The organism is Streptomyces sp. NPDC057249 (assembly GCF_042669245.1).
Classification (GTDB): Bacteria; Actinomycetota; Actinomycetes; order Streptomycetales; family Streptomycetaceae; genus Streptomyces.
This window is the reverse complement of the sequence record NZ_JBHUXS010000019.1, coordinates 1-55,125: the sequence shown is the minus strand read 5'-3', so window position 1 is coordinate 55,125 and position 55,125 is coordinate 1. Positions and strand designations below refer to the sequence as shown.

The following is a 55,125-nucleotide window of genomic DNA, read 5'->3' as shown; positions in this document are numbered from 1 at the left end:
TGGTCACGTACTGCTGGGGCCCCGGCTGCAACGGCGCCACCCGCGCCGCCCTCGCCCTGGCGCGCCTCGGCTACCGGGTCAAGGAGATGCTCGGCGGCTTCGAGTACTGGGCGCGCGAGGGATTCCCGTACGAGACCTGGGAGGGCGAGGGCGGGCGCGCGGCCGACCCGCTGACCGCACCGGTCGGCACGGACGACTGCGGCTGCTGACGGCGGCCGGCCCCGACGACGGCGCCCCGGGGCCGGCCGCACACGGTCAGAGCTTCGACAGCTCGTCCACCAGGTCGTCCAGTCCCAGCGGCCCCTGGGACAGGGCCGCCATGTGCCACGCCTTGAGGTCGAAGGCGTCCCCGTGCGCCGCCCGCGCGTTCTCCCGGCCCAGCAGCCAGGCGCGCTCGCCCAGCTTGTAGCCGATGGCCTGGCCCGGCATCGAGAGGTAGCGGGTCAGCTCGCTCTCCACGAAGTCGGCGGGCCGGCCGCTGTGGTTGCCGAAGAACTCCTGCGCCAGCTCCGGCGTCCACCGCTCACCCGGGTGGAACGGCGAGTCGGCCGGGATCTCCAGACCGACGTGCATGCCGATGTCCACGATCACCCGGCAGGCGCGCATCATCTGCGCGTCCAGGTAACCGAGCCGGCGCTCCGCGTCGGGCAGGAAGCCCAGCTCGTCCATCAGCCGCTCCGCGTACAGCGCCCAGCCCTCGGCGTTGGCGCTGACGATGCCGATCGACGCCTGGTAGCGCGACAGGCTCTCGGCCACGTGCGCCCACTGGGCGAGCTGGAGGTGGTGGCCGGGAACCCCCTCGTGGTACCAGGTGGACACCAGGTCGTACACCGGGAAGCGGGTCTCGCCCATGGTCGGCAGCCAGGTGCGGCCGGGCCGCGAGAAGTCCTCGGAGGGGCCCGTGTAGTACGGGGCGGCGGCGCCGCCGGGCGGGGCGATCCGCGACTCCACCCGGCGGACCCGCTCGGCCAGCTCGAAGTGCGTCCCGTCCAGCGCGTCGATCGCCTCGTCCATCAGGCTCTGGAGCCACGCCTGGACCTCGTCCACGCCCTCGATGTGCTTGCCGTGCACGTCGAGGTGGGCCAGCGCCTCCCAGGGCCCCGCGCCCGGCAGCACCTTCTCGGCCTCGGTCCTCATCTCGGCGAGCAGCCGGTGGTATTCGGACCAGCCGTACGCGTACGCCTCGTCCAGATCCAGGTCGGTGCCGTTGAAGTAGCGCGACCAGCGGGCGTACCGCTCCCGGCCCACCGTGTCCGGCTCGTCCTCGACGGCCGGCGCGTACACCTCGCGCATCCAGTTCCGCAGCTCGTCCAGGGCGGCGGTGGCCTGCGCGGCGGCCGCGTCCAGGTCGGCGCGCAGGGCGTCCGGGCCGTTCGCGACGAAGTCCTGGAAGAACCCCTTGGTGCCGTCACCGACCCACTCGTCGAGCTGTCCGACGAACGTGCGGGTGGCGCGCGGACCGCCGTACAGCTTGCGCTCCAGGCCGAGCGCCAGGGACTCCTGGTAGCCGCCGAGCGCCGCCGGGACGGCCCGCAGCCGCTCCACGACGGCCGCCCAGTCCTCGTCCGTCTCGGTCGGCGTCACCGTGAACACCTCACGGATCGAGTGCGCCGGGGAGTGCAGGTTGGAGACGGCCCGCAGCGCCTCGTCCGCCTCGTGGACGGCGAGTTCGGCCGTCAGCCGCTCCCGCAGCAGCCGGCCGCAGCGGCGCTCGGCGTCGTCGGCGGCCCCGGGCAGCTGCTCCGCGCGGTCCAGCCGGGCGAGCGTGTCCCGGGCCAGCGCGGCCAGTTGTTCCTGGCCGGCCGGGGAGAAGTCGGGAAGGCGGCGCGAGCTTGCCGCGACACCGAGGTAGGTGCCGGAGATCGGGTCGAGTTCGATGAAGGCGTCGACGTAGGCGTCGGCGATCTGGCGCGGCAGTGCGCTGCTGGAAGAGTCTGACATATGGACATCCTCGTACGGGGAGGGCCCCCGCGTCACCATCAATCGGCAGGACGGACCTGACCGGGGACCGGTCCGGCCGCCCCCGGCACCGGCGGGAGCAGCGGTCCGCACTCCCACTGCTGGAAGATCAACCGCGTCTCCACCCGGGCCACTTCGCGCCGCGAGGTGAACTCGTCCAGCACGAGCCGCTGCAGGTCCGCCGTGTCCGCCACGGCCACGTGCACCAGGTAGTCGTCGGGGCCGGTCAGATGGAACAGGGCCCGGGACTCCGGCAGCGACCTGATCCGCTCCACGAACGGTCCGATGAGCTCCCGCCGGTGCGGCCGCACCTGCACGGAGAGCAGCGCCTCCAGCCCCCGGCCGAGCCTGGCCGGGTCCAGCCGCAGCTGATGCCCGAGGATGACACCGGTGCGCCGCAGCCGCGCCACCCGGTCCAGACACGTCGAGGGGGCCACGCCGACCTCGGCCGCCAGCTCCCGGTACGTGGTCCGGGCGTCGTTCTGCAACAGCCGCAGAATGTGCAGATCCACCGTGTCGAGAGCGACGGAATCAGTCATTCGGCGAACGTAGCACGGGGTTCGGGCTGCACCCTCCGGTGAGCGTTCAGAGTGCGCGCATGGACAACGAATCCGTGCTGCCGCCCTCGACCACCCCGTCCCGGGCGCTCGCCACCGAAGCCGTGCACGCCGGACGCGACGACCTCGCGGCCCTCGGCCTGCACGCCGCGCCGATCGACCTGTCGACCACCTACCCGTCGTACGACTCCCGCGCGGAGGCCGAGCGGATCGACGCCTTCGCGACCACCGGGGCCCGCCCGGACGGCCCGCCGGTGTACGCACGGCTCGACAACCCCACCACCGCCCGCTTCGAAACGGCGCTGGCCCGGCTGGAGGGCACCGCGAGCGCGGTGGCGTTCGCCAGCGGCATGGCCGCGCTGACCGCCGTCCTGCTGGCCCGCGCGAGCGTGGGACTGCGCCATGTGGTGGCCGTCCGCCCGCTGTACGGATGCAGCGACCACCTGCTCGGTGCCGGGCTGCTGGGCACCGAGGTGACATGGACGGACCCGGCGGGCATCGCCGAGGCGATCCGGCCCGACACGGGCCTGGTGATCGTGGAGACCCCGGCCAACCCGACCCTGGCCGAGGTGGACATCCGGGCCGTCGCCCACTCCTGCGGGTCGGTGCCGCTGCTGGTCGACAACACCTTCGCGACGCCCGTCCTCCAGCGCCCCGTCGAACTCGGCGCCCGGATCGTGCTGCACAGTGCGACGAAGTACCTCGGCGGGCACGGTGACGTGATGGGCGGAGTCGTCGCGTGCGACGAGGAGTTCGCCGGCGTGCTGCGCCAGATGCGCTTCGCCACCGGCGGGGTGCTGCACCCGATGGCCGGCTACCTGCTGCTGCGCGGCCTGTCCACCCTGCCCGTACGGGTCCGGGCGGCCTCCACGAGCGCCGCCGAGCTCGCCCGCCGGCTCTCCGCCGACCCCCGCGTGGCCCGGGTCCACTACCCGGAGATCGGCGGCGCGATGGTCTCGTTCGAGGTGTACGGGGACCCGCACCGGGTGATCGCGGGGGTGCGGCTGATCACCCCCGCCGTCAGCCTCGGCAGCGTCGACACCCTCATCCAGCACCCCGCTTCCATCAGCCACCGCATCGTGGACGAGACGGACCGGCACTCCTCCGGCGTCGGCGACCGGCTGCTGCGCATGTCGGTGGGCCTGGAGGACGTCGAGGACCTGTGGGCCGACCTGTGCAACGCCCTGGGCGGCGCGGAGCCCGTACCCGGCGGGGTCAGCGCTCGGCCTGCTCGTACGGCGGCGAGTGCGGCAGGGAACGCGCCGGGGGTGCCGCAAGGCGTGCGGTGAGCACGAGGGTCCCCTCCTCGATCTGGTAGTCGAGCGGCAGCGAGAGCGAGCGCATGGCGGCGACCATGCCGGCGTTCGACGCCTGGGTGACGGCGTAGACGTTCTCGCAGCCGGCCTCGACGGCCAGCGCCACGAGGCGGGCGAGCAGTTCGGAGCCGATCCCGCGCCGCTGCCACTCGTCCTCCACCAGGAGGGCCACCTCGGTCTCGTCACCGTCCCACAGCAGATGGCCCAGGGCCACCAGCCGCCCGGAAGCCGTCTGCACGGCGAGGGTGCGGCCGAAACGCGGGCTCAGCAGGTGGTCCAGGTAGCGGTCGGCATCCCGGACCGGGCCGTGGTAGCGCAGCCGTAGCGTCCGCTCGGAGCACCGTCCGTGCATCTCCACGGCCGCGGCCAGGTCGGCGCGGTCCGCCCGGCGCACCGTGATCTCGTCGCCCTCGGGCAGCCTGAGCACCTGCTCGCCGCGCGGGACCCGGGGGCCGAGCCGCGCGTCGAGCTCCACCAGCGCCCGGGCCCGGGCGAACTCCGTGGGCGTGAACGGCAGATAGGGGCGCTCCACGGAGATCACACCGCCCGACGGGTCGCGCAGCCGCATCACCGTCTCCTCCAGCACCCCTTCGACCGGGGCGGTCTCGCCGGTGGCGCGCCCGGTGACCGACACGGCGGGCAGCGAGTGGATCGTGCACCGGCCGAGCAACTGCCTCAGCGCCAGTGGTAGTTCGGCACCGTCGAGGGCGGTGCGGGTGGCCAGGCCGAGCACCCGCGTCGGGGCGTCCACCAGATCGTGGGCGTCGGCCCGCTCCGTCCAGGTCGAGCTGCCCCCGGCGGCGGCGACCGCGCGCGACAGCTCCCGGGCCGGCAGGGACGCGGGCACCCTCAGCAGGAACTCGTCGACGGTGCCCTGCGCCAGCGGGTGCGTCTGGAGCGTGAGGATGTCGATGCCGTGCCGGGCGAGCACCGTGCACAGCGCGGCCAGGCTGCCCGGAACGTCACGCACCGTGGTCCGCATCCGCCACAGCACTGTCTCGCCGGGGGTGGCGGGCGCGGCGGCGTCGGCGGCCGGGGCGGCGTCCGCCGCCGTTGCCGTGGCGCCGGGCGGAGGCGGGGCGTGGCTGTGGCGCCGGGCCCACCAGGTGTGGAACGCGGCCGTGGCGGTCAGCGCCACGGCCGAGGCCACGAGCAGATAGGGACCGTCCGGCTGGTGCCCGATCAGGTTGGCGATCGCGTCGGCCACCGCCACCGCCGTGAACAGCGCGGCGAGTTCGATCACGTCCCGTCGCCAGTGGTGGGGGCGGCGGGCACTCTTCGCGGATGTCACATCAGTCATGAATCCACTGTGACCGCACCGTGTTGCCTGATCACGAACGCTTTGTGACCGATGGGTTAAAGGGGGACCGGGCCCCCGTCGTCGGTTTCGAAGGCGTCGGCCGGGTGTTCCGAAGGGCGCCCCGGGCCGCGAGCGGGCGCCGCCCGGGGCTCAGCCGATGTCCGCCCGGCAGGCGGTCTGCAGGCGTATCGCCTGTCGCACCAGCTGGGTGGTCCCGCCGCGCGCGGCCGTCTCCGCGAGCCCCGGCACCGGCCCGGTCTCCGGCGGCCCGCTGTGCTCCGCGCACTCCGCCGCCACGGCGAGCAGATCGCTCAGCCCCCGGGGCGCCCGCTCCCGGGCCAGCAGCGCGGGCAGCACCGGCGCCAGGACGGACAGGACCGTCCCGTACGCCCCGGTTTCCGCCGCCGTCCGTGCCGCGTCCGCCAGCCGGTTCGGCTTGACCGACTCCCGTCCGAGCAGCCCGGCCAACTCGCGCCCGAGCAGCGCCGCGTCCAGCCGGCCCCGCGCGGCCAGCACCAACAAGGCGTCCACCGCCGCGAGCCGGTCCTCCGCGTCCCGGGCGCCCAGCCCGTAGGCCAGGGCGAGATGGACCGCACCGGCGACCGGCCCGCCGGTCTCGGCGAGCGCGGGCAGCAGCCAGGCGCCGCCCCGCTGCTCGTCCACGCACGACGCGACGGTGGGCAGCAGCCAGGCCGCGAGGGCCTCCCCGTCCTGGGGCAGGGTGGCGGGCCAGTGCGGGGACTCCGCCACCCAGCAGTAGCAATTCTGGTTGCGCGGGGAGTGCGCGCTCCCGAGCCAGTGGAAGGCGCGCGGGAACTTCTCCCGAACGAACGCGTTCCCCCTGGTGGCGAGCAGCACGCGGCGCGCCTTGACCACCGTCCGCCGCATCCAGTCGTGCGCGACGGGGACGTCCGTCTCCACGGCGCGTGCGACGACGGCCGCCACCGGTTCGTCCGCCCGAAGCCACGCCGCCAGCCGGTCGCCCGCCTCGGTGCCCAGCGCGGCGGCCCGCTCCGCGGCCTCCTCCTCGCCGGCGCGCCGCACCCGCAGCAGGGCCTGCGCGAAATCCACGGGTCCGGCCGCGAGGCCCAGCGCCTGGTATCCGCGCAGCCGCTCGACCAGCTCCGAGGCGTCGATGGCCCCCGTGTGCCAGGTGGGCGTGGCCAGCAGATAGGGCAGCCTGCCCGTCCGCACCGAGTCGGCCGCCTCCCACAGGCGGGCGTAGAGGATCGCGTCGAGGGCGGCATGGCAGCAGGGGCTCGGTGCCGCTGCCTGGACCTGTCCGGTGCGGACGGCGCGGCGCGGGACCCGGTCGAGCAGCGCGGCGGCGACGAGGTGCAGGCCGTCGTGGTTGCGGAGCAGCCGCCGGGCGGTGTCGTCCGGGGAGACCTCGGCCCACCACTGACCGGCGAGCGCGGGCTCCAGGGCCGCGATCAGCTCATCCCGGCCGCTGTGGGCGTACCGGACCAGCCCGTCCAGCGCCCGTTCGAACGTGGTCACGTCCGCCGGGTCCGACCGCAGCAGGACCGCCGTCACCTCCTCGGTGACCTCGGCCACGGACGCGGCCGACGGGCCGAGCGGGCTCGGGGCCGGAGGCGGCGGCAGGACCTCCTCGTAGGCGGCGCGCCCCGGCGCCTCCTCCAGCAGCTCCCCGAACACGGCGCGCGCCGCCTCCCGGTGCACCGGCGCCAGCAGCGACGCCATCCGGGCCGTCTCGTCGCGGACCTCCGGCGACGCGGCGGGCAGGGCGCGGGCGGCCAGCTTGAGCGCGCGCTCCTGGGCGTCGGTGTCCGGATGCCCGAAGGCGTCCGCGATCACCGGCAGCAGCTCGTCGGCCGCCGAGGAATCCCGGCGCAGCACCTTGCCCAGGTGGATCAACTGGGCGCGCACCAGCTTCTTCTCCGTGCGGAAGAGCACCGCACCGGCCACCTCGGCCAGCTGCCGGACCGACAGGGCGCCCTGCGCGTCGAGCCGGACCAGCACCTCCTGGGCGTGGCCGGCCACCGGGGAGGGCCCGTCGGCGGCCATCGCCATCCAGTCGGCGGTCCGCGCCGCCTCCTCGTCGGCGGTGGGCCCGAGACCGCGTACGACCAGCAGGCAGAAGCGCAGATCCGTGGGCTTCCCGCCACGCAGCAGCCGCGCGACACAACTGTCCAGCAGGGCCGCCCGGTCGAGCCGGCCCTCCGCCACCAGGGCGGTCAGCGCGGCCGGCCAGGAACCGGCGGGGGAGCCGCTGTCGACCCACGCCACCACCGGCGGCAGCTCCGGCATCGTCAGCAGATGCGCCACGAGGACGTCGAGGTGGGCGTCCGCCCGCAACACATCGATCAGGGACTTTCCGGGTCCGCCCTGCCACCGCTCGCTGTTGACCCGCTCCGTCCACGCCCGGACCATGCCGTCCGAGACGGGCAGTGGACAGCCCGCCCGCCGGGCCAGCTCCTCGACCAGCCGGTACTCCGCCTCGGACTCCACGGCACGCGCGGCCAGCCGGCGGGCGAGATCGGCGAGCCAGTCCGGCTCGCGGTCGCCCAGCACCTCCAGGACCCACGGGTACGGCGAGTGCGTCCAGTCCCGCATGTCCCTGGCCCCGAGCCACGTCGCGCAGCCCGCCGCCCCGGTGTGGCAGCCGGCACCGGCCACGAGGATCGCCTTGCGGGCCCGGGTCCGCTCCCCCCAGTGCCAGCCCCGGGCCTCCTTGCGCAGGGCCTTCAACTCCTCCAGCGCGGCCTTGCGACCGCCCCGGTCGAGCGGGGCCAGCAGGGGCCGGATGTCGTCCATGCGGCCCTGGCGGACCGCGTCCAGCAGATTCTTCACCGGGCACCCCCGGCGACCGCCGCGCCACGGCGGACCATCCGGACCGCGAGGGCGTGCTTGCACGGGCCCCGGCGGCCCCCGTAGTCGGCCCACCACTGGCAGGTGCAGCTCAGCGCCCCCGACCGCTCACGGACCTGGTACTGCCGGTCGCCCGAGCGCACCGCCGCCGGCTCGCCGTCCAGGACCACCGCCCCCTCCCGGACCAGCCGCCGCGCCGCGACCAGCCGCGGATTGTGGCGCTCGGCCCGGTCCGCGTCGTACGGCAGCTCGCGGTGGAAGTACGCGGCGTCCGCGAGGTCGTAGCCCACCCGGCCGGCCGTACCGAGCCGGACCAGCGCGGCCCGCACCCGCTCCACCGGGAGGCCCGCCTGCTCCGCCAGCCGGTCCGGCTCGATCCGGGGCTCCCACGCCAGCAGCACCGAGACCAGCTCCGCGTCGGCCGCGGCGTCGTCCGTGGCCAGCGCCTCCAGCACCCCGCCCTCGCCGGAGAAGCCGCGCGAGGCGTCCGGCGACAGCGTCAGCGTGAGCCGCATCCCGGGCAGTACGACCTCCCAGGCGCTCGCGGCGACCGCGCCGTCGGCCACCGGCCCGTACACGCGGAGCGCCGACGCGTACCGCAGGACCCGCTGCAGGGCGGTCAGCCGCTGCGGTCCGGGAAGGCAGACGGCCCCGGGCACCGGCCGGGTGGTGGGCCGGAGCGTCCGCCCGGCGGGCACCACCCACCGCGCGCCGCGCGCGGCCGCCCCCGAGGACGTGGGCAGCGACCTCAGGAACCGTACGGCGTCCGCCGCCGGGAGCTCAGCCCGCAGGTCGAAGGCGGCGGAGGCCACCTGCGCCTCGGCGAAACCCCGCAGCCACCGGTCCGGCAGCGGCACCTTCTTCTCCACGACGGCGCCGTCCGTCGTGGTCACCGCCAGCTCGTCCGGGCCCACCCGCAGATGCAGCGGCTCGTCGCCGCCCATCCGCGAAAGCGCCTCCCGCAGCGGATGGTTCACGTCCACATTGGTCGTGCCGTGACCCGTCTCCACGCCCTCCAGACCCTCGCTCAGCACGTCGAGCCGCGCGTACACCCCGCAGCACCCGGAGAACGACTCGAAGCGCAGCCGGTCGCCGTTGCCCGTCACCACCGGGTCCAGGGAGGACGCCGAGGTCCGCTGGTAGTAGCGTGCGGCGGCGACGTCCGCGACGGCCAGCAGCCCCCGCGCCGCTATCTGCGGCGAAGCCAGGAACCCCGAGAAGAACCGGGGGTTCGCCTCGGCGCCGTGGGCTGTGGAGCCGCCGGCCGTTTCCAGGCCGAGGGACCGCCCGGCCCGCGAGGAGGCCAGGACGGAGGGACGTGAGTAGGCCAGGGCCTGCACGGTTCGGGTCATGGAAAAACCGTAGGGCCCGCCACTGACAATCGGTCATCACCGCAGGTCGGGAGCGCTATTGGGTGAGCTCGGCCAGCGCCCGGACCCCGCGCACGATGTCGGCCGGCGCGAGATGGGCGTAACCGAGGACGAGGCGCACGCAGTCGTCCGCCGGCCGCTCCGTCCCGTACTCGCGCAGCAGCCGCACCGCGACCCCGGCACCCGCCGCGCGCTCGGCGAACTCCTCCTCGGGCCACCGGCGTCCGGGGAGCCGCGCGATGGCGTGCAGCCCCGCCGCGACCCCGCTCACCTCCGTGCCCGGGATGTGCTCGGCCAGGGCACGCGTGAGCACGTCGCGCCGCTCCCGGTAGGCCCGCTGGCAACGCCTCAGCTGACGGTCGTACCCCCCGCCGGTCACGAAGTCGGCGAGCACCGCCTGTTCGAGGGACGGGTTGCCGAGGTCCATCATCCGCTTCCGCTCCACGAGCTCGTGGGTCATCGACGCGGGCGCGATCAGCCAGCCCAGACGCAGCCCGGGAGCCAGCGACTTGCTGACCGACCCGGTGTACGCGACGCGTTCCGGATCGAGCCCCTGGAGGGCGCCGACGGGGGCGCGGTCGTACCGGAAGTCACCGTCGTAGTCGTCCTCGATCAGCAGCCCGTCCGTCTCCCGGGCCCACTCCAGGAGCCGGCTGCGACGCGTCGCGGAGTACGCCACTCCGGTCGGGAACTGGTGGGCCGGCGTCGTCACCACGGCCCGCACCCCGGAACGTCTCAGCGGCTCCAGAGCCAGGCCCTCCCCGTCCAGCGGGACCATGGTGGTGGCCACACCGGCGGAGGCGAAGAGTGCCGTGTGCTCAGGGCTTCCCGGGTCCTCCACGCCGACCGTGCGCACCCCGCGCCCGTGCAGGACGAACCCGAGCAGCGTCGTCGCCTGCGCCACCCCGGAACACACCAGCAGCCGTTCCGGATCGGCGACCACCCCGCGCCGTCGCGTCAGCAGCCCGGCCAGGGCCACGCGCAGCTCCGGCAGTCCGCGCGGGTCCGGGTAGCCGAGCGCCCGGTGCGGCAGCCGCCCGAGCACGGAGCGGTGGGCGGCGGCCCAGGCGCTGCGCGGGAAGAGGGAGAGGTCGGGCGTCCCGGGCCGGAAGTCGACCCGCACCCCGCGGGCGCGCGGCGCCAGGTCCCGCGCGCCGCCCGCCGCCGCCCGCGCCGATCCGCTCACCCACGTCCCCGCACCGCGCCCGCTGCGCAGATAGCTCTCCGCCGTCAGCTGCTCGTACGCCTCGGTCACCAGACCGCGCGAGACCCCCAGATCGGCGGCCAGCTCACGGCTGGACGGCAGCCGTGTCCCCGGCGCGAGGCGGCCGGAGCGGACCGCCTCGCGGAGCGCCGACTGGAGCGCCCGCCCGCGGCCACGCGCCGGAGCCGAGGCCACCGGAAGCAGCAACTCCCAGGCCGTGGCGGCGGATTCGCGGCCTCCGCCGCTGCCGCCGGAGGGTGGATTGGTCCCCGAAGCCGTCATGGAAGTGGACCTTAAACCGAACCACCGCGCTCCCTAGCGTCGGTCCCATGAACGCGACCTCTCTGCGCGGCGCCCTGCTCGCCGCTTTCGCCTGCGTCCTCGTCGGCGCCTCCTTCACCGCCAACAGCGTCCTCGGCGACTACCCCTACGCGGGCGGCCAGGGGCTCCGCTACGGTCTCGCGGCGCTCCTGCTGCTGCCCCTGATCCACTGTCCCGGGGAACCGCGCCCCGCCGCCGCACTGCGCGGGCTGACCGGGCGGCAGTGGGCGCGGCTCGCCCTGCTCGCCGCCGTCGGCATGGTCGGCTTCAACCTCGCCGTCCTGGCCGCCGAACGCTCCGCCGAACCGGCGGTACCGGGCGTCTTCGTCGGCTGCGCCCCGATCCTCGTCGCCGTCCTCGTCCCCCTGCTGGAAGGGCGCAGGCCCGCCCGGCCCGTGCTGTACGCGGCGGCGCTGGTCGCCGCCGGGGCGTTCACGGTCCAGGGGTGGGGACGCACCGACCTGAGCGGCATCCTGTGCTCGGTCGGCGCCCTGGCCGGCGAGGTGGGCTTCGCCGTGATCGCGGTGCCCGTGCTGCGCCCGCTGGGCCCCAAGCTGCTGTCCGCGACGGTGTGCGCCGTCGCGGCGGCGGAGTCGACGGTCCTCGGCCTGCTGCTCGACGGCGGCGGCTTCCTCCGCGTGCCGTCCGGGGCCGAGGCGGCGGCGCTGGTCTGGCAGGCGGCCGTGGTGACGGTCATCGGCTTCGTCTGCTGGTACATGGGAATGCAGCGCATCGGCGCGGAGCGCGCCACCCTCTTCTCCGGCCTCATCCCGGTCTCCGCCGCGCTCACCGCCCCGCTCGTCGGCACCGGTTCGTACGGTCTCGCCCAGGCCGCCGGGTCGTGCCTCGTCGGCCTGGGGGTGGCGATCGGCTCGGGAGTGCTGGGGCGGCGCGGCGGGACCGCACCGCAGGTGGAGGCCCCCGCTCCGAAGGCGGACACCGGGCCGCGCGCGGTGCGCCGGTCCGCGAACGTCCTGTGAACGCTGTGCGGCGGACCGTCGATTCACAGGGTCCCGGGCGCAGGATTGGTCTTGACCAAGGGGGTGCGCCGTCCTATGGTCTCAACGTTAAGACAGGAACCTTTAATAAATAACGTCGCGGAATAAGCCGCTGGGCGATTGCGGAGGACAGGGTGGGGACCACGCAGCTGGAAACGGTGCAGGAGCCGAAGTACTGGCACCTCAAGACCGTGCTCAGTGAGGCACTCGACTCGGACTTTGCGGTGGGGGAGATCCTTCCCAACGAGCGCGAGCTCGCCGCCCGGTTCGGCGTCGCCCGGGCCACGCTCCGGCAGGCCCTGGAACAGCTCGAACTCGAAGGCAGGCTGCACCGCCGCCGCGGCGTCGGGACCACCGTCGCCCCGCCCCGCGTCGGTGTGGCCGTCTCCACCGCCCGCAACGACTGGACCGACGGCGGGGCCGACACGGCCTGGCAGCCGGTGGACTGCGAGAGCGCTCCCGCCCCGGCCGCCGTCGCCGCGACGCTGAACGCCGGCGCCGAGGAGCCCGTCCACATCGTGCGCCGCATCCGCACGAGCCACGGCCAGGTGGTCGCCGCCGAGCTGCTCTACGTGCCGTCCTCCTCCGTGCCCGAGCTCTCCGGGATAGACGCCCCGTCCGGCGCGGCCCGCGCCCGCAACGTCGTCCGGGAACTGCACCGCCTCGGCCTCGACGGCCAGGACCGGTCCGTCGAGCTGGGCTCCGCCCGCGCCGACGACGCCAAGGAGCTGGACCGGCTCCCCGGCGCCCCCGTCCTCGTCGTCACCACCCGCTACCTCGCCGCGGGCGGCACGGCGGCGGTCTCGGTCGCCACGTACCGGGCCGACACCTGCCGGCTCACCTTCGGCGACTCGGGCGACCTGGAGATCAGCCACCCGGAGCGGGAGCGCCAGGCGTCCTGAGCCCGGACGCTCTCGGCGCCCGTCCGCGTCCCACGGCCCGTCGCACTCAGCGGCGGGCCGTCACCGTTCCCTCGACGGCGAACAGCTGCTCCTCCACATGGTCGAGCGCCAGCCGCAGCGCACCGGTCGCCACCGCCGCCTCGCCCAGGAGCGACAGGCACACCCGGGGTGGGCGCAGGCAGTAGCGGGCCAGCTCGCTCCGCAGCGGGTCCAGCACCCCGTCCAGACCGGCGGCCCAGCCCCCGACCACCACCAGCTCGGGGTCGAGCGCCAGCACCAGCGCCGCCACGTCGTGCACCAGGCGCTGGATGAACCGCTCCACCGCGGCCCGCGCCTGTTCGTCCCCGTGCCGCGCCTTGGCGAACACCGCGGCCACGGCGTGCTCGTCCAGCGGGTCCAGCGGGGTGTCCGTCGTGGACAGCAGGTGCTCCGGCGTGACGTCCCGGCCCAGCAGGTGCAGCGCGCCGATCTCCCCGGCCGCGCCGCCGAACCCGCGGTGCAGCCGCCCGCCGATCAGGGAACCGGCGCCGGGGCTCAGCCCCGCCAGGACGAACACGATGTCGTCGGACTCCGTGGCCGCGCCCTTCCAGTGCTCGGCGACGGCGGCGGCGTTGGCGTCGTTCTCCACGAGGACCGGGCAGCGGAAGGAGCGCCTCAGCCGTTCGCCCAGGGGCAGGCCCGTCCAGCCCGGCAGCGCGGTGCCCAGCCGCACGGTCCCGTCGGCCTCCACGATGCCCGGGCTGCCCACGCCGACCGCGCGCAGGTTGCTGCGGGCCACGCCGGTGCGGCGCAGGACGTCCGCGACCACGGCCCGTACCCGGTCGAGCCGGTCGTCGGCACCGGCGGTCTCCGACACCTCGCGGGAGCCGGCGCCGATGATCCGCCCGTCCAGCCCCGACAGCAGCGCGGAGACGCGGTGCGGGCCGATCTCGATGCCCAGCAGGTGCCCGGCCTCGGCGCGGAAGCGGAACCGGCGGGCCGGACGGCCCTGCCGGCGGGTTTCGGCCCCCTCAGGAGCGCACTCCACGACCAGGCCCGCTTCGAAGAGCCCTTCCACGACGCCCTCGACCGTGGGGCGGGACAGGCCCGTGATCCGGGTCAGGTCCGTGAGGGTCGAGGAGGACGCGCCCCGGAGGGCGTGCAGTACCACCGCGGAATTGATCCGCCGCAGCAGCGAGGGGTCCCCGCCGGTCAGCCGGCCCACGGTGTGTCCTCCCAGCTAGTGCGCATGTCAGGCGGATCGTACTCGCTGCTCAGGGGGGAGGCGACCGAGGGATGCGAAGCCGTTAGGAAGGGGTCCGGCCCGCCGGGTGCGGCTGCCGCGGGCCCCGGCGCGGCGACCGGCGCCATCTTCTGCGGGGCGGCGCCCAGTTGATGCCCGGCGGGTGCCAACTGCGGGCGCCGCAGCCGGAACGAGGTGGCCGAAATCGTCTCAAAGCAGGGGGCAGCGTCCCGATTGTCAGTGGGGGAAGGTTTACTGACGGCATGACCACCGCACATCACCTCCGCCTCATCGACGGGATGCGCGCCCGGGCGTTCCCCGCGGAGCGCGTCCGGTCGGGGTCGGGAGTCAGCGGTCCTGGTTACCACACGGCGTTCCTGTACGTGGACGACGTCTGGGAGGACGACGAGGCGGGGCGGCTGGAGCGCCGCGCCCAGTGCCTCGCGGACCACGAGGCGCTGGTCACCCTGCTCGGCAGCCGCTGGGGCGAGCCGCAGCTGGTCAGTCTGTTCAGCGCCCAGGAGCGGATGCTCGCCGGCGAGGAGATACCCCAGCCGTGGGCGGACACCGTCGCGGGCTGCGAGTACCTGCGCCTCTGGCACATCGAGGAACGCTGGATAGCGCTGGCGCTCTACCTGGAGGAGGGCGGCTCCGGCTGCGAGCTGAGCGTGGTCGTGACGGAGACCGACCCGCCGTGAGCGTCGCCGGCCTCCACGGCCGCGCGCAGCCGGGCGTACTCCTCGGCCATCGTGGCGGCCGTCCAGTGCGCGTTGAGGCCGCTGGGGTTGGGCAGCGCCCAGACCCGGGCGCCGCCGACCGTCCGCTCCTGCGGCCCGATCCGGGCCCGGCGCTCGCCGAACGCCGTGCGGTACGCGGTGATCCCCACGACGGCCAGCCAGCGCGGGCGCAGCCGCTCGACCTTGGCGGTCAGAATCCGTCCGCCCTCCCGGAACTCCTCGGCGGACAGCTCGTCGGCCCGGGCCGTGGCCCTGGCGACGACGTTGGTGATGCCGAGCCCGTGGTCGAGCAGTTCGGCCTGCTCGGAGGGGGCCAGCCGGCGCGGGGTGAAGCCCGACAGGTGGAGCACCGGCCAGAAGCGGTTGCCGGGGAAGGCGAAGTGGTGCCCCGTCGCCGCCGTCGTCAGGCTCGGGTTGATCCCGCAGAACAGGACGCGCAGATTGCCCGCGACCACGTCGGGAACGACGCGGTCGCGGGCGGCCCGGAGCTCTTCGGGTGTCATCCGCGCGGACGGTCCGGCCGGCCCGCCGTCAGAGGATGGAGCCGGGCGCGTAGCCGGCCGCCTCGGGGTGCTGCTTGGTGATCTCCTCGATCCGCGCGACGAGCGCGGTGACCTGGTCGCCGGCCGCTCCGGTGAAGGACAGCTTGTCCGCCATCAGCTCGTCCAGCTGGGCGCGGTCCAGCGGGATGCGCTCGTCGGCCGCGAGCTTGTCCAGCAGCTCGTTGCGTTCGGTGCCCTGCTCGCGCATGGCGAGGGCGGAGGCGACGGCGTTCTCCTTGATGGCCTCGTGCGCGACCTCGCGGCCGACCCCGGCGCGCACCGCGCCCATGAGGACCTTGGTGGTGGCCAGGAACGGCAGGTAGCGGTCCAGCTCGCGGGCCACGACGGCCGGGAACGCGCCGAACTCGTCCAGCACCGTCAGGAACGTCTCGACCAGCCCGTCGAACGCGAAGAACGCGTCCGGCAGGGCGACCCGGCGGACCACGGAGCAGGAGACGTCGCCCTCGTTCCACTGGTCGCCCGCCAGCTCGCCGGTCATCGACGCGTAACCGCGCAGGATGACCATCAGGCCGTTGACGCGCTCGCAGGAGCGGGTGTTCATCTTGTGGGGCATCGCGGACGAGCCGACCTGGCCCGGCTTGAAGCCCTCGGTGACCAGCTCGTGTCCGGCCATCAGCCGGATGGTCTTGGCGACCGACGAGGGGGCCGCCGCCAGCTGGACCAGCGCCGTCACCACGTCGTAGTCGAGCGACCGGGGGTAGACCTGGCCGACCGAGGTGAAGGCGTGCGCGAAGCCGAGGTGCCCGGCGATGCGCTCCTCCAGCTCGGCGAGCTTGCCGGCGTCACCGCCCAGCAGGTCCAGCATGTCCTGCGCGGTGCCGACCGGGCCCTTGATGCCGCGCAGGGGGTAGCGGCCGAGCAGGTCGTCGAGGCGGCCGTACGCCACCAGCAGCTCGTCGGCCGCGGTCGCGAAGCGCTTGCCGAGGGTGGTGGCCTGCGCGGCCACGTTGTGGGAGCGCCCGGCGACGACCAGCTCGCGGTACTCGGCGGCCAGCTTGCCCAGGCGGGCCAGGACGGCGACGGTGCGGTCGCGCATCAGCTCCAGGGAGAGCCGGATCTGCAGCTGCTCGACGTTCTCGGTGAGGTCGCGCGAGGTCATGCCCTTGTGCACGTGCTCGTGGCCGGCGAGGGCGTTGAACTCCTCGATCCGGGCCTTCACGTCGTGCCGGGTGACCTTCTCGCGCTCGGCGATCGAGGCCAGGTCGACCTGGTCGAGGACGCGCTCGTAATCGGCGAGGGCGGCGTCGGGCACCTCGATCCCGAGGTCCTTCTGGGCGCGCAGCACCGCCAGCCACAGCCGGCGTTCCAGCTTCACCTTCTGCTCGGGGGACCAGAGGACGGCCAGCTCCGTGGAGGCGTAGCGGCCGGCCAGGACATTGGGGATGCGAGGCTTCGCAGACACAGCAGTCACGTGTACGGATTCTACTGGCGGTTTGTGCAGCTCAGCGCCGAGGTCCGGTTTGTGCGTTGCTACGAACCGGATGCGTCGCGCCCCTCCCGCTCACCGGACTCCACCTGCCGCCACGTCGCGACCGGAGCAGCCCAGCCCTCCTCCTCCGGGGTCACCCAGAAGGCCCGCCCCAGCTCGGCGTCGAACTGCGCCCCGGCCCGTCCGTCGCCCGACGAGCGCCCCGTGAGCCGCCGCCCGATCCAGGGCAGCAGGTGCTGCCGGGCGAAGCGCACGTCCGCCACCCGCCGGGCGGCCCAGCGCGCCGGGGCCGAGGTGGGCAGCGGGGCCCGCCAGTCGCTCTCGGGCGGCAGCCCCAGCGCCTGCCAGACCGCCTCGGCCACCCGGCGGTGCCCCTCGGCGGTCAGGTGCAGCCGGTCGACGTCCCACAGGCGCGGGTCGCCCAGCGCCGGGGCGCCGTACAGGTCGACCACCACCGCGTCGTGCCGGGCGGCCAGCTCGTCCACCAGCGCGAACAGCTCCTCCATGCGCGGCCGGAAGCGCTCCATCACCGGGCCGTTGCGGCCGGGGCTGCGCATCAGCACCAGCTTCCCGCAGGACGGTGCCAGGCGCTCCACCGCCTCTTCGAGGCGTCCGCGCACCATGCCCATGTCGCACTTGGGGCGCAGGGTGTCGTTGAGGCCGCCGACCAGCGTCACCACGTCCGCCCGCATGGCGGCCGCCACCTCCACCTGCTCGTCCACGATCTGCCCGATGAGCTTCCCGCGCACCGCGAGATTGGCGTACCGGAAACCGGGCGTGCGGGCGGCGAGCCGGGAGGCGAGCACGTCGGCCCAGCCCCGGTAGGAACCGTCGGGCAGCAGGTCCGACATGCCCTCGGTGAACGAGTCGCCGACCGCGACCAGACTGGTGTATGAGGCATTCATTTCCATGGCGATGCGATCGTATCGCGGTGCCGTACGGCCCCGACGGCCGAAGGGCGGCTCCGGACCGGGGCCCGGAACCGCCCTTCGCTCAGCGGCTCTGCGGCCGTCCCACCAGCTCCCGGAGCACGTCCTCCATCGTCACCATGCCGGCGAGCCTGCCGTCCTCGTCCAGGACCGCCGCCAGGTGCGTACGGCTGCGCCGCAGCGCCGTCAGCGCGTCGTCCAGCGGCGTCGCCGCCCGGACCCGGGCGATCGGCCGCATCGAGGAGACCGGGAACGGCATGTCGCGCGGGGTGACGTCCAGGGCGTCCTTCACATGGAGGTAGCCGAGGATGCGCCGTTCCGCGTCCATCACCGGGAAGCGCGAGAACCCGGTCTCGTACGAGAGCCGCTCCAGCTCCTCCGGGGTCGCCCCGACCCGGATGTACATCACCCGGTCGACCGGCAGGACCACGTCCCGCACCGGCCGGCGGCCCAGCTCCAGCGCGTGGTGCAGGCGCTCGGCCGCCCGGTCGTCCACCAGCCCGGCGTCACCCGCGTCCTTCACCAGGCGCGCCAGCTCGTCGTCCGAGAACGTCGCCTCCACCTCGTCCTTCGTCTCCACCCGCAACAGCTTCAGCAGGGCGTTGGCGAAGGCGTTGATCGCGAAGATCACCGGGCGCAGCGCCCGGGCCAGCGTCACCAGCGGCGGGCCGAGCAGCAGCGCGGAGCGCACCGGTTCGGCCAGCGCGATGTTCTTGGGGACCATCTCGCCCAGCAGCATGTGCAGATAGGTCGCCACCGACAGGGCGATCACGAACGAGGCCGGGTGGACCAGGCCGTGCGGCACGCCCACCGCGTCGAAGACGGGTTCCAGCAGATGCGCGATCGCGGGCTCGGCGACGATGCCCAGCACCAGGGTGCACAGCGTGATGCCGAGCTGCGCCGCCGCGAGCAGCGCCGAGACGTGTTCGAGGCCCCAGATGACGCTGCGGGCCCGCCGGTTCCCCTGCTCGGCCTGCGGCTCGATCTGGCTGCGGCGCACCGAGATGAGGGCGAACTCGGCGCCGACGAAGAAGGCGTTCACGACCAGCGTCAGCAGACCGATGAAGAGCTGTACGACAGTCATCGCTCGTCCTCCGACGGCTGGTGGGAACCGGTCAGCGGTGCGTGCAGCAGCGCCCGGGCGGCGCGGCGCCCGGAGGCGTCCACCACGTCGAGGCGCCAGCCGGCCAGCTCGACCGAGTCGCCCACGGCCGGGATGCGGCCGATCTCCGTGGCGATCAGGCCCGCCAGCGTCTCGTACGGACCGTCCGGCACCCGCAGCCCGATGGTCTCCAGCTGGTCCGTGCGGGCGGCGCCGTCCGCCGACCACAGGACGCGCCCGTCGGCGTCCTCACCGGCCGGGGCGAGGTCCGGCGTCTCGTGGGGGTCGTGCTCGTCGCGCACCTCGCCGACGACCTCCTCCACGATGTCCTCCAGCGTCACGACGCCCGCCGTGCCGCCGTACTCGTCGATCACGACCGCCATGGCCAGCTTGCCGGACAGCCGGTCGAGCAGCCGGTCGACGGTCAGCGTCTCGGGCACGAGCACCGGCTCGCGCAGCATCTCGGACACCCGCTTGCGGGGCCGCTGCTCGGCCGGGACCGCCAGCACGTCCTTGATGTGGGCGACGCCCACGACGGTGTCGAGGCTGCCCCGGTAGACGGGGAAGCGGGAGAGGCCGGTGGCCCGGGTCGCGTTGGCCACGTCCTCGGCGGTCGCGCTGACCTCCAGGGCGGTGACCTGCACGCGCGGGGTCATCACGTTCTCGGCGGTGAGCTCCGGCAGGTTGAGGGTGCGGACGAACAGCTCGGCGGTGTCCGCCTCCAGCGCGCCCTCCTTGGCGGAGTGCCTGGCCAGCGCCACCAGCTCCTGCGGACTGCGGGCGGAGGCCAGTTCCTCGGCCGGTTCGAGCCCGAAGCGCCGCACGATCCGGTTGGCGGTGTTGTTGAGGTGGCTGATGAAGGGCCGGAAGACGGCCGTGAAGACCCGCTGCGGGGTGGCGACCGTCTTCGCCACCGCGAGCGGCGAGGAGATGGCCCAGTTCTTCGGGACCAGCTCACCGACGACCATCAGGAAGACCGTGGACAGGGCCGTGCCGATCACGAGCGCCACGGACGAGGCCACGCCGGGCGACAGGCCCACGGCCTCCACCGGACCCCGGATCAGCTTCGCGATGGACGGCTCGGAGAGCATGCCGACCACCAGGTTGGTGACGGTGATGCCGAGCTGCGCCCCGGAGAGCTGGAAGGTGAGGCCGCGGACCGCCTTCATGGCGCTCGCCGCGCCGCGCTCGCCCTGCTCGACGGCCCGCTCCAGCTGACCGCGTTCCACCGTGGTCAGGGAGAACTCCGCCGCGACGAAGGCGCCGCAGGCGAGCGAGAGCAGTACCGCAACGAACAGCAGAAGCACTTCGGTCATCGGTTCACCTCCGTCCCATGATCGGGCAGGGACCGGCGGACCGCGCGATGTCGGTGGCTTCTGGTACTGGGAGGCTCGCCCATGGGCGGACGCTCACACCTTTCGTCGGAGGGGCGGGATGGCCTCCCCATAGTAAAGGATCGGCAAAGTCGCGGGTGCGTCCGGTCACCTGCCCCCTGTGCCCGGCCCGAGCGGCTTCACCCACCGCCGCCAGTGGTTCTCACGGTGGTAGCCGGCCGCCTGCCAGGTGTGGTGGGCCCGCTCGTTCTCCTCCAGGACCATGGCGTCCACCCGCCGCCCGCCCAGCTCGGCGAAGCGCTGCTCCGCCGCGCCGAGGAGCGCGGTCGCGACGCCCTGCCGGCGGTGGTCCGGATGGACGGCCAGCCGATAGGCGGAGCACCGCCAGCCGTCGAAGCCCGCGATGACGGTGCCCACGAGCACGCCGTCCCGTTCCGCGAGGAGCAGCGCCCCCGGGTCGCGGCCGATGAGCCGGGCCACCCCGTCGTGGTCGTCGCTGATGCTGGTGCCTTCCGCCGCCGTCCGCCAGAAACGCAGTACGGCGGCGATGTCCGAAGGGGCGGCGGGGCGTATCGGGAGATCACTCATGGGGCGAGCCAATCAGAGGTCCACTCCTCCGGGCGAGCGCTTTCCCCGCCGGTACGGGGACGGCTCAGCGGAGTCGTGCGGGCAGCGACTCGACGCCGTACACGATGGAGAGCTTGCGGAAGGCCAGGTCCTGCGGGGGGACGGCGAGCCGCATCGCGGGGAAGCGCCGGACCAGGGCGGGGAAGGCGGAGCGCAGCTCCATGCGCGCGAGCTCCGCGCCGATGCAGCGGTGGATGCCGTAGCCGAAGGCGAGATGCCCGGCCGGAGTGACCCGGTCCACGTCGAACCGCCCGTCGTCCGTGACGTACGCCGGGTCGCGATTGGCGCCGCTCAGCGAGCAGAGCACCATGTCGCCACGCGGGATCACCACCCCCGCGACCTCGATGTCCTCCCGGGCGAACCGGGGGAAGGCCATCTGCACGGCCGACAGATAGCGCAGCACCTCCTCCACGAAGGGCGCCGTCACCCCGTCGTCCGCGCGCAGCCGGTCCGCGACCTCCGGGTTCCGCAGCAGCACCAGGGCGCCGAGCGCGATCGTGCTGGCGGTCGTCTCGAAGCCCCCGGTGAGCACCCCGTCCGCCAGGCCCGCCAGCTCCTCGTCGTCCACGCTGTCCCCGTGCTCCCGCACGATCATCCCGAGCAGGCCGTCGCCCGGCGCGCGCCGCTGGTCGCGCACGACGCCCCGGAAGTAGTCGAGCGAGGCCGACATGGCGCCGAAGGGCGCGGTGGGCCCGGAGAACAGGTCGAAGCGGTCCATGGCCAGCTTCTGGAAGTCGTCGCGGTCCTCGTAGGGCACCCCGAGCAGTTCGCAGATGGTCAGCGACGGCACGGGCAGCGCGAACGCGTGCACCAGGTCGACCGGCCCCGGCGCTGCCGCCATCGCGTCCAGGCGCTCCGTGACGATGGCGTCGATCCTGGGCGTCAGCCGGCGCAGCCGGCGCATCGTGAACTCCGGCGTCAGGATGCGGCGCAGCCGCGTGTGCACCGGAGGATCGCTGAACCCCAGGCCGCCGGGGCTGTGCTCGGCGGCTATGCCCGCGTTGCCCGCCAGATGGGCGAAGTCCGTGCTGAACCCCTCGGCGGAGCCGAGCACCGCCTTCGACTCCTCGTAGCCGGTGACCACCCAGGCGTCCATCCCGAACGGCAGCGCCACTCTGGACACCGGCGCAACCGCCCGGGTTTCGGCGAGCCGCCCGACCGGGTCGAGCCCGTTCCTGCGCAGCGGCATCAGCAGTTGTTCCGGGAGCAGCCGCATCGTGGTCGACCCGAACCCGTGCTTCTGGATCCTGGCCAGGTAGCCGCGCCCCAGCCGGGCCGTGATGCGGGAACGGAACGTCGTCGTACTCAATGTCACTCCATGAGTCGTCGCGAGAACTGGTCGGTGGGCGCGCCTGTGGCGCCAGGACATGGCCGACCGCGGTGACTTCGGCTACCTGAGCCCTGAGCAGGCATTATGACCAGGTGTTCGGCCGATGGGGGGCCGGGGTGCGGAATACGTCCGGGATGCGACGGTTCAGGGACGCGCGGACAGCTCCTAGCGCCGCACCGCCGCGTCGGGCCGCCGTGCCACGCCCAGCACGCAGGACGAGGTGGGCAGCCGGATGCCGTGCTCCGGCAGGTTGACCCGCCGGTACGACTCCACCGTGAAACCGGCCGCCGCGAGGGCGGCGAGCGTGTCGCGCGCGGTGTGGCAGCCCCCAACCACCCGGGGCCAGAAGGTGCGGTCCAGGGCGCGCTGGGCCGCCGCCATGGCCCGCCCGTCGGACCGGACGTGCTCGAAGAAGCGCAGCTCCGCGCCCGGGCGCAGGACCCGCCACAGCTCCGCGAGCGACCGCTCCACATCCCGTACGGTGCACAGCACCAGCGACGCCACGGCCCCGTCGAACGCCTCGCTCTTGACCGGCAGCGCCTCCGCCGTCCCCGGCACCACGTCCACCGGCACGCCCGCGCGCAGCGCCGCGCGCACCGCCAACCGGCGCAGGGTGCGTTCGGGTTCGACCGCCACCACCTCCGACACCGTGGCCGGGTAGTGCGCGAAGTTCAGGCCGTTCCCGGCGCCGATCTCGACGACCCGCCCCGTGAGCCCGGCCAGCAGCTCCGCCCGGAGCGCGGCCAGACCGGCGGTGGACTCGGCGGCCACGCTCATCCGCGCGTAGCAGCGCGCGAAGAGCGGGTGGTGCACCGCGTCCGGGGGGACGGGCGTGCTCCGCAGCCGCATGGCGGACCTCCTCGACGGACCGGCTCCTTCCATTCTGCCCCTTTCCCGGGGCTCAGCCCAGAGGCCGGTCGCCGCCCAGTGGTGCGGACAGCCAACTCGCCGCCCGCGCCCGGAAGTCGGCCGGGGCCAGCGACCCGGCGCCCTCCGGGACGACGCCCAGCAGCGGAGCCCCGGCGGCCACCGGGAGGTCCGCCACATTGCAGCGCGCCGCGAGATCGGGCTCGGCCGGCATGCTGCCGATGACCACCCCCAGGCAGTCGAGTTCCCGGGCGCGCAGCGCCTCCGCCGTCAGGGCCGTGGAGTTCAGCGTGCCCAGCCCGGCCGGGGCGACCACCAGGACCGGGGCCGCGAGCAGCCGGGCCGCGTCCGCCAGGGTCGCGCCCTCGTCGTCGAACCGCACGAGCAGCCCGCCGGCCCCCTCGACCAGGACCAGATCGTGGTCGGCGGCCAGCTTCTCGGCGGCCTCGGCGACCTCGTACGGGCGCACCGGGTCCATCCCGGCCCGCCGGGCGGCCGTCGCGGGGGCCAACGGCTCGGGGAAGCGGGCCAGTTCGACCGCCGTGACATGGGCGCCCGCCAGCCGCGCCACCTCCGCCACGTCACCGGGCTCGCCCGGCGCCAGGCCGGTCTGGGCCGGCTTGAGGACGGCGACGCGGCGGTGCGCGGACGCCGCCGCCACCGCCGCCGTCACGATCGTCTTGCCGATCTCCGTACCGGTGCCGGTCACCACCAGGACGCTCATCTCTCAGCCCTCCCGCGCCGCAGCGCACACCGCGCGGCAGATCCGTGCCACGTCGTCGTCACCCGTCACATACGGCGGCATGGTGTAGACGAGGTCCCGGAACGGCCGCAGCCACACCCCCTCGCGCACCGCCGCCGCGGTCGCCGCGGCCATGTCCACCTCGTGGTCCAGCTGGACGACCCCGATCGCGCCGAGCACCCGCACGTCGCGGACCCCGGGCAGTTCCCGCGCCCGCGCCAGGCCCTCGTGCAGCCCGGCCTCGATCCGCTTGACCTCCTGCTGCCAGTCCTGGCCGAGCAGCAGGTCGATGGAGGCGCAGGCCACCGACGCGGCCAGCGGGTTGCCCATGAACGTGGGCCCGTGGGCGAGCACCGGCACTTCGCCGCGCGAGATCCCGTCGGCCATCTCGCTCGTGCACAGCGTCGCCGCCATCGTCAGATAACCGCCGGTCAGCGCCTTGCCCACGCACATCACGTCGGGGGACACCCCCGCGTGCTCGGCGGCGAACAGCCTGCCCGTACGGCCGAACCCCGTCGCGATCTCGTCGAACACGAGCAGCACGCCGTACGCGTCGCACGCCTCGCGCAGCACGCGCAGATAGCCGGGGGAGTGGAAGCGCATGCCGCCCGCCCCCTGGACCACCGGCTCCACGATCACCGCCGCCAGCTCGTCCGCGTGCCGCCGGATCAGCTCGCGGAGCTGCGCCGCGTACGCCGGATCGGGCTCGGAGTCGTAACCGGCGGGCGGTTCACCGGCGAAGACCTGGCGGGGCAGGGCACCGGACCACAGCTCGTGCATCCCGCCCTCGGGGTCGCACACCGACATCGGCTGCCAGGTGTCCCCGTGGTAGCCGCCGCGCCAGGTCAGCAGCCGCTGCTTGGCCGGCCGCCCGGCCGAGCGCCAGTACTGGAGGCACATCTTCACGGCGACCTCGACCGACACGGAGCCCGAGTCGGCGAGGAAGACGTGGCGCAGCGGCTCCGGCGTGATCTCCACCAGCCGGGCCGCCAGCCGGACGGCGGGCTCGTGCGTGAGCCCGCCGAACATCACATGGCTCATCCGGTCCAGCTGGCCGCGCGCCGCCTCGTTCAGCACGGGGTGGTTGTAGCCGTGCACGGCCGACCACCACGAGGACATCCCGTCGACCAGCTCGCGGTGGCCGTGGACGGGTTCGGCGAGCCGCAGCCGGACCCCGGACGCGGACTCCACGACCAGCGGTTCCTGCCGGCCCGGCATCGGGCCGTACGGATGCCAGACGTGCGCCCGGTCCAGCTCCCGGAGTGCGGCGGGGGAGAGCGGCTCAGGCATTGGGAGCGAGGTCCGTGCCCGCGCCACGGCGGCGGACCGCCACCAGATCCGTACGGGCACCCGGGGTTTCCGGCACCTCGGCGGCGGATACGGCCGCCGCCTCCGCGCCCTCGCCGCACGGCCCGCAGCCGGCCCCGGCGTGCGAACCGCAGCCCTCGGCCTCGGAGGCGCAACCGCCGTCCGCGTGCGAGCCGCAGCCGGCCGCCGCGTCCGCGCGGTGCCGGGGGAGCGTCGTCGTACCCGCACCCTCCACCTCGAAACCGGCGTCCGCGATCATGTCCAGGTCCGCCTGCCCGGCCTGGCCCTCACTGGTCAGGTAGTCGCCCAGGAAGATGGAGTTGACCAGGTGCAGCGCGAGCGGCTGCATCGACCGCAGATGGACCTCGCGCCCGCCCGCGAGCCGCACCTCCACGTCCGGGCAGACGAACCGCACCATCGCCAGGATGCGCAGACAGCGCTGCGGCGTCAGGTTCCACTCCTTGGCGAGCGGCGTCCCCTCGAACGGGATCAGGAAGTTGACCGGCACCGAGTCCGGGTCCAGCTCGCGGAGCGAGAAGACCACGTCGACCAGATCGGCGTCGCTCTCGCCCATCCCCGCGATCAGCCCCGAGCACGCCGAGAGTCCGGCGGCCTGCGCCTGCCGCACCGTCTCCACGCGGTCGGCGTAGGTGTGGGTGGTGGTGATCTCCCCGTACGTCCCCTCGGACGTGTTGAGGTTGTGGTTGTACGCGTCGGCGCCCGCCGAACGCAGCCGGTCGGCCTGGCCCTCGGAGAGCAGACCGAGGCAGGCACAGACCTCGACGCCCTCGTTCTCCTCCTTGATGGCCTCGATGGTCTGCGAGACCCGGTCGACGTCCCGGTCCGTCGGGCCCCGGCCGCTGGCCACCAGGCAGACGCGCTTGGCGCCGCCGGCCACCCCGGCCGCCGCCGCCTTCGACGCCTCCTCCGGCTTCAGCCAGGTGTACTTGAGGATCTCGGCCTTGGAGCCGAGCCGCTGCGAGCAGTACGAGCAGTCCTCGGGGCAGAGCCCGGACTTCAGATTGACGAGGTAGTTCAGTTTCACCCGCCGCCCGAACCACTGACGGCGCACCTTGCCGGCCGCGGCCACCACGTCGAGCAGTGCGTCGTCCGGGGTCGCCAGTACGGCGAGCGCTTCTTCACGGGTCGGCAGCTCGCGCCGCAGCCCCTTGTCCACCAGCGTGTTCAGGAGGTCCATGGCGATGATCCTGACGCACCGCACCGCCCGGAGCCAAGGAGGAACCGGACAACAGAGCCGACACGGGGTGTGTGCATTGCCACACCGTGTCTTGGCATGGGCCCGGTTAGGGTCTGTGAGCTGCCTACAAAAGGGACCGCTCATGCCCGCCACCCCGTTCGACTGGATCGAAGACGAGGCGCGCCGGCGCGCGGACGCGGGGCTCGTCCGCCGGCTGCGGCCCCGCGAGGCCGGAGCGGAGCCGCTGGACCTCGCAAGCAACGACTACCTCGGCTTCACCCGGCACCCGGAGGTGACCTCCGCCGCGGCGGAGGCGGCGTACCGCTGGGGCGGCGGGGCGACCGGCTCCCGCCTGGTCACCGGTTCGACCGCGCTGCACGCCGAACTCGAACGTGAACTCGCCGCGTTCTGCGGCTTCGAGGCCGCGCTCGTCCTCTCCTCCGGTTACGCCGCCAACCTCGCGGCCCTCACCGCGCTCACCGGACGCGGGGCCCTCATCGCGTCGGACGCGGGCAACCACGCCTCCATCGTGGACGGCTGCCGGCTCTCCCGGGCGGAGACGGCCGTCGTCCCGCACGCCGACCCGGAGGCCGTCCGCAAGACGCTGCGCGGGCACGAGGGCCGGAAGCTGGCCGTCTCCGACTCGGTGTTCTCCGTGGACGGGGACGCCGCGCCGCTGGCAGTGCTGGCCGCCGTCTGCCGGGCGGAGGGTGCCGCGCTCCTGGTGGACGACGCGCACGGGCTCGGGGTGCTCGGCGAGGGCGGGCGGGGCGCGCTCGCCGCGGCGGGGCTCGCGGGGGACGGGGACGTCGTCGCCACGCTCACCCTCTCCAAGTCCCTGGGCAGCCAGGGCGGCGCGGTCCTCGGCCCGGCCCGGGTCATCGACCACCTGGTCAACACCGCGCGGACGTTCATCTTCGACACCGGACTCGCCCCGGCCGCCGTCGGTGCCGCCCTGGGCGGACTGCGGCTGCTGCGCCGCGAACCGGAGCGCGCGCTCCGGGCGCGTACGGTCGCCACCGCGCTGTACGACGGGCTGACGGCGTCGGGCCTGGCCGCGGTGCGGCCCGACGCGGCGGTCGTCTCGGTCCGGGCGCCCTCGGCCGACGCCGCCGTGCGCTGGGCCGCCGACTGCCGGACGGCCGGGATGGCGGTGGGCTGCTTCCGGCCGCCGTCCGTGCCCGACGGCGTCTCGCGGCTCCGGCTGACCGCCCGCGCGGACCTGACGGACGAGCAGATCGCGCGGGCGGTGGAGACGGTGCGCCGGACCGCGCCTCAGAGCTGAGACGAGGGCCGCGTCAGCGTTTCAGTCCGGCGACGAAGGTCCCCCAGGCCGCGGCGGAGAACTCCAGGGGCGTCCTGGCCACGTCCTTCGAGTCGCGTACGGCCAGCAGCCGCCCGCTTTCGAACGGAGCGGTCTCCACGCAGTTGTTCATCCCCGTGCTGTAGCTGCTGCCGCGCCAACGCAACGCGTGCCGGGCGAGGTGATCGGACATGACGCTTCCTCCGGGCGGTGGGGGGTCACCGGTCGCCGCGGTCGATCGCGGCGATCAGGTCCAGCGTGTGCTCCGGCGACAGCGCGTGCGTCTGAAGGGTCTCGAAGGCCGAGCTGTACGCCGCAAGGTCTTCTTTCCGTTCCAGATAGAGACTACTCGTCAAATGGTCAAGAACGACCACGTCAAGGTCGGAAGCGGTCGGAAAGGAGAAGATAACGAAAGGGCTGGTGAGACTCACATAACCGCCGACCGCGAACGGAAGTAACTGGAGTCGCACATGGGGAAGTTGTGCCACCCGCGCGAGATGGCGCAGCTGCTCCCGCATCACTCTTCGGCCGCCGACCTCCCGGCGCAGCACCGCCTCGTCCAGCACCGCGCTCAGCCGCAGCGGCGGATCGCTCCGCAGCACCCCCTGCCGGGTCAGCCGCACCTCCACCAGTGAGTCCAGCTGACCGGACGGCAGCCCGTCCAGGGAGGCCCGGGTCACCGCGCGGGCGTAATCGGCCGTCTGCAACAGCCCCGGGACCACCGAGGTCTCCAGCGTGCGGGCGGTGCGCGCCTGCGACTCCAGGCTGATGAAGTCGCGGTACTGGGGCGGGATGAGCCCCCGGTACGCGTGCCACCAGCCGGCGCCGCCCCCGCCTGCCGATCCGGCGAGCGCGCCCAGGACCTCGCGGAGCTTCGGATCGTCCATGCCGTACGCGTCGAGGAGCCGGTTCACGTCATCCGGCCGCACCCCGCTGACACCTGTCTCGATCCTGCTCACCTTCGACTGGTGCCAGCCGAGCAGCGCCGCCGCCTCCCGGCTCGTGAGACCCGACGCGTGGCGCAGGCTCCGCAGCTCCTCTCCCAGTTTGCGGCGCCGTACCGCAGGGCCGTGCTGCATCCGATGGCTCCCTCCCGCTGCCCGACGAGCAGACAGTGTGGCGCCGCGGCGGGGCCGGGCGGGGAGAGTTCACCGATTTGAGCGACAGATATATGCATATCTTGGTGGATCGCCGCCACGGAGGGCGGCATCGGTGGCAATCTGGCGCGAAGCACAACCGGACCGCTCGCCGGGCCGGTTTCGGGTGGGAAAGGGACGGCTCGCCATGGCAGATCATCAGGAAGCACGTGTCACCCTGCCGAGCGAGCCGGTCTCGGTCTCGACGGCCCGGAGGTTCGCCGCTCGGGTCCTGACGGAGTGGGGCCTGCCCGAGGACGCGGAGGCGGCCGACACCGTCCGCCTCATCCTCTCGGAGCTGGCCACCAACGCCGTCCTGCACACGTTCGGGCAGTCCCCCACCTTCACCGTCGACCTCCGGCTGGAGCGCGACGAGGAACTGCGCGTCGGCGTGACGGACAGTCATCCCCGCCGGCCCCGGCGGCTGCCCGCCGCCGTCCAGCAGGACAACGGCCGGGGCATGGTCATCATCCGCTCGCTGGCCAAGGAGTCCGGCGGCCGGCTGAGCGTCACCCCCACCGCCGATGGCGGCAAGACCGTCTGGGTGGCGCTCCCGTGGCAGGTCCCCGCCCAGCCCTGAGGCGCCCGGGTCAGGCGACCCGGCCGTAGTAGACGCTCCGGGTCCAGATCTTCTCCAGGCGGACCACGGCGCCGGTCTTCGGCGAGTGCCAGATCTTCCCGCTGCCGGCGTAGATGCCCACGTGGTAGACGCTGCGCCCGGAATGGAAGAAGACCAGGTCACCTCGTTGGCGCTGGGACGCCGAGATGTGCCTGGTCCGGTTGTACTGCTGCTGGGCCGTCCGGGGGAGTTTCCGGCCGGCCTTCTTGAACGAGTAGAGCGTCAGCCCCGAACAGTCGAAGCTGCGGGGTCCGGTGGCGCCCCAGCGGTAGGGCGCCCCCTTCTTCGACGCGGCGATCTTCAGGGCCTTCATCGCGTGACCGGCCGCCTGCGCCTCGGGCGCGGCTCCCGGCACGCACAGCGTGCCGCCGACGGCGGCGAGAGTCATGACCGAGGCCGTGGTGGCCCGGGCGAGCAGAGACGGGACATGAACCTGCGCACTCATGCGCAACCCTTCGTCAGCCGCCTGTGAAGGATGACCTGTCGGGTTCGGGCTGGCGAAGTCGCCCGGCCGCGCGCTGCGGCTTCACCCCGAGGGACGACCGGAGGTCCGGCGGTCCCGTAGTGCTCGGGTCCTCCACTCCTGCCGATCCACTCCTGTCGACCCGTCATCCGGGCGGCGGCAGGACTCGGCGTCCGCCCGGACCGCCCCGCCGCGGTGGCGGGGGCTTGTCGTCCCAGGGATCTTGACTCACCTCGGGCCGGATTTCCGAGCCGGAACAGCCATCGGTGAAGACCGCCGCGGATGGCCCGTTCAGGTGGACCGCAACCCGTACGGCGGCCCCGCCGCCACCGGTGGCCATGTCCGTACCAGCGGCGTCGCGGAGGAATCCGCTCCGGGCGCATCGGGAAAAGGCAAATCGGTCCGTCGCTCGTGAGAGGGAACGCCTACGCCGAACGAGCGAGGAAATCCCGCGCGCCCGTCGGGCGTGTCGGTGGCTTACGGTGCCTCAGTCCGGCGTAGCCGGCGGCAGCGTGACCCGGGCCGCCCGCCGTTCGCCGTCCAGTCCCCGCAGCGCGCGGGTCAGCGTGGTGCTGTGGATGCGTGTCTCGCCGCGCCGGTGCATCAGCGCGAGGGCGTCCCGCAGTTCCGCCGCGTGCGAGGCGAGCGCCTGGGCGGCACGCAGGGCCGCGTAGGTGTCGTCACCGTGAGCCGGGTTGATCCGGCCCACCTGGTCGAGCACATCGAGATAGCGGTCGACGAACGCGGACTCGGCCCGGGTCAGGGCGGGCAGGGGCGAGAACTCCGGTGACTGCACCGCCGGTTCACCACCCGGGGCGCGGCGGCGCCGGGACCCGGTTCCGCACGATGTGGTCGACCAGCCCGTAGGCCAGGGCGCCCTCCGCGTCGAGCACGAGGTCGCGTTCGGTGTCCTCGGTGACCTGCTCGACGGAGCGCCCCGTGTGCCGGGCCAGCATGCCGGTCATCGTCGCGCGCATCCGGTCCACTTCCCGCGCCTCGATCTCCAGGTCGGACGGCTGCCCCCGCACCGGTTCGGCCAGGGCGGGCTGGCCGACGACGACCTTGGCGCCGGGGAGCATGTGCCGCCGGCCGGGGGCGCCCGCGGCGAGCAGTACCGCCGCTCCGTCCCCCGCCCGGCCCAGACAGAAGGTCTCCACCTCGCAGCTGAGGAAGTTCATCGTGTCGTACAGGGTCGTCATCGCGCCGAACGAGCCGCCCGGCGAGTTGATGTAGAGCGAGACGGGCCGGTCCGGAGCGTCGTGCTCCAGATACATCAGCTGGGCCACCAGGTCGTTGGCGGCCGTCTCGTCCGGGGCGGTGCCCAGGAAGACCACGCGCTCGGCAAGCAGCTTGGAGTACGGGTCCATGGTCCGGGACCCCTGGGAGGTGCGTTCGGTGAACTCGGGCAGGACATGGCGGGCGGCGGGACGGTACGCGGCTGTGCCTCTCCTCCGGACGCGCGGGCACAGCGGGGCGCCCGCGCACGCTTCCGTAAAAAATGTACAGGACGTACAGAAGGTTATGATGGGAGCATGGCTTACGAGATTCCGGTGACGCAAGCCCGGGCCGAACTCGCGGAACTGATCAACCGAGTCGTCTACGGCGGCGAGCGCGTGGTCGTCACGCGGCACGGGAAACCGCTCGTCGCCCTCGTATCGGCCGCTGACCTGGAACGTCTTGAGCAGGAGGAGGCGGCGGAGCGGGAGCACGTGATCAGCTCGGTCTCCTCGATCGGTGCCACTCCGTCCGCTCCCGGCGAACGGCAGCGCTTCGGCATCGCGGCGGAGCACCGGGGCCACCACGGCCGGGAGGACTGACCCCCGATACGCGGCGGTGCGCCCCCGTCCGCCGGGACGGGGGCCCACCGCAGTGAGGAGGTGTGGTCCGAGACGTTGCGCAGCGAGCGGCTGGCGGCCGCCCTCGCCGAGGCGTTCGGGAAGCTGCGCCGCTCCTGGACCGCGCTGGTCGGGGTGTACCGGGAGGCCGGGATGCTCCGGGCGGACGTGCCGGACGACCACGTCGCCCGGGCCCTGATCGCGACCGCCCAGGGGTTCATCGCCCAGCTCGCGATGTTCGGCGACACCGGACCGGAGGTCCTCGAGGACGGTCTGCGCGGGCTGATGTCGATGGACCTGACGCAGGCCGGCTGACGCGGCCCCGGGACGCTACCGGAGACGCACGCCCCGGCCGGGGACGTTCACCGTTCGCGCATCCGCTCCCGGCGCCGCCGCACGGGGGACCGGCCCGGCTGTCCGCCCGGGGCCGCCTCCTTCACCTTCGCGGCGTACTCGTCCACGTACTCCTGGCCGGAGAGCCGCAGGATCGCGTACATGATCTCGTCGGTCACCGCGCGGACGGCCGCCTTCTCGTGCTCCAGGCCCGCGTAGCGCGAGAAGTCCAGCGGTTCGCCGAAGCGGATGGTGACGGGCCTGAGACGGGGGAGCCGCCGGCCGGGCGGCTGGATCTCGAAGGTGCCGACCATCGCGCACGGCACCACCGGCACCCGGGCCCGGATGGCCATCACCGCCACGCCCACCTTGCCCTTGTAGAGCCGCCCGTCGTGCGAGCGGGTGCCCTCCGGGTAGATCCCCAGCAGCTCGCCCCGCTCCAGCACCCCGACGCCCTCGCGGATCGCGGCCCGCCCCGCCTCGTTGCCCGACCGGTCCACCGGGATCTGGCCCGCGCTGCGGAAGAAGGCGGCCGTCAGCCGGCCCTTCACGCCCGGGCCCGTGAAGTACTCCGCCTTGGCCAGGAAGGTGATCCGCCGCTTGAGGATCGCGGGCATCAGGAAGTGGTCGGAGAACGACAGGTGGTTGCCCGCGACGATCGCGGCGCCGTCGTCCGGTACGTGCTCCGCACCCTCGATGACCGGCCGGAACAGCAGCCGCAGCGCCGGCCCGAGAACGACGTACTTGAGGACGTAGTAAAACACGGTCGCTCCCCGGTCCGGTGGCCTCAGCGGGTCGATGATGGAGACATGTACCCCGCCCCCGCCGGGACGACGCCGGGTCTCACATCCCCGCGCCGAAGTCCTGGGTCCAGACGATGCCGCCGGGGCTGTCCTGTATGCCCACGCCCAGCTCCTTGAACGAGCAGTTCAGGATGTTCGCCCGGTGGCCCGGGCTGTTCATCCAGGAGTCCATCACGTCGGCCGGCGTCCGCTGGCCCTTGGCGATGTTCTCCCCGTACGTGCTCCACCGGTAGCCGGCGGCCGTGATCCGCTCGCCGGGGCCCGAGCCGTCCTGCGAGGTGTGCGAGAAGTAGTCCCGCGCGGCCATGTCCTCGGAGTGCCGCTGTGCGGCGGTGGTCAGCAGGTCGTTGCCGGTCACCGGCCCGCAGCCCTCCTTCGCCCGCTCGGTGTTGACGAGGGCCAGGACCTGTTCCGCGTCCGACGGCGGGCTCGGCGTGGGCCGGGCCGGGGCCGGCCGGGTCGCGGTGGGGGTCTTCGCCGCCGGGGGACGGCTGCTCGCGGGGGCCGTCCTCCCCGGCTTCGCCCGGTCCTTCTTCTTCGTGGCGTCCGGACTCGGGCCCCGGCTCGCGGCGGAGCGCGAGGGCGAGGCGGACGGCTTCGTGGACGCGGGCGCCCCGGCGGAAGCGGTCGCGGTGACGGCGCCGCCGGTCTCGGGGGCGGTCGCGACGGACACCTCGTCGCCGCCGTCGTCACCCGTCGACAGATGGACGGCGGCGCCCCCGGCGCCCAGCACGCCCACCGCGACGACGGATGCCACCACGGCGTTCCGCCGGCGGCGGCGCGCCTGGTCCCGTCGCAGCGCCGCCCGGCCCGGCTGCGCGGGCGCGGGCGCGGCGAGGAGTGTGCCGGCCGCGACCTCGGTCAGCCGGGGGGCCCGGCCCGCTCCGGCCACCGCGAGCGGCACCAGCGCGAGACCCACGAGCAGGCCCTCGGCCAGCACCAGCCCGGAGCCGAACCCGGAGCAGACCGTGCAGCCGCGCGCGTGCCGTGCGATGCGCTTGCGCCACAGCGGCGAGGGGGCCCCGTCCCATCCGATGAGGATGTCGTCCAGCAGGACGCACCGGGGCTGGGCCGCCAGCGCGCCCACCACCACCCGGGCGGTGTCCAGCTGCGCCTTCATCCGCTGCACGCGTACGGCGGTGTGCTCGGGCGACAGGCTCATCGCGGCGGCCACCTCGGCCCGGGTCAGCTCGCCCGCCGCCTCCAGCCACCACAGCGAGAGCAGCGCCCGGTCGTCCTCGTCCACCCAGCGGGTCGCCTCGGCGACCTGCCGGCGCTGCCCGGACAGGCCGAGCCGCAGAATCGTCACGTCCACGAAGTCCGCCGCCGGATCGACCCGGTCGTGGCCGGTGGCCAGGGGCTCCACGGGGATCGCGGCGGACTGCCGGTCGCGCCAGTGCGCCCGTATCTCGTTCATCGCGATGGCCACCAGCCAGGAGCGGAAGCTTTCCGGGTTCCGCAGGCCGGGCAGGGCGCGCAGCATGCGCAGGACCGTCTCCTGCACCACGTCGTCCACGTCCGCGTGGCCGTTCAGCGCGCGTCCGACGATGTTGTAGAGCAGCGGAAGACAGGACGCGACGAGTCGGTCCTTGGCGTCGCCGTCACCGGCCCGTGCCGCCTTGATCAACGCCCGTTCGCGGTCCTGGCCCATGCTGTGCTCACTCTTCCGGAGTCCTGTTCTGGCTTCACGCACACCTGGGAGATGCCGCCCGGCCGGAGACCATAACAAAAACCCGTCGCTCACTTGTACGTAAAGAAGTCCGGCCCCACCACACAGGTGGCGGGGCCGGACGGAGTCACCGGATCATCCGGTCACCGATCAGGGCGCGGTGCCCCAGGAGAGCGCACCGGCCGTGTACACGCCGACCTTCGACGCGTCCGCGTACGAGGTGCCCGTGCCGCGGCTGTAGTCGTCCGCCTCGTTGAAGTTGGACCAGTCGCTCTTGTTGAGCCGCAGCTGCATCTCACCGGTGGAGGCGCCGGCCGCGAGGGTGCCGCTGCCGAAGGAGACCTCCAGGTAGTGGCTGGCCCCGGCCGCGGAACCGTTCGACTTCACCGCCAGGTTCAGCTTCCCGCAGCCCATGACCGCCCAGTCGCAGTAGGTGCCGAAGGTGGAGGCGCCGGCCTCGGGGGTGAACCAGTAGCGCAGCTTCACCGTGGACAGGTCCACCGCCGTGCTGCCGGTGTTGACCAGCTGGAGGCCCATCCGGATCTGGTTGTCGGTCGCGGAGGAGTCGTTGTTCTTGTACTGGACCTTCAGCGCGCCCGTTCCGGTGCCGCCCCCGGCGGAGGTGGTGACGGAGAGGGCCGAGGAGGCCGCCGAGACGTTACCGGCCGCGTCCTTCGCCTTGACGGTGTAGCTGTAGGCGGTCGAGGCCGACAGGCCCGTGTCGGTGTACGAGGTGGAGGTGGTCGAACTCACCTTGGTGCTGCCCCGGTACACGTCGTAGCCGGTCACCCCGGTGTCGTCGCTCGACGCCGACCAGGACAGCGAGACGCTGCTGCTGGTCTTGGCGGTGGACGTCAGACCCGTCGGCGCGGTCGGCGCCTGCGTGTCGTCGTCGTCGCCACCGCCGGGGTTCTCGCCGCTGCCGTCGATCGGCGGGTAGGCGTTACGCACCAGCTCCTGGAACTGCGCGGAGAACCAGTGACCCGCTACCGGGGCGTTCGGCAGGGCGCCGGACATGCTGTTGCCGTTGCGCCCGTTGCCCTCGTAGGTCGGGTCGCACATCCGGTCCCAGCCCTTGCCCTCGTCGTTCTCCACGGGCTCGCTGTTGCCGTCCGACTCCCCCGGGGGCTTCGCCCACACATAGGCGTCGATCCCGGGCTCGGGGGCGGCGGTGGGCCGCTCACCGATGCCGGCGCCGCTCTGGTTGCACCAGTTGCCGGCGTGGATGCGCCGGTCGACGCGGCCACCGTTGACGTAGTCGTCCACGCTGGTCAGCGGGCCCGCCGAGGTGGGCCGGTCCGGGCCGCCCCAGCCGTTGCGGGCGGTGTCGATCAGCATGCCGATGTTGGAGTTGAAGCCCTGGCTCACCAGCTGGGTGCGCAGCGCCTGGGCGAACGACAGCTCATCGGTGTAGTAGTTCCAGTCGATCCACTTGGACTGGCGCACCGTGGTGCCGTTCACCGAGTCGGTGATCTTGAAGTTCGGCTCCTTCAGAGCCGAGTAGTTCGCCGTGTTCACAATGAAGCCGGCGACGTCGTTGACCGTGGCACCCTCGGTGGTGGCGGCCTTCTTGAACTCCAGGCCGGCCGGGGCCATGTTGGTGTCCCAGCCCAGCCAGCCGTGGTGGGCGGCGTCGATGTAGTTGTAGACATTGGGAATGGCGCCCAGGGTGTGCAGGGCGTAGCCGATCCCCTTCTCGTAATTGCCGTTCGCCTTCATCGTCGCGCAGTCTTCGGTCGAACCGGCCGTGCCGCCCGCGTTGGTGACGAGGTTGGGCAGCGAGTCGGGCTCGATGATGGTGACGATGCGCAGGTCCGCGTAGGCCGGGTCGGCGAGGATCTCGGCGATCGGATCGATGTATTCGTCCTTGTACCGGTCGAGCTCCGTGGCGCCGAGCTCGCCCTGGGACGCCAGAGCGGCACAGTCACGACCCGGCAGGTCGTAGATGACGACCTGGAACAGGTCCGCACCCTGGGCGAGGGCGGTGTCCAGGTGCCCGCGCAGGCTCCGCTTCCCTTCCGTGCCCTCGATGGCCGCGATGCGGTCCATCCAGACGAAGGAGGGGGTGTCGGCGATGGCCGCGCCGCCCGGCTCGGCCGCCGCCAGGGCGGACCAGTCCGGGTTCACGTACGCCTTGGCCCCCACGTACGGGTTGTCGACCCGGGCCGCCGCGGCGTCGGCGGTGGTGGGGATCGCCACCGCCAGCGCCGCGCCCATGGCCAGGGCGGAGGCTGCGGCCAGCCTCCTGCGCAGACCTTGCTTGATGGTGCCTCTGGTACTCATTGCGGCTCCGTGCTCCTCTCGTACGCCTGCGGAGACTCCCCGCAGACGGGTTCATGGGGGTGCTGCCCGATGGCGGGTTCAGCGGGGTGAGTGTGAGAACCCGCCATCGGGAGTGGTGGGGTGACCGGCGGTTCAGCCGGTCACGGGGCGGTGCCCGAGGTCAGGGCGCCGTTGACGTACACCCCGACCTTCGGGGCGTCGGCGAAGGCCGTGCCCGCGGTCCGGCTGTAGTCGTCGGACTCGTCGAACGCGGACCAGTCGGACTTGTTCAGCCGCAGCTGGATCTCTCCGGTGGAGGCCCCGGGGGCGAGGCTGCCCCCGGAGAACCCGACCTCCAGGTAGTGGCTGGCACCGGCGGCCGTACCGGCCCGCCGCACCGTGTGCGTCACGCTTCCGCAGCCGACGACCGCGTAGTCGCACGCGGTGCCGAACGCGGAGGAGCCGGACTCGGGGGTGAACCAGTAGCGCAGCTCCACCGTGGACAGGTCCACCGCCGTGCTGCCGGTGTTGACCAGTTGGAGGCCGGGCCGGATCTGGTTGTCACCGGGCGCGGAGTCGTTGTTCTTGTACTGCGCCTTGAGGGCGCCGGTCGTGCCGCCCCCGCCCGGATCGCCGTCACCGCCGCCGCCGTCGTCACCGCCGTCGTCGCCGCCGTCCGGGCCGGCGCTCGCCTCGAAGGTGAACTCCTTCATGCCGAGCCCCTGACCGCCCTGCCAGATCTCGAACCCGGCCTCGGCGTCGATCAGGTAGTGCGCCGGATCGATCTGCCCCCGGCCGACACCGTCGTCGATCAGGCTCTTCACGTCGAAGCCGGTCAGCTCGGTCGCGCCGCCCTGGAGGACGTACGAGATCACCTTCCAGCCCGACGCGCCGGGACCGGTCCACACGTCCCAGGTCCGGCCGTCGAGCCGGACCGTCGCCGTGCGCGAGCCGATCGGCTGGACTCCGCCCCGGTGGTTCATCCAGATCATCAGCTCGGTGCCGTCCGGCTGGTCGTCGGTGACCGGCGTCGAGTTGAACCAGACGTCCATCGAGACGTTGTACGCGCCGGAGCCGACCTGGGTGGTCGACCAGTCGGTGTGTACGCTGCCCAGCTCGGCCACGCGCAGCGGCAGCCCGCTGTCCGTCGTGCACGCCCCCCAGTGACAGCCCTTGTAACTGGAGGGGTACGTCGCCGGGGCGCCGTTCGTCGGCAGGTTGAACGAGGCCGAGGTGACGGACCAGGCACCGGTGTCCGGATCGACACCGACGCACTGCTCGCTGTCGGAGTTCCACTCGTTCTGCTGGTAGAGGTACTCCCCGCCGCGCACTTCGGTGGTGCCCCAGGGCGTGCAGTCGGTGACCACCGACGCCGAGGCCGAGGACGCGCCGGTCAGCATCGACGCGGCGGCCAGGACCAGGGCGGCGGCCGTCCCGGCCAGCGCCGGCAGCGGGCGGCCTGTCACGGCTCGACACCCCAGGCGAGGGTGCCGGCGACGTAGGCGCCGACCTTCGAGGAGTCCGCGTACCCGGTGTTGGTGGCGCGGCTGTAGTCGTTCGACTCGTTGAAGTTGGACCAGTCGCTCTTGTTGAGCCGCAGCTGGATCTCACCGGTGGAGGCGCCGGCCGCCAGTGTGCCCGCGCCGCCGGTGAACCCGACCTCCAGGTAGCGGTCGGCCCCCGTCTTCGGGCTGGAGACCGCGACCACCGTGTGGGTGATGGTGGAGGAGCCCAGCGCCGCGTAGTCGCAGTAGGTGCCGAAGGTGCTCGGGCCGCCGTCCGCGGTGAACCAGTACCGGACCTTCACCGTCGACAGGTCGATGGGCGCGCTGCCCGTGTTCACCAGCTGGAGGCCCATCCGGATCTGGTTGTCGGTCGCCGAGGAGTCGTTGTTCTTGTACTGGACCTTCACCGCCCCGGTCCCGGTGGAGCCGCCGGTCTTCGTCTTGGCGAGGACCGCGTCCGACAGCGCCGAGGTGTTGCCGCCCGCGTCCCGCGCCGCGACCGCGTAGGTGTACTCGGTGCCGGCGGCGAGCCCGGAGTCGGTGAACGTCCGCCCGGTCGCGTTGCCCGCCAGCACACCGTTGCGGTACACGTCGTAGCCGGTCACCGCGACGTTGTCGGTGGACGCGGACCAGGAGAGCGAGACGCTGTCCTTGGTGGTCGCGGTCACCGTGAGGCCGCCCGGCGCGGTCGGCGGCTCGGTGTCGCCGCCCGGCTCACCGCCGCCGCCCTCCACCAGCAGCTCCGCGTAGATCGCGAAGGCCAGGGCGAGCGCGGCCTGCGCCCAGAAGCGGTGGTACGTGAAGACGGGCGCGTCCCCGCCGTCCAGGTACGCCTGCACCTTCGGCCAGTCCGGGTCGTCCCGGTACCAGCTGCGGATGCCGATGAACGTCGAACCGGACCGGATCGGGTCGCCGTTGGGCATGGTGCCCGTCCAGCCGGACGGGATGTACACCTCGTCGTCGAACCGGTTGTAGTCCAGCCGGGTCTCCGGCACCGAGATGCCCTTGTCCGTGGTGTTCAGCGCCATCGCGTCCAGCAGGGCCTTGGCGAGGGCCGCCGCGTCCTCGTCGCCCGACTTGGCGGCGTAGTAGGTCAGCGTCTTGACGTACGCGGCGCCCACGCCGACGTCGTTGGCGTAGTCCACCACGGAGACGTGCAGGCCGGCGTTGTCACCGGGCGAGGCGGCGTTCCAGGTGTCCGGTTCGCCCGTCCAGTTCAGAGTGGAGGGGAAGCGGAAGCTGCCGTCGGAGCCGATGGTCGTCTCGCTCGACGCCCAGGCGACCCACTTCGAGAGCACCGCCTCGGCGGTCGCGTTGCCGGTCACGTAGTAGTACGCGGCGACGCGCTCCATGCCCCACGCCTGGAAGCCGAACCAGTTGTTGCTCGCCGGGTCGTGGTACACGGGCTGCCAGTCGTACGCCATCCCGTAGAAGGTGGGCGTACCGGCGGGGGGCGCGCTGTAGCTGCCCTCCCAGCTGTTGGTGCAGCCGCCCGCGAGGGCGCCCTCGCTGGACTGGAGCCAGGTCAGGAACTCCAGCTGGCGGGTCAGGCTCTTGGACCAGTCCGACTTGGCCGTCGCCGACTTGGGGGTGAGCGAGGGCACGTTGGACAGCGCCCACGCGGCCAGCGGGTTCTGGTAGCCCTGGTGCGAGGCGCTGTCACCGATGCGCCAGGCCCAGCCGCCGCCGGTGCCCGCGGACCCGCCCCAGGCGTAGTACCACGACAGCAGGTAGTGCTGGGAGTCCCTGCCGGAGGCGGCCGGGCAGGAGTTGGGGTCGGTGCAGTCGCCGATGCGCTTGAAGTACTTGTCGAACATGGCGTAGCGGAGGTAGTCGCCCATCTTGGCGGCCTTCGCCACCGAGGCCGCGACCTGGCTCTCCTTGCCCTGGTCCGAGGCCCAGCGGTACGCCCAGTAGGCAGCCTGCACCGCGCGGGCGTCGGCGTCCGGCGCGTTGGTGTACTTCCACTGCTTGGCGTAGCTGGAGTCCCCGACGAACAGGTCGAGGTACCCGTTCGGGCCGCCGTACTTGAAGAGGTCGGTGGTCGGCTGCGGCACGGTCTCCCACACCGACTCCTGCGCACCGCGCTGGTAGGTGTTGATGAAGGACGCGCCGGCGCCCGGCCCGGACTCGCTGCCGGTGCCCGGCTTGTTGCCGTAGCCGTAGATGTTGTCCAGGTCCATCAGCCAGTGCATGCCGTAGACGTCCATCGTCCCGTACGACGAGGCGAGTTCGGACGAGAGCGGGTCGCTGCCCACCGGCACCGAGCCGTTCATCGCGGAGGGGTAGCCGCTCGGCAGCGGGTGCTCGGCCGCGAAGGTCGCGGGGGCCGAGGGCTTGTACGCGTCACTGGTGGGCTGGTCGGCGTGCTGCGGGATGATGGTCTTCTCCGCGACCGCCCAGGCCGCGTTGAACGGGGCCCAGTCACCGGTCACCCTGCCGTACGCCGCCTCCAGCCACATCCAGAAGCTGACGGCCTCCGACGTCGTCTGGTGGCCGTGGTCCGGCGCCTCGACCATCAGGGTCTCGACCGAGTGGTACGGGAGGCCGTCGGGGCTGAAGTAGCCGTTCGCGGCGTCCTTGATCTTGGCGTACTGGGTGAGGAACGCCTGTGTGTACGGGTCGTCACCGGCGGCGGCCGCGCGGGCTCCGGTGCCGGCCTGCGCCGAGGCGGGCCGGGCGACCGCGGTGCCCTGGGTGAGACCGATGGCCAGCACGCTGCCGCCGAGGGCGCTGCTGAACGTTCTACGTGATATCGACACAAATCCTCCAGTGGCGGGTGTCGTCGAGGGGGAGAGGAGGAGGGGAGCGGTGGGGACGGGGTGCGGCGGTTGCGCGGGGATGGTTCACGGGGAGGGGCGGCGCGGGGGAGCAGGGGCCTGAGCGGGGCCCCGGGATCAGGGCTCGATGCCCCAGACCAGTTCGCCGCCGACGTACACGGTGACCTTCGAGGCGTCGGCGTACGAGGTGCCGGTGCCGTGGCTGTAGTCGTCGGACTCGTCGAAGTTCGACCAGTCCGTCTTGCTCAGGCGCAGCTGCATTTCGCCGGTCGACGCGCCCGGGGCGAGGGTGCCGCTCGCGAAGCCGACTTCGAGGTAGTGGTCGGCGCCGGCTTTCGCGGTGCTCGCGGCCACCACCCGGTGCGTGATGGTGGAGCAGCCGATCGGCGACCAGTCGCACCAACTGTCGTACGTCGAGGCGCCGTTGTCGCCGGAGAACCAGTAGCGCACGGTGACCGCGGGGAGGCTGACCGGGGCGCTGCCGGTGTTCACGAGTTGGAGGCCGGGCTTGATCTGGTTGTCACCGGCCGAGGAGTCGTTGGCGCGGTACTGGACCTTCAGCGTGCCCGGCGTGGAGCCGTCGTCGCCCCCGTCGTCCCCGCCGTCCTCGTCGCCCAGGGCGGTGCGCACGGCGGCGTAGGCGGGCTTGGGGGCCAGGTTGTCGTCGTACAGGTTGGCGGCGCCCTCGCCCGGGAAGGTGCTCGGCACCCAGGAGTACTTGTCCGTGTAGTCCCAGACCGTGATGCCGACGCAGCGCTCGACGGCGAGGCAGGCGTCGACCACCTGCGCGTAGTAGGAGGACTGGGTGGCGAGCTTGGCGGCGTCCGCCGGGAGCTGCATGCGCACGTCAAGCTCGGTGACGGCGACGTCCAGGCCCAGATCGGCGAACCGCTGCATGTTCGCCTGCATCTGGTACGGGAAGCCGTACTGGGTCGCCAGGTGCGCCTGCATCCCGACCCCGTCGAGCGGCACGCCGTCGGCGAGCAGATCGCTCACCAGGTCGTACATCGCGTCGCTCTTCGCGCCCTTGCCCTCGACGTTGTAGTCGTTGATGTACAGCTTGGCGTCCGGGTCGGCGGCGTGCGCCGCGCGCAGGGCCTTGGCGATGAAGTCCTTGCCCATGGCGTTGTAGAACGGGCTGGTGCGGAAGGTCCCGTCCTCGTTGAACGGCTCGTTCACCACGTCCCAGGCGGCCACCTCGCCGCGGTAGTGGGTGGCCTCCGCGGTGATGTGGTCGGTCATGGCCGTCTCCACCTCGGCGGCGGGCAGCGAGCCCACCCAGCCGGGCAGCTGGTTGTGCCAGACCAGGGTGTGCCCGCGCACGGTCTGGCCGTGCTCCCGGGCGAAGTCGGTGATCACATCGCCCTTGGTGAAGTCGAACTGGCCGCGGGTGGGCTCGGTGGTGTCCCACTTCATGGAGTTGCCGGGGGTGATCTGCCCGAACTCGGAGCCCAGTTTCGCCGCGTAGGCCGCGTCGGGGAGTTCGGGGTTGTCCGTGGCGGAGCCGAAGTACTTGCCCTGGGCTTCGGCGAGCTCGTGCAGTGTGTCCTGCGATGCGGCCGACGCCGGCCCGCCCGCCAGGCCGGTGGCCAGGGCGAGGGCCCCGACCACGAGGGCCGGGAGCCCCGCGGTGCGGCGGGGCCTACAACGCTTCACCAAGCTCATGACAAACGCCTTCCTCTGCCGGGCAACCTGGAACGTCACGGGGAGCGCGGCTGCGCCCCGTAACGCCCTTGCGGCTCAACGGCGTTGGGGGAGAAGGGGAGGGGGTGGAGTGTGCAAGTCTTGATTGTGGGAGCGCTCCCAAGGTGGCGTGGCGACAGGCACCTGTCAAGAGTTAAAGCGCAACTGGCTTACGACCGCGTGAACGCGGCCACACGTCGAACGGACCCTCCGGCCGGCGGAGTTGACGACCGAGTAACCGTCGGTAACCAGGTGCGGGGCGACAGCCGACGACGCCCTCGGAGGGCGTTCGCAATCGCATGCGCGGGGCCGCCGCGCGGCCCGGACGCCCGTCCGGGGCGCGGGCGTGTCGTCACCCGGAGTGAGGTGTGCCATCGGTGCGGTGACGGGTTCCACGGTGCGGCCGGTGGCGACGAAGCGCAGGGCAGAGGCACACCCGGCGGACGTCGGCGGCGGTGACGCCGGCCCGGCGGCGAGGGCCGCCCGCGTGAAGGAGCGGACCGGGAGTGACGGAAGGGGCGAGAGCGCCGACACCTGCCCGGCGCGTTTGCGATGTTCGCATCGCCGACGCCGGCCCTGAAGGTGTAGGCGGCAACGACAGGACGGCCCGCGTGGGCCCGCGCCGGTCGGCCGGCCCGGAAGCAGCCGGTCGCGGCCGGTCACCGTATGCTCCGGTTCACCTCGGCGTAACGCTGCCCGAATCCGCGTCCGCCGGGCGCGGACCAGCGCAGGGGAGCGCTCCAGCCCTCCGGCCGGGACGCGCCCGCACCCCGCAACGGCCACGGCCGCCGGTACAGTCGTCGCCCATGACGGACGACTGGCGGCAGGACCGGATCGGTGCCGCGCTGCGGGGCGGGAACCCCACGGTGCTCCGGAGGCTGAAGGCGGGGTTCGCCGCGATCGGGGACGTCCAGTTCCTGCCGGGATACTCCGTACTACAGGTGGACGACCCCGCCGTGCAGCGGCTGTCCGACCTCCCGCGCCCCCGTCGACTGGAGTTCCTGGCCGACATGGACGCCCTCGGCGAGGCCGTCGAACGGGCCTGCGGGCGGCTGGACCCGGCGTTCCGACGGGTCAACCTGGAGATCCTCGGGAACACCGATCCGTACCTGCACGCACACGTGTGGCCCCGGTACGACTGGGAGCCGCCTGAGCTGGTGGGCGGACCGGTGTGGCTCTACCCGCGCGAGCACTGGAGCGACGGGAGCCACGCGCTCGGCCCCCGGCACGCAGTCGTGCGCGACGCCGTCGACGAGGAACTGGCCCGCCTCACGTCTCCCGGGTAGCCGCCATCCCGACGGTGATCAGCCCCAGGATCACCCAGCCGAACCAGAGCCAGCCGTTGCTCCCCAGGGCCACCGTGTACGCGGTCACCGCCACCAGAGCGCCGGCGGTGAGCATTCCCATCGTCTTCGTGGATCCGGACATGCGCGCACCCTCCTCGTCGGCCGCGCGGCCGTAAAGGCCATCGTCACCCGAAAGGAGGGTCCGCCGCTACTGTCCGCGCGCCTGCAGCGAGGCGAGATACGCGTTGTACGCCTGGAGCTCCTGGTCCCCGTCGCGGTCCGCGGCCCGGTCCGAGCGCTTCGCCGTCCGCTGTTCCGAGCGGTACCACTGGAACACCAGCGCCACCAGGACCACCACCGAGGGGATCTCGCTGAACGCCCAGGCGATGCCGCCCGCCGCGCTCTGGTCGGACAGCGCTTCGATGCCCAGCGAGGCCGGCGGGTCCTGGTACACCTCCACCATCGGCGTGGAGGCCATCATCAGCGCAATCCCGAAGAACGCGTGGAACGGCATCCCGGCGAACAGTTCCAGCATCCGCATCACATAACCGGGGCGGTGCGGGCCCGGGTCGACGCCCATGATGGGCCAGAAGAAGAACAGGCCGACCGCCAGGAAGTGCACCATCATCGCGAGGTGCCCGGCCGTGGAGCCCATCAGATAGTCGAAGAGCGGCGTGAAGTACAGGCCGTACAGGCTGGCGATGAACAGCGGGATCGTGAACGCGGGATGCGTCACGATCTTCATGTACCGACTGTGCAGGAGCATCAGCAGCAGCTCGCGCGGCCCCTTCGTGCCACGCGGCGCGACCGGCAGTGCGCGCAGCGCGAGCGTCACGGGAGCACCCAGCAGCAGCAGGATGGGCGACAGCATGCTGATCACCATGTGCTGCACCATGTGCACGCTGAACATGACCATGCCGTAGTCGTTGAGCCGGGTGCACATCACCAGCGCGATCGTCAGCACACCGATCACGAACAGGACCGTGCGCCCCACGGGCCACTCGTCCCCGCGCCGCCGCAGCCTCAGCACCCCGTACCCGTACAGCAGCACCGCCAGGACGCAGCCGATCAGGAAGAACGGGTCCGCGGAGAACTGGAGCCCGCGTCCCAGCGTGAACGGCGGCAGGTCCATGTTCATGCCGTGCCCGCTGTGATCCATCTGTTCACTCCCGATGGGAACGCCGGGACGTCCCCGTTTCGTGCCGGTTGTCCCGACCAGAGTAGAACCGCCCCCGGCCGAGGATGCGGCCGGGGGCGGTCTCGTGTCGGGGCGTCGCTCAGAGCACGCACTCCGCCTCGGCGTACCGGGCGGCCGGGACCGTCTTCAGGGTCTCCACGGCGTGCGCCAGGGGCACCAGGGTGATGTCCGTGCCGCGCAGCGCCGTCATCATGCCGAACTCACCGCGGTGCGCCGCCTCCACCGCGTGCCAGCCGAACCGGGTCGCGAGGACGCGGTCGTACGCGGTCGGCGTGCCGCCGCGCTGGACGTGGCCCAGGATCACCGGGCGGGCCTCCTTGCCGAGGCGCTGCTCCAGCTCCACGGAGAGCTGGGTCGCCACGCCCGTGAAGCGCTCGTGGCCGTAGACGTCCGTGGCGCCCGACCGGAAGTCCATGGACCCCTCGCGCGGCTTCGCGCCCTCCGCGACCACGACGATCGCGAACTTCTTGCCGGCCGAGAAGCGCCGGCCCACGACGTCGGTCAGCTCGTCGATGTCGAAGGGACGCTCCGGTACGACGATGGCGTGCGCACCGGCCGCCATGCCGGAGTGCAGGGCGATCCAGCCGGTGTGGCGGCCCATGACCTCGACGATCATGACGCGCTGGTGCGACTCGGCGGTGGTCTTCAGCCGGTCCAGCGCCTCGGTGGCGACGCCGACGGCGGTGTCGAAGCCGAAGGTCACGTCGGTGGAGGCGATGTCGTTGTCGATGGTCTTCGGCACACCGACGATCGGCAGCCCCGCCTCGGAGAGCAGGTTCGCCGCCTTCAGGGTGCCCTCGCCGCCGATCGGGATGATCGCGTCGAGCCCGAGGTCGCGCACATGGCCCCGGGCCGTCTCGACGCCCCCGCGCAGATGTGCCGGCTGGACCCGGGAGGAGCCGAGGATCGTACCGCCGCGGGCGAGGATGCCGCCCACGGCGTCCAGGTCCAGCTTGCGGTAGTCGCACTCCAGGAGGCCCCGCCACCCGTCGTGGAAACCGATGACCTCGTCGCCGTGGTCGACCACAGCGCGGTGGACGACGGACCGGATGACGGCATTGAGGCCGGGGCAGTCGCCGCCGGAGGTGAGCACACCAATTCGCATTGCCCGGGAAACCTTTGCAACGTGGGCCGACGACCGGACCACGTCGTCCGGTTGGATCCCCGCCACCCTACCGGCGCAGGGTGGCGGGACCGAACCGGGCGTCCGCCTGCTGGACGCCGCTCATCCGAGCCCTGCGCCACTCATCGGACAACCAGTGAAATGCCTGGTCAGGCGGGCTGTGTGGCAGCCGCGACGCGCTCCGCGCGCAGCGCCTCGTACCACCGGTCGTCGGTCGGCGGGAGCGCGTTCACATCGAGGGCCAGCTTCAGCAGCAGGTCCGCGATCATGGGGTTCCGCGCCATCACCGGACCGTGCATGTAGGTGCCGAACACGGTGTCGTTGTACGCGCCCTCCGTACCGTCCCCCGTGCCGTTGCCCCGGCCGAACCGCACCCGGGCGAACGGCCGTGCCGTCGGCCCGAGGTGCGTGACGCCCTGGTGGTTCTCGAACCCGGTCAGCGGCGGAAGGCCCAGCTGCGGGTCGATGTCCGCGAGCACGTCGCCGACGCACCGCGCGCCCTCGCCGCGCGTCGAGACCACGTCCAGCAGCCCGAGACCCTGCTCGCGCTCACCGAGGTCGTTGATGAACTCGTGGCCCAGGATCTGGTAGCCGGCGCAGACCGAGAAGATGATCGCGCCGTTGGACGCGGCCCGGGCGAGCCCGCCGTCGCGCCGCAGCCGTTCCGCCGCGAGCCGCTGCGGCCGGTCCTCGCCGCCGCCGATCAGATAGATGTCGCCCGACGTGGGCACCGGCTGGTCGCTGCGCACGTCGACGCGCGCCACGTCCAGGCCGCGCTGGCGGGCCCGGCGCTCCACCACCAGGGCGTTGCCCTGGTCGCCGTAGGTGCTCAGCAGGTCCGGGTACACCCACACCAGCCGCAGGCTGTTGTTGCTCATGCTTCGTCCTCTCCGGAGGGGCCCGGGGCCGGGGTCAGTTGCCGACACGGCGGCGCAGGTCCTGGAAGGCGGTGTAGTTGGCGATGACCTCGATGCGCCCGGGCGGGGCCTGCTGCACGGCCTCGTCCAGGTTCTCGCAGACCCGGAAGTCGAGCCCGGCCACTTCGAGCCGGACCGCGAGGTCCAGCTTGCGGTCGCCGAGCACGAAGATCGGGTGGCCCGCCAGCTGGGTGTAGTCGACGTCCCACAGCCACGAGGTGTCCGTGCCGTCCGCGCCGCGCGCGTTCACCGACAGGATCACCGGGGTCGGCGGCGGGTCGATCAGCGAGAACGTCTCCAGCCAGCCCGCCGGGTTCTTCGCCAGCAGGAGCCGCAGCTCACGGCCGAGGAAGCTCACCACGTCGTACCGGCCTGCGACGGCCTGCACCTGGTACATGCGCTCCAGCGCCACCTGCGGCGGCACACCGAAGACCGCGGCGACGGCCGCCGAGCTCGTGGCGTTGGCCTTGTTGGCGCGGCCGGGGAGCTGGAGGTGGATGGGCCACGCCGAACCGTGCGGGTCGAGGACGTAGTCGCCGTGCAGCACCCAGCTCGGCGGCGGACGCCGGAAGCCGCACTCGCCGCAGAACCAGTCGTCGCCGGGGCGCTGCATGACCCCGCCGCAGGACGGGCAGGACCAGGCGTCGTCCTTCCACGCCTGGCCGGCCGCGACCCACACCACGTTGGGGGAGGAGGAGGCCGCCCAGACGATCAGCGGGTCGTCGGCGTTGGCGACGATCACGGACTTGGAGCCGGACAGCCCCTCGCGCCACTTCTCGGCCAGCATCCGCGTCTCCGCGGCCCGGTCCAGCTGGTCGCGCGAGAGGTTGAGGAGCGCGATCACCTTGGGCGTCGTGTCGCGGGCCACCCCGGCGAGGTACTTCTCGTCCACCTCGATCACGCCGTACTGCGCGTCGGAGCCGCCGGCCAGCGCGGACGTGATGCCCGCGGGCATGTTGGCGCCGAGCGCGTTCGACACGACCGGGCCCGCGGCGCGCAGCGCCTCGGCGATCAGCCGGGTGGTGGTCGTCTTGCCGTTCGTCGCCGAGACGAGGATCACGTCCAGGTGCTGCGCCAGCCGCCCGAGCAGGTCGGGGTCGAGCTTGAGCGCCACCCGGCCGCCGATCACCGATCCGCTGCCCCGCCCGGCCGCCCGCGACACCGCCGCAGCGGCCTTGCCCGCCGTCACGGCCAGCTTGGCCCGCGGCGACAACGGCTCCGTGTTGCCTGCCATCGTCCTAGATCCTCCTTGCATCGGTCCGCCGCCCAGCCTATCGATGTCCGGCACCATGACCGCACGGCGGCACCGTCCGGCTCGTGGACTTCCCTTGGAATGGAGGACGCGTGAGCGGGCCGTCGCGTTCTCCATGGGCCCGCCGGCGACGGAATCCGGGTGCACGGGCGGCCGGGGGCGCGTTACCGTCGGCGTATGGACGTCAACGGCATCACCACCACCGCGACCGCGCGAGCGACCAGCTCGCCGGTTGCCGCCGTCTGACTTTCCCTTCCCCCGGCGACCGGAAACGGTCCGTCGGTGGTGCCGCGGTGATTCCTCCCCGGCCGGGTGACCGAACGGCCCCGTTCTCCGGCGCCTCCCCGCCACCCGCGAAGGAGCCGTCCCGATGGAGACCGAACAGCTCGCCCGTACCTTCCTGGAGTACTTCGAGGAGCGCGGCCACCGCCGCGTCACCGGCTCCACCCTGCTGCCGCCGCCCGGCGACCCCGTGCTCTTCACCACGTCGGGGATGCATCCCCTCACCCCGTACCTGGAGGGCCGCCCGCACCCGCTGGGCAGCCGGCTGGTCAACCGGCAGCGGTGCCTGCGCACCACCGACCTGGACGAGGTCGGCGACGCCACCCACCTCACCGTCTTCGAGATGCTCGGCAGCTGGTCGCTGGGCGACTACGAGGGCCCGCAGAGCCTGGAATGGGGGTACGGGCTGCTCACCGAGGGCCTGGGCATCGATCCCGGACGGCTGCACGCCACGGTGTACGCCGGCGACGAGCGCACCGAGCGCGACTCCGCCTCGCTGCGGGTGTGGCGGGAACGGGGCGTCCCCGTGGAGCTGACCGTCGAGGACAACTGGTGGTCCAACGGGCCGACGGGGCCGTGCGGCCCCGACTCGGAGATCTTCCTCTGGAGCGGCGAGGGGCCGCCGGTGTCCACGCCCACCCGGGACGACCGCTGGGTGGAGGTGTGGAACCACGTCACGATGAGCCACCGCAGGCTCGACGACGGCTCACTGGTGCCGCTGCCGCGCCGCAACGTCGACACCGGCCTCGGTCTGGAACGCCTGGCCTCGCTGCTCCAGGGCCGGCGCTCGGTGTTCGAGTGCGACGTCTTCGACCCCTGGCGCCGGTCCGTACCGGCCCTGTGGCCGCTGGACGAGCCCGCCCTGCGGCTGGTCTGCGACCACCTGCGCTCCGCCGTCGTCGTCATCGGCGACGGGGTCCGCCCGGCCGCCACCGGACGCGGTTACGTGCTGCGCCGCCTGCTGCGACGGGCCCTGACCGTGCTCCGGCGCGACGACCCCTCGCGCACGCTCGGCGATCTGCCGACCGAGCCGGTCCGCCACACCCTGGCCCACTTCCGGCAGGACGTGGACCCCGGCGAGGTGCTGCGCGTGCTGGCCGACGAGGAGCGCCGGTTCGTCCGGCTCCTGGAACGCGGACGGCAGGTGCTGGCCCGGCCCCGGTTCCGCGGGGCCCTGTCGGAGGAGGACCTCCACTACCTCCACGACACCCACGGGCTGCCGCGCGACCTGGTGACGACCCTGCGCGAGGAGTGAGACGGGCGGCGGTGCCGGGGGACCGCGCCCCCGGCACCGCCGGACGCGTCACGGAGTGACCACGGTCCCGCCGAAGGACACGACCAGGCGGCCCTCGGAGGCGAACGACCAGTCCAGGGCGCCGTCGTACGCGGAGCACCGGGGACCGTTGGAGCCGGTCCAGAACTGGTTGGAGCCGTCCGCGTCCCCGACCGTCTTGTCGTTGGAGCCGTCCCCGCTGCGGCAGGAGGTGTTGTCCCGGAACACCGAAGTGCCCTTGTCGAAGGAGAAGTTGCGCTCCTCGTTGTCGATGCCGACGTTGTCGGACACGGTCATCGAGCCCGGGTTGCTGTTGTACGTGAAGCCGTGGTGGCCGTTGTTGTAGGCGATGTTGCGCCGCACGACGTGGTTGACCTTGATCTTGTCGCCGCCGAGCTTGAAGCCGTTGCGGTCGCCGTCCTCGTTCACCGTGCCGTCGGAGAGGGTGCCGTTGTCGTAGCTGAGGGAGTCCTCGATGGTCACCGGGCCGATGGGGCCGGTCTCCGTCTTGGTGTACAGGTCCCAGCCGTCGTCGATGTTGTTGTGCGAGACCGTGTAGCGGAAGACGTTGCCGGGGCCCGCGGTGAGCTTGGCGGCGAACCCGTCCGCGTCCTCGCCGTCGGAGTCCGCGTTGTCGTGCGACTCGGAGCTGAGGACGAGGTTGTCCGCCGGCCACTCGTCGTCGGGGGTGTCGGAGGAGATCCGGGAGATCTGGAGCCCCGAGTCGCGGTTGAAGCGGGTCACGACGTGCTCGATGACGTTGTCGCTGCCGCCGACGAAGACGCCGTTGTCGCCGGCGCGCTCGACCGTGAGGCCGTCGATGTGCCAGTAGTCGCCGTTCACCGCGAGTCCGCGGTTGGCGGGGTCCTCGCTCATCTCCGAGAAATTCAGCACCGGTCGCTCGCCCGGGTAGGCGGCCATGGTGGTGCGGGCACCCGATGTGCCGTCGTTGCCCGGCGGAATGGTGACCGTCTGCCCGTAGCGGTACGTGCCGCCGCGCAGGTAGATCGTGCCGCCGGCGTCCACCCGGCTGATCGCCGACGCGAGCGTGGTGGGGTCCGACTCGGTGCCGGCGGCGTCGGCGGTGCCGTCGGGCGCCACATACAGGGCGCCGGCCGCGAGGGAAGCGTTTTCCTGGCCGGGGGCGGCCTGCGCGGTGGTGCCCAGGACGGCGAGCGAGCCGGCCAGCAGGCCGGCGCATGCGAGAACAGGCTTGAGCTGCATCTTCTACTCCAGGTGGGGGGAGTGGGCCGGACGGGATGACGTCCGGCTGGGTGCAAGCGCTTTCCGTCGACCGTAGAGTGATGCCATGGACGCGTCAACGTCCACAGATATATGTGTTGGTCAAGAATGTGAACAAGGGTGTGCCGTGGTCCGGGCGGGAGGTTCGCCGGGTGACTCCCGTGAGGGCGTTGACGAGGGCTGTGCCCGGGCCCGCCCGGAGTGCCGGGGGGCACCCCGTGGAACGTACGATGACGGCCATGCGCAACCGCTCGATCCCCGGCAGCTCCGGAATCGTCCGCACCATGAGCCTGCTCGGCGACCCGGTCCTGCACGCGGCGTGCGAACCCGTCACGGAGTTCGGTGCCCCGCTCGCCCGGCTCGTCGAGGACATGTTCGCCACGATGTACGCGGCGCGGGGTGTCGGGCTCGCCGCGAACCAGATCGGTGTGCCGTCACGGGTGTTCGTCTTCGACTGCCCCGACGACGAGGACGTGCGCCACCTCGGCCACGTGGTGAACCCGGTCCTGGTGGCGGCGGACGGGGTCACGGTGCGCGGGTCCGAGGGCTGCCTCTCGCTCCCCGGCCTGGAGGCGGGCACACCCCGCTTCGACCACGCCGTGGTCGAGGGCGTCACGATGACCGGCGAGCCGGTCCGGATCGACGGCACCGGGTTCTTCGCCCGCTGCCTCCAGCACGAGTGCGACCACCTGGAGGGCCGGGTCTACACCGACCGGCTGACCGGGCTGCGCCGGGCCCGGGTGCTGCGCGCGGCCCGCCGGGCGCCGTGGGGGCGTACCGGCTGACCGCGACCCTCCGGTCGACGGTGCGTCAGAAGCCCGGCCCGTCCGCGCGGTCGCCCGCCGCGGCCAGCCGGCCCCAGAGGAGATCGGCGAGGCTGCGGACCAGCTGCTCGCGCGAGCAAGGGCGTTCACCGAGCCACCAGTCGCCGGCCGCGTGCATCATCCCGACGATGCCGTGCCCCCAGATGCGGGCCATCGCCTCGCTGTCCGGGCCGAGGTCCACCCGCTCCGCGATCACCGTGGCCAGCTCCTCGCCCAGGCGGCGCAGCAGCGGTGCGGAGTGCCGGCCCACGTCGAAGCCCTGCTCGGGGGAGGGGGCCGAGTCGTCGGACGGGTGCATCAGGAACCGGTAGACCTGCGGGCGGGCCTCGATCGCCGCGAGGTAGGTGTCGAGCGTCGACTCGACCCGGGCGCGCCGCTCCGCGGGGGCGTCCAGTGCGGCGCGCAGGGCGCTCAGCAGTGCGTCGGTGTGCCGCTTGGCAAGGGCCCGGTAGAGGCCGCCCTTGTCGCCGAAATGCCGGTAGAGGATGGGCTTCGTGATGCCCGCCTCCGCCGCGATGGCGTTCATCGAGGCCCCGGGGCCGTCCCTGAGCACCACGCGGTCGGCGGCTTCGAGCAGCTCCCGGCGGCGGCGCTCGGCCGTGGTCCGCTGGCGCTCGGCCTGTCGTGTGGTCTCCATGTCGTCTCTCCCACCCCTGACCGTGCCTGTCCGTCGTGCCTGCGCAACGTAACACCCTGTCCGGCGGGGTGCGGATGGCGTCTCATGCGGTTGACACAGGCTACTTGCCAGTAACAGACTGTTGTTACCGCAAGTAACGAAGCGTTTCGACGGCAGTACGTGGAGGGGAACATGGCCGAGTTCACGCTTGAGCTCAACGATGACCAGAAGCAGGTCCGTGACTGGCTCCACGGCTTCGCCGCGGACGTGATCCGCCCGGCCGCTTCGGAGTGGGACGAGCGTGAGGAGACGCCCTGGCCCGTCATCCAGGAGGCGGCCAAGGTCGGGATCTACTCCCTCGACTTCTACGCCCAGCAGTTCTTCGATCCTACGGGGCTCGGCATCCCGATGGCCATGGAGGAGCTGTTCTGGGGCGACGCCGGCATCGCCCTGTCGATCGTCGGGACGGGCCTGGCGGCCGTCGGCGTCCTCGCCAACGGCACCGAGGAGCAGATCGGCACCTGGATTCCGCAGATGTACGGGGACGCCGACGACGTGAAGGTCGCGGCCTTCTGCTCCTCCGAGCCCGACGCCGGTTCCGACGTCGCCTCGATGCGCACCCGCGCGGTGTACGACCAGGCCAAGGACGAGTGGGTGCTCAACGGCACCAAGACCTGGGCGACCAACGGCGGCATCGCCAACGTCCACGTGGTCGTCGCGGTCGTCGACCCGGAGCTCGGCTCCAAGGGCCACGCCTCCTTCATCGTCCCGCCGGACACCCCCGGCCTCTCCCAGGGCCAGAAGTTCAAGAAGCACGGCATCCGCGCCTCGCACACCGCCGAGGTCGTCCTGGAGGACGTGCGCGTACCGGGGCACTGCCTGCTCGGCGGCAAGGAGAAGCTGGACCAGCGCCTCGCCCGTGCCCGCGAGCGGGCCGCCACCGGCGGCGAGCGTGTGAAGAACGCGGCGATGGCCACCTTCGAGGCGTCCCGCCCGGCCGTCGGCGCCATGGCGGTCGGCACCGCCCGCGCCGCGTACGAGGTGGCGCTCGACTACGCGAAGACGCGGACCCAGTTCGGCCGCCCGATCATCGACAACCAGGGCGTCGCGTTCCAGCTCGCCGACATGCGCACCCAGATCGACGCGGCCCGGCTGCTGGTCTGGCGCGCCTCCTGGATGGCCACCACCGGCAAGCCGTTCGAGTCGGCCGAGGGCTCCATGTCCAAGCTGTACGCGAGCGAGACGGCCAAGAAGGTCACCGCCCAGGCGGTCCAGATCCTCGGCGGCAACGGCTTCACCCGTGAGTACCCGGTGGAGCGCATGCACCGGGACGCCGCGATCTACACGATCTTCGAGGGCACCAGCGAGATCCAGCGCCTGGTCATCGCCCGCACCCTGTCGGGCATGCCCATCCGCTGACCGCGCCGCGAGGCCCGTCCGGCGTCACCGGCCCCCGTCCCACCGGCCCGTACCGGGGGGCGGGGGCCACGGCCGTGCGGCACGCGCGATGGTGTGCACCTGCCATGTACCTGTAGATTCCCGGTGGAGATCGTGACCGGGTGATGAAGGGAGCAGGGGATGGCGAGAGCCGGTGCGGGACGGATCGCGGTGACCGCGGCGGCGGCCTTCGGGCTCGTGGTCACCGTGCAGACGACGGCGCACGCCGAGCCCCGGACGGTCGAGGCGGTCTTCGGCGGCTACGGGGAGTGGAACGCGGACCCGTACGGGTCCGCACCCGGCGACTCGATCCGGGCCTGCGACACCACCGCCGACGGCTGGAGCATCGAGGTGAAGCTGGACATCGGCCGGGACGGCACCTGGGACCGCACCGCCACCACCCGCGGCCACACCTCGCCGTACTGCACGCCGTGGAAGACCGGCAACATCAAGGAGGGCACCCCCGTCCTCGTCCAGGTGGCGAACGTGGGCGGAGATGCCACCTACCCCAAGGGCTCCGTGCTGCTCAGCCGCGCCTGAGGCGGGAACTACGCGGGCAGCTGCGCCTCGATCGCCGCCACCAGCTCGGGTGCGTCCGGCTCCGTACGGGGGCGGATGCGGGCGACCGGTTCGCCCGCCGGTGAGATCAGGAACTTCTCGAAGTTCCACTGGACGTCCCCGGCCTCGCCCGCCGCGTCCGCGAGCCGGGTCAGCTCCGTGTACAGCGGGTGCCGGTCCGCGCCGTTGACGTCGGTCTTCTCCAGCAGCGGGAAGCTCACCCCGTACGTCGTCGAGCAGAAGGTCTCGATCTCCTCGGCGGTCCCCGGCTCCTGGCCGCCGAACTGGTTGCACGGCACACCGAGCACGGTGAACCTGCGGTCCGCGTACTCCTTCTGGAGCCGTTCCAGACCCGCGTACTGCGGAGTCAGCCCGCACTTCGATGCCACGTTCACCAGCAGCACGGCCCGTCCGCGGTAGTCGCCCAGCGACGTCGGCTCGCCGGTGAGGGTGCGCAGCGGAATGTCGTACAGCGTCATGGATGTCTCCCTAAGAATGGTTGGCGGTCCGGGGGGACCGGGTGTGGCTGATGGGTGTTTGCCGCTTGTGGCTCGCGAGGAATGGCCGCCCGGTCCTCCG

Annotated in this window: 49 protein-coding genes, 3 pseudogenes and 1 riboswitch (1 of these 53 only partly in view); of the genes and pseudogenes, 14 read left to right on the top strand and 38 right to left on the bottom strand. The window is 72.8% G+C overall.

Annotated elements, in window-relative coordinates; genetic code table 11:
* On the top strand, positions 1 to 209 hold the final stretch of the coding sequence (locus ACFUJY_RS28695; RefSeq protein WP_383305010.1) for a rhodanese-like domain-containing protein. Its footprint begins 283 nt before the window's first position; the window shows 209 of its 492 coding nt (coding positions 284–492); the start codon falls outside the window, past its left edge; the stop codon is at positions 207 to 209.
* Between the two features lie 46 nt (positions 210 to 255).
* Here ACFUJY_RS28695 and ACFUJY_RS28690 read toward each other — a convergent pair whose 3' ends face one another.
* On the bottom strand, positions 256 to 1,941 hold the full coding sequence (locus ACFUJY_RS28690) for a DUF885 domain-containing protein (RefSeq protein ID WP_383305009.1): 1,686 nt from the start codon (positions 1,939 to 1,941) through the stop codon (positions 256 to 258).
* A 38-nt stretch (positions 1,942 to 1,979) separates the two neighbouring features.
* Positions 1,980 to 2,498 carry an Lrp/AsnC family transcriptional regulator gene (locus ACFUJY_RS28685; RefSeq protein WP_018105193.1) on the bottom strand — a complete coding sequence of 173 codons (519 nt, stop codon included), beginning with the start codon at positions 2,496 to 2,498 and terminating at the stop codon, positions 1,980 to 1,982.
* 59 nt (positions 2,499 to 2,557) lie between these two features.
* On the opposite strand from ACFUJY_RS28685, the gene ACFUJY_RS28680 reads away from it, so the two are divergent.
* Positions 2,558 to 3,805, top strand: coding sequence for a trans-sulfuration enzyme family protein (locus tag ACFUJY_RS28680; protein WP_383305007.1), 1,248 nt, complete (start codon positions 2,558 to 2,560; stop codon positions 3,803 to 3,805).
* Here ACFUJY_RS28680 and ACFUJY_RS28675 read toward each other — a convergent pair.
* The 4 genes from ACFUJY_RS28675 to ACFUJY_RS28660 form a co-directional block, all read right to left on the bottom strand.
* On the bottom strand, positions 3,732 to 5,132 hold the full coding sequence (locus ACFUJY_RS28675; protein ID WP_383305005.1) for a GNAT family N-acetyltransferase: 1,401 nt from the start codon (positions 5,130 to 5,132) through the stop codon (positions 3,732 to 3,734). The genes ACFUJY_RS28680 and ACFUJY_RS28675 overlap by 74 nt on opposite strands.
* A gap of 150 nt (positions 5,133 to 5,282) precedes the next feature.
* On the bottom strand, positions 5,283 to 7,946 hold the full coding sequence (locus ACFUJY_RS28670; protein ID WP_383305003.1) for a DUF6493 family protein: 2,664 nt from the start codon (positions 7,944 to 7,946) through the stop codon (positions 5,283 to 5,285).
* Positions 7,943 to 9,316: an SWIM zinc finger family protein gene (locus ACFUJY_RS28665; protein ID WP_383305001.1), complete on the bottom strand. Its 1,374-nt coding sequence runs from the start codon at positions 9,314 to 9,316 to the stop codon at positions 7,943 to 7,945. Before ACFUJY_RS28665 ends, ACFUJY_RS28670 begins: the two co-directional genes overlap by 4 nt.
* 55 nt (positions 9,317 to 9,371) lie before the next feature.
* Positions 9,372 to 10,820 (bottom strand): PLP-dependent aminotransferase family protein, encoded by a 1,449-nt coding sequence (locus tag ACFUJY_RS28660; RefSeq protein ID WP_383304999.1) that lies wholly within the window; start codon positions 10,818 to 10,820, stop codon positions 9,372 to 9,374.
* 47 nt (positions 10,821 to 10,867) lie between these two features.
* On the opposite strand from ACFUJY_RS28660, the gene ACFUJY_RS28655 reads away from it, so the two are divergent.
* Positions 10,868 to 11,839, top strand: a complete 972-nt coding sequence (locus tag ACFUJY_RS28655) for a DMT family transporter (protein WP_383304997.1) — start codon at positions 10,868 to 10,870, stop codon at positions 11,837 to 11,839.
* Positions 11,840 to 11,991: 152 nt separating this feature from the next.
* Complete coding sequence (locus ACFUJY_RS28650; protein ID WP_383304995.1) at positions 11,992 to 12,759, top strand: GntR family transcriptional regulator; 768 nt, start codon at positions 11,992 to 11,994, stop codon at positions 12,757 to 12,759.
* Positions 12,760 to 12,805: 46 nt separating this feature from the next.
* Here ACFUJY_RS28650 and ACFUJY_RS28645 read toward each other — a convergent pair whose 3' ends face one another.
* Complete coding sequence (locus ACFUJY_RS28645) at positions 12,806 to 13,963, bottom strand: ROK family protein (RefSeq protein WP_383304993.1); 1,158 nt, start codon at positions 13,961 to 13,963, stop codon at positions 12,806 to 12,808.
* A gap of 281 nt (positions 13,964 to 14,244) precedes the next feature.
* On the opposite strand from ACFUJY_RS28645, the gene ACFUJY_RS28640 reads away from it, so the two are divergent.
* A complete protein-coding gene (locus ACFUJY_RS28640) occupies positions 14,245 to 14,679 on the top strand; it encodes a hypothetical protein (protein ID WP_383304992.1) in 435 nt (144 codons plus the stop codon).
* Here ACFUJY_RS28640 and mug read toward each other — a convergent pair.
* The 11 genes from mug to bioB all read right to left on the bottom strand — a co-directional run bounded on the left by mug (position 14,613) and on the right by bioB (position 26,147).
* On the bottom strand, positions 14,613 to 15,221 hold the full coding sequence (gene mug, locus ACFUJY_RS28635; RefSeq protein WP_383304990.1) for a G/U mismatch-specific DNA glycosylase: 609 nt from the start codon (positions 15,219 to 15,221) through the stop codon (positions 14,613 to 14,615). The two genes, ACFUJY_RS28640 and mug, sit on opposite strands and share 67 nt — an antisense overlap.
* Positions 15,222 to 15,249: 28 nt before the next feature.
* The gene (purB, locus tag ACFUJY_RS28630; RefSeq protein ID WP_383304988.1) at positions 15,250 to 16,692 is read right to left on the bottom strand and encodes an adenylosuccinate lyase; all 1,443 of its coding nucleotides are present in this window, start codon (positions 16,690 to 16,692) and stop codon (positions 15,250 to 15,252) included.
* A gap of 59 nt (positions 16,693 to 16,751) precedes the next feature.
* Entirely contained in the window at positions 16,752 to 17,621 is an 870-nt protein-coding gene (locus tag ACFUJY_RS28625) for an SGNH/GDSL hydrolase family protein (protein ID WP_383304986.1), read from the bottom strand.
* Positions 17,622 to 17,703: 82 nt separating this feature from the next.
* Entirely contained in the window at positions 17,704 to 18,723 is a 1,020-nt protein-coding gene (locus ACFUJY_RS28620) for a hemolysin family protein (protein WP_383304984.1), read from the bottom strand.
* Positions 18,720 to 20,057, bottom strand: coding sequence for a hemolysin family protein (locus ACFUJY_RS28615; RefSeq protein WP_383304982.1), 1,338 nt, complete (start codon positions 20,055 to 20,057; stop codon positions 18,720 to 18,722). Before ACFUJY_RS28615 ends, ACFUJY_RS28620 begins: the two co-directional genes overlap by 4 nt.
* 165 nt (positions 20,058 to 20,222) lie before the next feature.
* Positions 20,223 to 20,663: a GNAT family N-acetyltransferase gene (locus tag ACFUJY_RS28610; RefSeq protein WP_383304980.1), complete on the bottom strand. Its 441-nt coding sequence runs from the start codon at positions 20,661 to 20,663 to the stop codon at positions 20,223 to 20,225.
* 64 nt (positions 20,664 to 20,727) lie between these two features.
* On the bottom strand, positions 20,728 to 22,011 hold the full coding sequence (locus ACFUJY_RS28605) for a cytochrome P450 (protein WP_383304978.1): 1,284 nt from the start codon (positions 22,009 to 22,011) through the stop codon (positions 20,728 to 20,730).
* A gap of 186 nt (positions 22,012 to 22,197) precedes the next feature.
* Complete coding sequence (locus tag ACFUJY_RS28600) at positions 22,198 to 22,881, bottom strand: class I SAM-dependent methyltransferase (protein ID WP_383304977.1); 684 nt, start codon at positions 22,879 to 22,881, stop codon at positions 22,198 to 22,200.
* Between the two features lie 52 nt (positions 22,882 to 22,933).
* Positions 22,934 to 23,623 (bottom strand): dethiobiotin synthase, encoded by a 690-nt coding sequence (gene bioD / locus ACFUJY_RS28595; protein WP_383304975.1) that lies wholly within the window; start codon positions 23,621 to 23,623, stop codon positions 22,934 to 22,936.
* A 3-nt stretch (positions 23,624 to 23,626) separates the two neighbouring features.
* Positions 23,627 to 24,931, bottom strand: coding sequence for an adenosylmethionine--8-amino-7-oxononanoate transaminase (locus ACFUJY_RS28590; protein WP_383304973.1), 1,305 nt, complete (start codon positions 24,929 to 24,931; stop codon positions 23,627 to 23,629).
* Complete coding sequence (gene bioB, locus ACFUJY_RS28585) at positions 24,924 to 26,147, bottom strand: biotin synthase BioB (RefSeq protein WP_383304971.1); 1,224 nt, start codon at positions 26,145 to 26,147, stop codon at positions 24,924 to 24,926. The genes ACFUJY_RS28590 and bioB overlap by 8 nt, the downstream gene beginning before the upstream one ends.
* A 142-nt stretch (positions 26,148 to 26,289) precedes the next feature.
* Here bioB and ACFUJY_RS28580 point away from each other — a divergent pair, with 142 nt between their 5' ends.
* The gene (locus tag ACFUJY_RS28580; RefSeq protein ID WP_383304969.1) at positions 26,290 to 27,432 is read left to right on the top strand and encodes an 8-amino-7-oxononanoate synthase; all 1,143 of its coding nucleotides are present in this window, start codon (positions 26,290 to 26,292) and stop codon (positions 27,430 to 27,432) included.
* A 13-nt stretch (positions 27,433 to 27,445) separates the two neighbouring features.
* Here the strand turns inward: ACFUJY_RS28580 and ACFUJY_RS28575 are convergent, their stop codons facing one another.
* Positions 27,446 to 27,643 carry a DUF397 domain-containing protein gene (locus tag ACFUJY_RS28575; protein ID WP_383304967.1) on the bottom strand — a complete coding sequence of 66 codons (198 nt, stop codon included), beginning with the start codon at positions 27,641 to 27,643 and terminating at the stop codon, positions 27,446 to 27,448.
* Positions 27,644 to 27,668: 25 nt separating this feature from the next.
* On the bottom strand, positions 27,669 to 28,529 hold the full coding sequence (locus ACFUJY_RS28570; RefSeq protein WP_383304965.1) for a helix-turn-helix domain-containing protein: 861 nt from the start codon (positions 28,527 to 28,529) through the stop codon (positions 27,669 to 27,671).
* A 205-nt stretch (positions 28,530 to 28,734) separates the two neighbouring features.
* Here ACFUJY_RS28570 and ACFUJY_RS28565 point away from each other — a divergent pair, with 205 nt between their 5' ends.
* Positions 28,735 to 29,166, top strand: a complete 432-nt coding sequence (locus ACFUJY_RS28565; protein ID WP_383304963.1) for an ATP-binding protein — start codon at positions 28,735 to 28,737, stop codon at positions 29,164 to 29,166.
* 10 nt (positions 29,167 to 29,176) lie between these two features.
* Here the strand turns inward: ACFUJY_RS28565 and ACFUJY_RS28560 are convergent, their stop codons facing one another.
* The 3 genes from ACFUJY_RS28560 to ACFUJY_RS28550 all read right to left on the bottom strand — a co-directional run bounded on the left by ACFUJY_RS28560 (position 29,177) and on the right by ACFUJY_RS28550 (position 31,137).
* Positions 29,177 to 29,650, bottom strand: a complete 474-nt coding sequence (locus ACFUJY_RS28560; protein ID WP_383304961.1) for a C40 family peptidase — start codon at positions 29,648 to 29,650, stop codon at positions 29,177 to 29,179.
* A gap of 3 nt (positions 29,651 to 29,653) precedes the next feature.
* Positions 29,654 to 29,850: riboswitch (cyclic di-AMP (ydaO/yuaA leader) on the bottom strand.
* 305 nt (positions 29,851 to 30,155) lie between these two features.
* Positions 30,156 to 30,464 (bottom strand): hypothetical protein, encoded by a 309-nt coding sequence (locus ACFUJY_RS28555; RefSeq protein ID WP_383304960.1) that lies wholly within the window; start codon positions 30,462 to 30,464, stop codon positions 30,156 to 30,158.
* A 7-nt stretch (positions 30,465 to 30,471) separates the two neighbouring features.
* Positions 30,472 to 31,137: an ATP-dependent Clp protease proteolytic subunit gene (locus tag ACFUJY_RS28550; protein WP_383305137.1), complete on the bottom strand. Its 666-nt coding sequence runs from the start codon at positions 31,135 to 31,137 to the stop codon at positions 30,472 to 30,474.
* 63 nt (positions 31,138 to 31,200) lie between these two features.
* On the opposite strand from ACFUJY_RS28550, the gene ACFUJY_RS28545 reads away from it, so the two are divergent.
* Both ACFUJY_RS28545 and ACFUJY_RS28540 read left to right on the top strand, forming a co-directional pair.
* Positions 31,201 to 31,485, top strand: coding sequence for a type II toxin-antitoxin system Phd/YefM family antitoxin (locus ACFUJY_RS28545; RefSeq protein WP_383304956.1), 285 nt, complete (start codon positions 31,201 to 31,203; stop codon positions 31,483 to 31,485).
* Between the two features lie 57 nt (positions 31,486 to 31,542).
* Positions 31,543 to 31,818: pseudogene (locus ACFUJY_RS28540) on the top strand (TetR/AcrR family transcriptional regulator); the annotation flags it as partial.
* Positions 31,819 to 31,865: 47 nt separating this feature from the next.
* Here ACFUJY_RS28540 and ACFUJY_RS28535 read toward each other — a convergent pair.
* The 7 genes and pseudogenes from ACFUJY_RS28535 to ACFUJY_RS28505 all read right to left on the bottom strand — a co-directional run bounded on the left by ACFUJY_RS28535 (position 31,866) and on the right by ACFUJY_RS28505 (position 42,520).
* Positions 31,866 to 32,600, bottom strand: a complete 735-nt coding sequence (locus ACFUJY_RS28535; protein WP_383304954.1) for a lysophospholipid acyltransferase family protein — start codon at positions 32,598 to 32,600, stop codon at positions 31,866 to 31,868.
* Positions 32,601 to 32,679: 79 nt separating this feature from the next.
* Entirely contained in the window at positions 32,680 to 34,290 is a 1,611-nt protein-coding gene (locus tag ACFUJY_RS28530) for a sigma-70 family RNA polymerase sigma factor (protein ID WP_383304953.1), read from the bottom strand.
* 168 nt (positions 34,291 to 34,458) lie between these two features.
* Positions 34,459 to 36,591 (bottom strand): glycoside hydrolase family 6 protein, encoded by a 2,133-nt coding sequence (locus ACFUJY_RS28525; protein WP_383304951.1) that lies wholly within the window; start codon positions 36,589 to 36,591, stop codon positions 34,459 to 34,461.
* Between the two features lie 140 nt (positions 36,592 to 36,731).
* Positions 36,732 to 37,196 (bottom strand): annotated as a pseudogene (locus ACFUJY_RS28520) (cellulose binding domain-containing protein); the annotation flags it as partial.
* Between the two features lie 129 nt (positions 37,197 to 37,325).
* Positions 37,326 to 37,970, bottom strand: a pseudogene (locus ACFUJY_RS28515) (hypothetical protein); the annotation flags it as partial.
* Positions 37,971 to 38,032: 62 nt separating this feature from the next.
* A complete protein-coding gene (locus ACFUJY_RS28510) occupies positions 38,033 to 40,792 on the bottom strand; it encodes a glycoside hydrolase family 48 protein (protein WP_383305135.1) in 2,760 nt (919 codons plus the stop codon).
* Between the two features lie 180 nt (positions 40,793 to 40,972).
* The gene (locus ACFUJY_RS28505; protein WP_383304949.1) at positions 40,973 to 42,520 is read right to left on the bottom strand and encodes an endo-1,4-beta-xylanase; all 1,548 of its coding nucleotides are present in this window, start codon (positions 42,518 to 42,520) and stop codon (positions 40,973 to 40,975) included.
* 824 nt (positions 42,521 to 43,344) lie between these two features.
* Here ACFUJY_RS28505 and ACFUJY_RS28500 point away from each other — a divergent pair.
* Positions 43,345 to 43,824, top strand: a complete 480-nt coding sequence (locus ACFUJY_RS28500) for a diadenosine tetraphosphate hydrolase (RefSeq protein WP_383304947.1) — start codon at positions 43,345 to 43,347, stop codon at positions 43,822 to 43,824.
* On the opposite strand, the gene ACFUJY_RS28495 is transcribed toward ACFUJY_RS28500, so the two are convergent.
* The 5 genes from ACFUJY_RS28495 to ACFUJY_RS28475 form a co-directional block, all read right to left on the bottom strand.
* On the bottom strand, positions 43,808 to 43,966 hold the full coding sequence (locus tag ACFUJY_RS28495) for a hypothetical protein (protein ID WP_383304945.1): 159 nt from the start codon (positions 43,964 to 43,966) through the stop codon (positions 43,808 to 43,810). The genes ACFUJY_RS28500 and ACFUJY_RS28495 overlap by 17 nt on opposite strands.
* Before the next feature lie 66 nt (positions 43,967 to 44,032).
* Positions 44,033 to 44,983 carry a cytochrome c oxidase assembly protein gene (locus tag ACFUJY_RS28490; protein ID WP_383304943.1) on the bottom strand — a complete coding sequence of 317 codons (951 nt, stop codon included), beginning with the start codon at positions 44,981 to 44,983 and terminating at the stop codon, positions 44,033 to 44,035.
* 118 nt (positions 44,984 to 45,101) lie between these two features.
* Positions 45,102 to 46,127, bottom strand: coding sequence for a 6-phosphofructokinase (locus tag ACFUJY_RS28485; RefSeq protein ID WP_383304941.1), 1,026 nt, complete (start codon positions 46,125 to 46,127; stop codon positions 45,102 to 45,104).
* A 167-nt stretch (positions 46,128 to 46,294) separates the two neighbouring features.
* On the bottom strand, positions 46,295 to 47,023 hold the full coding sequence (locus ACFUJY_RS28480; protein ID WP_073968917.1) for a type 1 glutamine amidotransferase: 729 nt from the start codon (positions 47,021 to 47,023) through the stop codon (positions 46,295 to 46,297).
* Between the two features lie 34 nt (positions 47,024 to 47,057).
* Complete coding sequence (locus tag ACFUJY_RS28475) at positions 47,058 to 48,296, bottom strand: MurT ligase domain-containing protein (RefSeq protein WP_073968916.1); 1,239 nt, start codon at positions 48,294 to 48,296, stop codon at positions 47,058 to 47,060.
* A 388-nt stretch (positions 48,297 to 48,684) separates the two neighbouring features.
* On the opposite strand from ACFUJY_RS28475, the gene ACFUJY_RS28470 reads away from it, so the two are divergent.
* Positions 48,685 to 49,851: an alanine--tRNA ligase-related protein gene (locus tag ACFUJY_RS28470; protein WP_383304938.1), complete on the top strand. Its 1,167-nt coding sequence runs from the start codon at positions 48,685 to 48,687 to the stop codon at positions 49,849 to 49,851.
* Positions 49,852 to 49,899: 48 nt separating this feature from the next.
* On the opposite strand, the gene ACFUJY_RS28465 is transcribed toward ACFUJY_RS28470, so the two are convergent.
* A complete protein-coding gene (locus ACFUJY_RS28465) occupies positions 49,900 to 51,093 on the bottom strand; it encodes a right-handed parallel beta-helix repeat-containing protein (protein WP_383304936.1) in 1,194 nt (397 codons plus the stop codon).
* Between the two features lie 248 nt (positions 51,094 to 51,341).
* Here ACFUJY_RS28465 and def point away from each other — a divergent pair, with 248 nt between their 5' ends.
* Entirely contained in the window at positions 51,342 to 51,896 is a 555-nt protein-coding gene (def, locus tag ACFUJY_RS28460; RefSeq protein ID WP_383305133.1) for a peptide deformylase, read from the top strand.
* A 25-nt stretch (positions 51,897 to 51,921) separates the two neighbouring features.
* Here def and ACFUJY_RS28455 read toward each other — a convergent pair whose 3' ends face one another.
* Positions 51,922 to 52,572: a TetR family transcriptional regulator gene (locus ACFUJY_RS28455; protein ID WP_383304934.1), complete on the bottom strand. Its 651-nt coding sequence runs from the start codon at positions 52,570 to 52,572 to the stop codon at positions 51,922 to 51,924.
* Between the two features lie 171 nt (positions 52,573 to 52,743).
* Here ACFUJY_RS28455 and ACFUJY_RS28450 point away from each other — a divergent pair, with 171 nt between their 5' ends.
* Positions 52,744 to 53,970: an acyl-CoA dehydrogenase family protein gene (locus ACFUJY_RS28450; protein WP_018105241.1), complete on the top strand. Its 1,227-nt coding sequence runs from the start codon at positions 52,744 to 52,746 to the stop codon at positions 53,968 to 53,970.
* Between the two features lie 159 nt (positions 53,971 to 54,129).
* Positions 54,130 to 54,528, top strand: a complete 399-nt coding sequence (locus ACFUJY_RS28445) for a hypothetical protein (RefSeq protein ID WP_383304932.1) — start codon at positions 54,130 to 54,132, stop codon at positions 54,526 to 54,528.
* Between the two features lie 8 nt (positions 54,529 to 54,536).
* Here ACFUJY_RS28445 and ACFUJY_RS28440 read toward each other — a convergent pair whose 3' ends face one another.
* Positions 54,537 to 55,025 (bottom strand): glutathione peroxidase, encoded by a 489-nt coding sequence (locus ACFUJY_RS28440; protein WP_383304930.1) that lies wholly within the window; start codon positions 55,023 to 55,025, stop codon positions 54,537 to 54,539.
* Positions 55,026 to 55,125: the final 100 nt, after the last annotated feature.

What these genes read in the sequence shown, in the direction of transcription:
- ACFUJY_RS28690 (WP_383305009.1), bottom strand. Translation starts at nt 1,941, where the DNA reads ATGTCAGACTCTTCCAGCAGCGCACTGCCGCGCCAGATCGCCGACGCC.
- ACFUJY_RS28685 (WP_018105193.1), bottom strand. Translation starts at nt 2,498, where the DNA reads ATGACTGATTCCGTCGCTCTCGACACGGTGGATCTGCACATTCTGCGG.
- ACFUJY_RS28680 (WP_383305007.1), top strand. Translation starts at nt 2,558, where the DNA reads ATGGACAACGAATCCGTGCTGCCGCCCTCGACCACCCCGTCCCGGGCG.
- ACFUJY_RS28675 (WP_383305005.1), bottom strand. Translation starts at nt 5,132, where the DNA reads ATGACTGATGTGACATCCGCGAAGAGTGCCCGCCGCCCCCACCACTGG.
- ACFUJY_RS28665 (WP_383305001.1), bottom strand. Translation starts at nt 9,316, where the DNA reads ATGACCCGAACCGTGCAGGCCCTGGCCTACTCACGTCCCTCCGTCCTG.
- ACFUJY_RS28660 (WP_383304999.1), bottom strand. Translation starts at nt 10,820, where the DNA reads ATGACGGCTTCGGGGACCAATCCACCCTCCGGCGGCAGCGGCGGAGGC.
- ACFUJY_RS28655 (WP_383304997.1), top strand. Translation starts at nt 10,868, where the DNA reads ATGAACGCGACCTCTCTGCGCGGCGCCCTGCTCGCCGCTTTCGCCTGC.
- ACFUJY_RS28640 (WP_383304992.1), top strand. Translation starts at nt 14,245, where the DNA reads ATGACCACCGCACATCACCTCCGCCTCATCGACGGGATGCGCGCCCGG.
- mug (WP_383304990.1), bottom strand. Translation starts at nt 15,221, where the DNA reads ATGACACCCGAAGAGCTCCGGGCCGCCCGCGACCGCGTCGTTCCCGAC.
- ACFUJY_RS28625 (WP_383304986.1), bottom strand. Translation starts at nt 17,621, where the DNA reads ATGGAAATGAATGCCTCATACACCAGTCTGGTCGCGGTCGGCGACTCG.
- ACFUJY_RS28620 (WP_383304984.1), bottom strand. Translation starts at nt 18,723, where the DNA reads ATGACTGTCGTACAGCTCTTCATCGGTCTGCTGACGCTGGTCGTGAAC.
- ACFUJY_RS28615 (WP_383304982.1), bottom strand. Translation starts at nt 20,057, where the DNA reads ATGACCGAAGTGCTTCTGCTGTTCGTTGCGGTACTGCTCTCGCTCGCC.
- ACFUJY_RS28610 (WP_383304980.1), bottom strand. Translation starts at nt 20,663, where the DNA reads ATGAGTGATCTCCCGATACGCCCCGCCGCCCCTTCGGACATCGCCGCC.
- ACFUJY_RS28600 (WP_383304977.1), bottom strand. Translation starts at nt 22,881, where the DNA reads ATGCGGCTGCGGAGCACGCCCGTCCCCCCGGACGCGGTGCACCACCCG.
- bioD (WP_383304975.1), bottom strand. Translation starts at nt 23,623, where the DNA reads ATGAGCGTCCTGGTGGTGACCGGCACCGGTACGGAGATCGGCAAGACG.
- ACFUJY_RS28590 (WP_383304973.1), bottom strand. Translation starts at nt 24,931, where the DNA reads ATGCCTGAGCCGCTCTCCCCCGCCGCACTCCGGGAGCTGGACCGGGCG.
- bioB (WP_383304971.1), bottom strand. Translation starts at nt 26,147, where the DNA reads ATGGACCTCCTGAACACGCTGGTGGACAAGGGGCTGCGGCGCGAGCTG.
- ACFUJY_RS28580 (WP_383304969.1), top strand. Translation starts at nt 26,290, where the DNA reads ATGCCCGCCACCCCGTTCGACTGGATCGAAGACGAGGCGCGCCGGCGC.
- ACFUJY_RS28575 (WP_383304967.1), bottom strand. Translation starts at nt 27,643, where the DNA reads ATGTCCGATCACCTCGCCCGGCACGCGTTGCGTTGGCGCGGCAGCAGC.
- ACFUJY_RS28570 (WP_383304965.1), bottom strand. Translation starts at nt 28,529, where the DNA reads ATGCAGCACGGCCCTGCGGTACGGCGCCGCAAACTGGGAGAGGAGCTG.
- ACFUJY_RS28565 (WP_383304963.1), top strand. Translation starts at nt 28,735, where the DNA reads ATGGCAGATCATCAGGAAGCACGTGTCACCCTGCCGAGCGAGCCGGTC.
- ACFUJY_RS28560 (WP_383304961.1), bottom strand. Translation starts at nt 29,650, where the DNA reads ATGAGTGCGCAGGTTCATGTCCCGTCTCTGCTCGCCCGGGCCACCACG.
- ACFUJY_RS28545 (WP_383304956.1), top strand. Translation starts at nt 31,201, where the DNA reads ATGGCTTACGAGATTCCGGTGACGCAAGCCCGGGCCGAACTCGCGGAA.
- ACFUJY_RS28530 (WP_383304953.1), bottom strand. Translation starts at nt 34,290, where the DNA reads ATGGGCCAGGACCGCGAACGGGCGTTGATCAAGGCGGCACGGGCCGGT.
- ACFUJY_RS28525 (WP_383304951.1), bottom strand. Translation starts at nt 36,591, where the DNA reads ATGAGTACCAGAGGCACCATCAAGCAAGGTCTGCGCAGGAGGCTGGCC.
- ACFUJY_RS28505 (WP_383304949.1), bottom strand. Translation starts at nt 42,520, where the DNA reads ATGAGCTTGGTGAAGCGTTGTAGGCCCCGCCGCACCGCGGGGCTCCCG.
- ACFUJY_RS28500 (WP_383304947.1), top strand. Translation starts at nt 43,345, where the DNA reads ATGACGGACGACTGGCGGCAGGACCGGATCGGTGCCGCGCTGCGGGGC.
- ACFUJY_RS28495 (WP_383304945.1), bottom strand. Translation starts at nt 43,966, where the DNA reads ATGTCCGGATCCACGAAGACGATGGGAATGCTCACCGCCGGCGCTCTG.
- ACFUJY_RS28490 (WP_383304943.1), bottom strand. Translation starts at nt 44,983, where the DNA reads ATGGATCACAGCGGGCACGGCATGAACATGGACCTGCCGCCGTTCACG.
- ACFUJY_RS28485 (WP_383304941.1), bottom strand. Translation starts at nt 46,127, where the DNA reads ATGCGAATTGGTGTGCTCACCTCCGGCGGCGACTGCCCCGGCCTCAAT.
- ACFUJY_RS28480 (WP_073968917.1), bottom strand. Translation starts at nt 47,023, where the DNA reads ATGAGCAACAACAGCCTGCGGCTGGTGTGGGTGTACCCGGACCTGCTG.
- ACFUJY_RS28475 (WP_073968916.1), bottom strand. Translation starts at nt 48,296, where the DNA reads ATGGCAGGCAACACGGAGCCGTTGTCGCCGCGGGCCAAGCTGGCCGTG.
- ACFUJY_RS28470 (WP_383304938.1), top strand. Translation starts at nt 48,685, where the DNA reads ATGGAGACCGAACAGCTCGCCCGTACCTTCCTGGAGTACTTCGAGGAG.
- ACFUJY_RS28465 (WP_383304936.1), bottom strand. Translation starts at nt 51,093, where the DNA reads ATGCAGCTCAAGCCTGTTCTCGCATGCGCCGGCCTGCTGGCCGGCTCG.
- def (WP_383305133.1), top strand. Translation starts at nt 51,342, where the DNA reads ATGACGGCCATGCGCAACCGCTCGATCCCCGGCAGCTCCGGAATCGTC.
- ACFUJY_RS28455 (WP_383304934.1), bottom strand. Translation starts at nt 52,572, where the DNA reads ATGGAGACCACACGACAGGCCGAGCGCCAGCGGACCACGGCCGAGCGC.
- ACFUJY_RS28450 (WP_018105241.1), top strand. Translation starts at nt 52,744, where the DNA reads ATGGCCGAGTTCACGCTTGAGCTCAACGATGACCAGAAGCAGGTCCGT.
- ACFUJY_RS28445 (WP_383304932.1), top strand. Translation starts at nt 54,130, where the DNA reads ATGGCGAGAGCCGGTGCGGGACGGATCGCGGTGACCGCGGCGGCGGCC.
- ACFUJY_RS28440 (WP_383304930.1), bottom strand. Translation starts at nt 55,025, where the DNA reads ATGACGCTGTACGACATTCCGCTGCGCACCCTCACCGGCGAGCCGACG.